Annotated in this window: 55 protein-coding genes and 1 tRNA gene (1 of these 56 running past the window's edge); 25 read left to right on the top strand and 31 right to left on the bottom strand. The window is 61.2% G+C overall.

Going from position 1 to position 56535, the window contains the following annotated elements:
* Positions 1-204: 204 nt before the first annotated feature.
* On the bottom strand, positions 205-408 hold the full coding sequence (locus MHJ63_RS02400; protein ID WP_239446071.1) for a hypothetical protein: 204 nt from the start codon (positions 406-408) through the stop codon (positions 205-207).
* Between the two features lie 11 nt (positions 409-419).
* On the opposite strand from MHJ63_RS02400, the gene MHJ63_RS02395 reads away from it, so the two are divergent.
* A complete protein-coding gene (locus tag MHJ63_RS02395; RefSeq protein ID WP_239446070.1) occupies positions 420-602 on the top strand; it encodes a hypothetical protein in 183 nt (60 codons plus the stop codon).
* A gap of 91 nt (positions 603-693) precedes the next feature.
* On the opposite strand, the gene MHJ63_RS02390 is transcribed toward MHJ63_RS02395, so the two are convergent.
* Positions 694-775 (bottom strand) — tRNA-Tyr (locus tag MHJ63_RS02390).
* 266 nt (positions 776-1041) lie between these two features.
* Between MHJ63_RS02390 and MHJ63_RS02385 the strand changes: the two genes are divergently transcribed.
* Positions 1042-1533: a YajQ family cyclic di-GMP-binding protein gene (locus tag MHJ63_RS02385; RefSeq protein ID WP_070506601.1), complete on the top strand. Its 492-nt coding sequence runs from the start codon at positions 1042-1044 to the stop codon at positions 1531-1533.
* Positions 1534-1679: 146 nt separating this feature from the next.
* On the opposite strand, the gene MHJ63_RS02380 is transcribed toward MHJ63_RS02385, so the two are convergent.
* From MHJ63_RS02380 to MHJ63_RS02360, 5 genes are all read right to left on the bottom strand, one after another.
* Complete coding sequence (locus MHJ63_RS02380) at positions 1680-1892, bottom strand: hypothetical protein (protein WP_035757955.1); 213 nt, start codon at positions 1890-1892, stop codon at positions 1680-1682.
* 113 nt (positions 1893-2005) lie between these two features.
* The gene (htpX, locus tag MHJ63_RS02375) at positions 2006-2884 is read right to left on the bottom strand and encodes a zinc metalloprotease HtpX (RefSeq protein ID WP_035757953.1); all 879 of its coding nucleotides are present in this window, start codon (positions 2882-2884) and stop codon (positions 2006-2008) included.
* A 181-nt stretch (positions 2885-3065) separates the two neighbouring features.
* On the bottom strand, positions 3066-4481 hold the full coding sequence (locus MHJ63_RS02370) for an FAD-dependent oxidoreductase (RefSeq protein ID WP_239446069.1): 1416 nt from the start codon (positions 4479-4481) through the stop codon (positions 3066-3068).
* Positions 4482-4789: 308 nt separating this feature from the next.
* Complete coding sequence (locus MHJ63_RS02365; RefSeq protein WP_070490250.1) at positions 4790-4909, bottom strand: methionine/alanine import family NSS transporter small subunit; 120 nt, start codon at positions 4907-4909, stop codon at positions 4790-4792.
* Positions 4906-6606 (bottom strand): sodium-dependent transporter, encoded by a 1701-nt coding sequence (locus tag MHJ63_RS02360; RefSeq protein ID WP_239446068.1) that lies wholly within the window; start codon positions 6604-6606, stop codon positions 4906-4908. Before MHJ63_RS02360 ends, MHJ63_RS02365 begins: the two co-directional genes overlap by 4 nt.
* 138 nt (positions 6607-6744) lie before the next feature.
* Here MHJ63_RS02360 and MHJ63_RS02355 point away from each other — a divergent pair, with 138 nt between their 5' ends.
* The gene (locus MHJ63_RS02355; protein WP_239446067.1) at positions 6745-7188 is read left to right on the top strand and encodes a hypothetical protein; all 444 of its coding nucleotides are present in this window, start codon (positions 6745-6747) and stop codon (positions 7186-7188) included.
* On the top strand, positions 7185-7730 hold the full coding sequence (locus MHJ63_RS02350) for an HIT family protein (RefSeq protein WP_239446066.1): 546 nt from the start codon (positions 7185-7187) through the stop codon (positions 7728-7730). Before MHJ63_RS02355 ends, MHJ63_RS02350 begins: the two co-directional genes overlap by 4 nt.
* A 73-nt stretch (positions 7731-7803) precedes the next feature.
* Here the strand turns inward: MHJ63_RS02350 and MHJ63_RS02345 are convergent, their stop codons facing one another.
* The 3 genes from MHJ63_RS02345 to MHJ63_RS02335 are packed head-to-tail and all read right to left on the bottom strand — an operon-like array spanning position 7804 to position 10987.
* On the bottom strand, positions 7804-8901 hold the full coding sequence (locus MHJ63_RS02345) for a polyprenyl synthetase family protein (RefSeq protein ID WP_239446065.1): 1098 nt from the start codon (positions 8899-8901) through the stop codon (positions 7804-7806).
* A complete protein-coding gene (locus tag MHJ63_RS02340; RefSeq protein ID WP_239446064.1) occupies positions 8898-10286 on the bottom strand; it encodes a geranylgeranyl reductase family protein in 1389 nt (462 codons plus the stop codon). Before MHJ63_RS02340 ends, MHJ63_RS02345 begins: the two co-directional genes overlap by 4 nt.
* A complete protein-coding gene (locus tag MHJ63_RS02335) occupies positions 10283-10987 on the bottom strand; it encodes a demethylmenaquinone methyltransferase (RefSeq protein ID WP_070490257.1) in 705 nt (234 codons plus the stop codon). Before MHJ63_RS02335 ends, MHJ63_RS02340 begins: the two co-directional genes overlap by 4 nt.
* A 173-nt stretch (positions 10988-11160) precedes the next feature.
* Here MHJ63_RS02335 and MHJ63_RS02330 point away from each other — a divergent pair, with 173 nt between their 5' ends.
* Positions 11161-12663 (top strand): isochorismate synthase, encoded by a 1503-nt coding sequence (locus MHJ63_RS02330; protein ID WP_239446063.1) that lies wholly within the window; start codon positions 11161-11163, stop codon positions 12661-12663.
* Here MHJ63_RS02330 and menD read toward each other — a convergent pair.
* The 3 genes from menD to MHJ63_RS02315 are packed head-to-tail and all read right to left on the bottom strand — an operon-like array spanning position 12660 to position 16343.
* On the bottom strand, positions 12660-14564 hold the full coding sequence (gene menD, locus MHJ63_RS02325) for a 2-succinyl-5-enolpyruvyl-6-hydroxy-3-cyclohexene-1-carboxylate synthase (RefSeq protein ID WP_239446062.1): 1905 nt from the start codon (positions 14562-14564) through the stop codon (positions 12660-12662). The genes MHJ63_RS02330 and menD overlap by 4 nt on opposite strands.
* 30 nt (positions 14565-14594) lie before the next feature.
* Positions 14595-15254 carry a hypothetical protein gene (locus MHJ63_RS02320; protein WP_239446061.1) on the bottom strand — a complete coding sequence of 220 codons (660 nt, stop codon included), beginning with the start codon at positions 15252-15254 and terminating at the stop codon, positions 14595-14597.
* Between the two features lie 60 nt (positions 15255-15314).
* Complete coding sequence (locus tag MHJ63_RS02315; RefSeq protein ID WP_239446059.1) at positions 15315-16343, bottom strand: o-succinylbenzoate synthase; 1029 nt, start codon at positions 16341-16343, stop codon at positions 15315-15317.
* Between the two features lie 124 nt (positions 16344-16467).
* Here MHJ63_RS02315 and MHJ63_RS02310 point away from each other — a divergent pair, with 124 nt between their 5' ends.
* Positions 16468-17385 (top strand): phosphatase PAP2 family protein, encoded by a 918-nt coding sequence (locus tag MHJ63_RS02310; protein ID WP_070490266.1) that lies wholly within the window; start codon positions 16468-16470, stop codon positions 17383-17385.
* 128 nt (positions 17386-17513) lie between these two features.
* Here MHJ63_RS02310 and MHJ63_RS02305 read toward each other — a convergent pair whose 3' ends face one another.
* The 3 genes from MHJ63_RS02305 to pdhA all read right to left on the bottom strand — a co-directional run bounded on the left by MHJ63_RS02305 (position 17514) and on the right by pdhA (position 21480).
* Positions 17514-19127, bottom strand: a complete 1614-nt coding sequence (locus MHJ63_RS02305; protein WP_239446058.1) for a dihydrolipoamide acetyltransferase family protein — start codon at positions 19125-19127, stop codon at positions 17514-17516.
* Positions 19127-20080, bottom strand: a complete 954-nt coding sequence (locus tag MHJ63_RS02300; protein ID WP_239446102.1) for an alpha-ketoacid dehydrogenase subunit beta — start codon at positions 20078-20080, stop codon at positions 19127-19129. The genes MHJ63_RS02305 and MHJ63_RS02300 overlap by 1 nt, the downstream gene beginning before the upstream one ends.
* A gap of 161 nt (positions 20081-20241) precedes the next feature.
* Positions 20242-21480 carry a pyruvate dehydrogenase (acetyl-transferring) E1 component subunit alpha gene (gene pdhA, locus MHJ63_RS02295; RefSeq protein WP_239446057.1) on the bottom strand — a complete coding sequence of 413 codons (1239 nt, stop codon included), beginning with the start codon at positions 21478-21480 and terminating at the stop codon, positions 20242-20244.
* A 149-nt stretch (positions 21481-21629) separates the two neighbouring features.
* On the opposite strand from pdhA, the gene MHJ63_RS02290 reads away from it, so the two are divergent.
* On the top strand, positions 21630-22100 hold the full coding sequence (locus tag MHJ63_RS02290; RefSeq protein ID WP_035757919.1) for an Lrp/AsnC family transcriptional regulator: 471 nt from the start codon (positions 21630-21632) through the stop codon (positions 22098-22100).
* Complete coding sequence (locus tag MHJ63_RS02285) at positions 22097-22573, top strand: MarR family winged helix-turn-helix transcriptional regulator (RefSeq protein ID WP_070490272.1); 477 nt, start codon at positions 22097-22099, stop codon at positions 22571-22573. The genes MHJ63_RS02290 and MHJ63_RS02285 overlap by 4 nt, the downstream gene beginning before the upstream one ends.
* Before the next feature lie 85 nt (positions 22574-22658).
* On the opposite strand, the gene MHJ63_RS02280 is transcribed toward MHJ63_RS02285, so the two are convergent.
* The 8 genes from MHJ63_RS02280 to MHJ63_RS02245 all read right to left on the bottom strand — a co-directional run bounded on the left by MHJ63_RS02280 (position 22659) and on the right by MHJ63_RS02245 (position 30046).
* Complete coding sequence (locus MHJ63_RS02280) at positions 22659-23468, bottom strand: enoyl-CoA hydratase/isomerase family protein (RefSeq protein WP_370977347.1); 810 nt, start codon at positions 23466-23468, stop codon at positions 22659-22661.
* An 80-nt stretch (positions 23469-23548) separates the two neighbouring features.
* On the bottom strand, positions 23549-24685 hold the full coding sequence (paaE, locus tag MHJ63_RS02275) for a 1,2-phenylacetyl-CoA epoxidase subunit PaaE (RefSeq protein ID WP_035757917.1): 1137 nt from the start codon (positions 24683-24685) through the stop codon (positions 23549-23551).
* A 1-nt stretch (position 24686) separates the two neighbouring features.
* Complete coding sequence (gene paaD, locus MHJ63_RS02270) at positions 24687-25214, bottom strand: 1,2-phenylacetyl-CoA epoxidase subunit PaaD (RefSeq protein ID WP_083285265.1); 528 nt, start codon at positions 25212-25214, stop codon at positions 24687-24689.
* On the bottom strand, positions 25211-26077 hold the full coding sequence (paaC, locus tag MHJ63_RS02265; RefSeq protein WP_035757915.1) for a 1,2-phenylacetyl-CoA epoxidase subunit PaaC: 867 nt from the start codon (positions 26075-26077) through the stop codon (positions 25211-25213). Before paaC ends, paaD begins: the two co-directional genes overlap by 4 nt.
* Positions 26074-26403, bottom strand: coding sequence for a 1,2-phenylacetyl-CoA epoxidase subunit PaaB (gene paaB / locus MHJ63_RS02260; RefSeq protein ID WP_035757913.1), 330 nt, complete (start codon positions 26401-26403; stop codon positions 26074-26076). The genes paaC and paaB overlap by 4 nt, the downstream gene beginning before the upstream one ends.
* Positions 26403-27374, bottom strand: a complete 972-nt coding sequence (paaA, locus tag MHJ63_RS02255) for a 1,2-phenylacetyl-CoA epoxidase subunit PaaA (protein ID WP_070490274.1) — start codon at positions 27372-27374, stop codon at positions 26403-26405. The genes paaB and paaA overlap by 1 nt, the downstream gene beginning before the upstream one ends.
* A gap of 258 nt (positions 27375-27632) precedes the next feature.
* Positions 27633-28379 (bottom strand): amino acid ABC transporter ATP-binding protein, encoded by a 747-nt coding sequence (locus MHJ63_RS02250; protein ID WP_305366908.1) that lies wholly within the window; start codon positions 28377-28379, stop codon positions 27633-27635.
* 110 nt (positions 28380-28489) lie between these two features.
* Positions 28490-30046, bottom strand: coding sequence for an ABC transporter substrate-binding protein/permease (locus MHJ63_RS02245; protein ID WP_239446056.1), 1557 nt, complete (start codon positions 30044-30046; stop codon positions 28490-28492).
* Positions 30047-30440: 394 nt separating this feature from the next.
* Here MHJ63_RS02245 and MHJ63_RS02240 point away from each other — a divergent pair, with 394 nt between their 5' ends.
* The 7 genes from MHJ63_RS02240 to MHJ63_RS02210 all read left to right on the top strand — a co-directional run bounded on the left by MHJ63_RS02240 (position 30441) and on the right by MHJ63_RS02210 (position 39785).
* Positions 30441-31940: a hypothetical protein gene (locus MHJ63_RS02240; RefSeq protein WP_239446055.1), complete on the top strand. Its 1500-nt coding sequence runs from the start codon at positions 30441-30443 to the stop codon at positions 31938-31940.
* A gap of 65 nt (positions 31941-32005) precedes the next feature.
* The gene (locus MHJ63_RS02235; RefSeq protein WP_239446054.1) at positions 32006-34228 is read left to right on the top strand and encodes a S9 family peptidase; all 2223 of its coding nucleotides are present in this window, start codon (positions 32006-32008) and stop codon (positions 34226-34228) included.
* Between the two features lie 266 nt (positions 34229-34494).
* The gene (locus tag MHJ63_RS02230; protein ID WP_070490278.1) at positions 34495-34959 is read left to right on the top strand and encodes a hotdog fold thioesterase; all 465 of its coding nucleotides are present in this window, start codon (positions 34495-34497) and stop codon (positions 34957-34959) included.
* A gap of 78 nt (positions 34960-35037) precedes the next feature.
* Complete coding sequence (locus MHJ63_RS02225) at positions 35038-36351, top strand: AMP-binding protein (protein WP_239446053.1); 1314 nt, start codon at positions 35038-35040, stop codon at positions 36349-36351.
* Positions 36352-36495: 144 nt separating this feature from the next.
* Positions 36496-37173 (top strand): TetR/AcrR family transcriptional regulator, encoded by a 678-nt coding sequence (locus MHJ63_RS02220; protein WP_239446052.1) that lies wholly within the window; start codon positions 36496-36498, stop codon positions 37171-37173.
* A gap of 23 nt (positions 37174-37196) precedes the next feature.
* The gene (locus tag MHJ63_RS02215; protein WP_239446051.1) at positions 37197-37901 is read left to right on the top strand and encodes a hypothetical protein; all 705 of its coding nucleotides are present in this window, start codon (positions 37197-37199) and stop codon (positions 37899-37901) included.
* A gap of 237 nt (positions 37902-38138) precedes the next feature.
* Positions 38139-39785, top strand: a complete 1647-nt coding sequence (locus tag MHJ63_RS02210) for a thiamine pyrophosphate-dependent enzyme (RefSeq protein ID WP_239446049.1) — start codon at positions 38139-38141, stop codon at positions 39783-39785.
* A gap of 120 nt (positions 39786-39905) precedes the next feature.
* Here MHJ63_RS02210 and paaZ read toward each other — a convergent pair whose 3' ends face one another.
* The 4 genes from paaZ to MHJ63_RS02190 all read right to left on the bottom strand — a co-directional run bounded on the left by paaZ (position 39906) and on the right by MHJ63_RS02190 (position 45133).
* Positions 39906-42029, bottom strand: a complete 2124-nt coding sequence (paaZ, locus tag MHJ63_RS02205) for a phenylacetic acid degradation bifunctional protein PaaZ (protein WP_239446048.1) — start codon at positions 42027-42029, stop codon at positions 39906-39908.
* 218 nt (positions 42030-42247) lie between these two features.
* On the bottom strand, positions 42248-43102 hold the full coding sequence (locus MHJ63_RS02200) for a 3-hydroxyacyl-CoA dehydrogenase family protein (RefSeq protein WP_239446047.1): 855 nt from the start codon (positions 43100-43102) through the stop codon (positions 42248-42250).
* Positions 43103-43117: 15 nt separating this feature from the next.
* Positions 43118-43900: an enoyl-CoA hydratase/isomerase family protein gene (locus tag MHJ63_RS02195; protein WP_239446046.1), complete on the bottom strand. Its 783-nt coding sequence runs from the start codon at positions 43898-43900 to the stop codon at positions 43118-43120.
* A gap of 3 nt (positions 43901-43903) precedes the next feature.
* Positions 43904-45133 carry a thiolase family protein gene (locus MHJ63_RS02190; RefSeq protein WP_239446045.1) on the bottom strand — a complete coding sequence of 410 codons (1230 nt, stop codon included), beginning with the start codon at positions 45131-45133 and terminating at the stop codon, positions 43904-43906.
* A gap of 177 nt (positions 45134-45310) precedes the next feature.
* On the opposite strand from MHJ63_RS02190, the gene MHJ63_RS02185 reads away from it, so the two are divergent.
* The 6 genes from MHJ63_RS02185 to MHJ63_RS02160 all read left to right on the top strand — a co-directional run bounded on the left by MHJ63_RS02185 (position 45311) and on the right by MHJ63_RS02160 (position 51106).
* Complete coding sequence (locus MHJ63_RS02185; protein ID WP_239446044.1) at positions 45311-46588, top strand: dicarboxylate/amino acid:cation symporter; 1278 nt, start codon at positions 45311-45313, stop codon at positions 46586-46588.
* 82 nt (positions 46589-46670) lie between these two features.
* Positions 46671-47135: a PaaI family thioesterase gene (locus MHJ63_RS02180; protein WP_070490288.1), complete on the top strand. Its 465-nt coding sequence runs from the start codon at positions 46671-46673 to the stop codon at positions 47133-47135.
* A gap of 11 nt (positions 47136-47146) precedes the next feature.
* The gene (locus MHJ63_RS02175) at positions 47147-47857 is read left to right on the top strand and encodes a lysoplasmalogenase family protein (protein ID WP_239446043.1); all 711 of its coding nucleotides are present in this window, start codon (positions 47147-47149) and stop codon (positions 47855-47857) included.
* Positions 47858-47915: 58 nt separating this feature from the next.
* Positions 47916-48875, top strand: coding sequence for a 1,4-dihydroxy-2-naphthoyl-CoA synthase (locus tag MHJ63_RS02170; protein ID WP_239446042.1), 960 nt, complete (start codon positions 47916-47918; stop codon positions 48873-48875).
* Positions 48838-50160 (top strand): AMP-binding protein, encoded by a 1323-nt coding sequence (locus MHJ63_RS02165; RefSeq protein WP_239446041.1) that lies wholly within the window; start codon positions 48838-48840, stop codon positions 50158-50160. The genes MHJ63_RS02170 and MHJ63_RS02165 overlap by 38 nt, the downstream gene beginning before the upstream one ends.
* Before the next feature lie 52 nt (positions 50161-50212).
* Complete coding sequence (locus MHJ63_RS02160) at positions 50213-51106, top strand: 1,4-dihydroxy-2-naphthoate polyprenyltransferase (RefSeq protein ID WP_035758235.1); 894 nt, start codon at positions 50213-50215, stop codon at positions 51104-51106.
* Between the two features lie 81 nt (positions 51107-51187).
* On the opposite strand, the gene MHJ63_RS02155 is transcribed toward MHJ63_RS02160, so the two are convergent.
* Entirely contained in the window at positions 51188-51595 is a 408-nt protein-coding gene (locus MHJ63_RS02155) for a hypothetical protein (RefSeq protein WP_035757882.1), read from the bottom strand.
* Between the two features lie 76 nt (positions 51596-51671).
* On the opposite strand from MHJ63_RS02155, the gene MHJ63_RS02150 reads away from it, so the two are divergent.
* From MHJ63_RS02150 to MHJ63_RS02135, 4 genes are all read left to right on the top strand, one after another.
* A complete protein-coding gene (locus tag MHJ63_RS02150; RefSeq protein WP_052048763.1) occupies positions 51672-52175 on the top strand; it encodes a PLD nuclease N-terminal domain-containing protein in 504 nt (167 codons plus the stop codon).
* Positions 52172-52471 carry a hypothetical protein gene (locus MHJ63_RS02145; protein WP_239446040.1) on the top strand — a complete coding sequence of 100 codons (300 nt, stop codon included), beginning with the start codon at positions 52172-52174 and terminating at the stop codon, positions 52469-52471. Before MHJ63_RS02150 ends, MHJ63_RS02145 begins: the two co-directional genes overlap by 4 nt.
* Positions 52472-52663: 192 nt before the next feature.
* Positions 52664-53635 carry a phospholipase A2 gene (locus MHJ63_RS02140; RefSeq protein WP_239446039.1) on the top strand — a complete coding sequence of 324 codons (972 nt, stop codon included), beginning with the start codon at positions 52664-52666 and terminating at the stop codon, positions 53633-53635.
* Positions 53636-53998 carry a hypothetical protein gene (locus MHJ63_RS02135; protein WP_156961834.1) on the top strand — a complete coding sequence of 121 codons (363 nt, stop codon included), beginning with the start codon at positions 53636-53638 and terminating at the stop codon, positions 53996-53998.
* Between the two features lie 125 nt (positions 53999-54123).
* Here the strand turns inward: MHJ63_RS02135 and ccsB are convergent, their stop codons facing one another.
* Positions 54124-55245 carry a c-type cytochrome biogenesis protein CcsB gene (ccsB, locus tag MHJ63_RS02130; protein ID WP_239446038.1) on the bottom strand — a complete coding sequence of 374 codons (1122 nt, stop codon included), beginning with the start codon at positions 55243-55245 and terminating at the stop codon, positions 54124-54126.
* Positions 55246-55303: 58 nt separating this feature from the next.
* Positions 55304-56535: the 3' portion of a cytochrome c biogenesis protein ResB gene (gene resB / locus MHJ63_RS02125; protein WP_083285446.1), read on the bottom strand. 436 nt of this gene lie beyond the right edge of the window; only the last 1232 of its 1668 coding nucleotides appear in the window; its start codon lies off the right edge, out of view; it ends in the stop codon at positions 55304-55306.

Genomic DNA, 56535 nt, shown 5'->3' with positions numbered 1-56535 from the left:
TACACGCCTGGCGCCACACGGGACGGTTTGCAAAAGACTCAGGCGCAGCCGCCGGCTTGTGGACGGGCGCCCCCGGTCCGGTAGCGGCTGTGGCGATCTGTTCTCGCTCGCTAGCGCTCGACACCGTAGAACCCCCCTAATCTTCCAGCCGTTGTCTTTTCGTTCCAAGACCAGCATGCCGTCGCCGGTTGAATTAGAACCACTTCACGAAAGGGGCACATCCTGGCTCGCGCCATAGACGATATCCGGTCGACACAGGCCGTTGTCGACGAACACCTGGCATTCGCGGATGCTGCCCTCGCGCTGGCCGGCCTTGAAGTGACCGACCCTGCATTGCGCGCCATTCTCGAAAGTGCTGCGCGAGACGAGCTGACGGGAGATGAGGCGGTCGCCGCGATCCGCCGTCATGTGCAGGGCTGATGGCTCGCAATACCACCTTTCGTACCTGGGATGACTACTTCATCCCAGGTACGTCCGTGTTACGCAACAAGTTCACCGCGCCGGGCAAGCCCACGGCGAACCCGATCGCATACGGTTATTACCCCGGCAGCGAGGTGATGAATCAGGCTGCTGAGGCCGAATACACGCAGCTAGCAGAGTAGGCCGGAGACCGTCTCGTCGCGACACATCAAAGCCCCTGGACATAAAAAATGTCGGGACATCGTGTGAACGATGTCCCGACACATTACAAAGTGGCAGATGAGGGATTCGAACCCCCGAAGGCAGTGCCAGCTGATTTACAGTCAGCCCCCGTTGGCCGCTTGGGTAATCTGCCATATTCATTTATTCCGCTTGCCCGCCCGTTCATGGGCTGTTCAAACGAACGATTCATAACCATACCAAACCATCCCAGTCCCCACCAATTCGGGGCCAACCCCAACCAGCAACCGCCACCGGCCGGCCGTGGTGGATCCCGCAGCAGCACCGGCCCCAGCTAGGCTTGAAAGCAAACACTTACTCAATAACACAGCCCAGCTTCAGCTGGCATAACCATCCAGCCCAGCTTCAGCTGGCTCAACTAACTCACCCGAGGAGGCCACGATGGCTAAAGACTCAACGTTCGATGTTGTCAGCAAGGTCGATAAACAGGAAGTCAGCAACGCACTGAACCAGGCACAGAAAGAAATCGCGCAACGCTACGACTTCCGTGACGTCGGCGCCGAAATCGATTTCGCTGGCGAAGGCAAACTGCTGATCAAGGCCAATGCTGAAGAGCGCGCCAAGGCAGTTTTGGATGTTTTCCAATCTAAACTCGTCAAACGCGGCATCTCGCTGAAGTCGCTCGAGGTTGGCGACCCCTACGCCTCCGGCAAGGAGGTCCGCATCGACGCCAGCATCAAGGAAGGCATCGATCAAGCGACCGCCAAGAAGATCTCCAAACTCATCCGCGACGAAGCCCCTAAATCCGTCAAAGCCACCATCCAGGGCGACGAACTCCGTGTCTCCTCGAAGTCCCGCGACGACCTGCAGGCCACCATCGCGCTGTTGAAGAACTTCGAAGACGCAGACCTCCAATTCGTCAACATGCGCTAAACATGGATTAAACAAAACCGGGGTGAGGTAGCCAAGCGATCCTAACAGGATCACGAGGCGACCTCACCCCGATGTTTAACGCCACAAACACTACACGGAACACGTCCACCATGAAGGCGACGCGGGCGTCTGACAGTAACCGGGCCTTAGGCGGCGTTGCGGGCTTCCTGGCGGCTGTTCATCAGACGTGTAGCCAGTTCCGGGCGACCATTGCGGCGCAACAGCGAATACAGTGCGCTGAAGCTGTAAGGGTAACCCGAACGTTCCGGGATCGTATCCGGTTCCGCATGGGTATCCAACAGGAATTCAACGTCCTCAACAACCGCTGCGTCGTACTCCGCTCGCTCCTGACGATTCATGGCTGATAGACCTCCTTGAGTCACTTCACTCCATGCCTGTCTGGCATAACGGCAGAAACCGCGTCAATGTTCCCACCGCATCATTCGTGTGACTAATCACACAGATGTTTTGTTCATCCCCAGGGTTGCCCCATTTCCTCCGCTTGTGCCCGTAAACGCTCGATGCGGTCACGCGTTGGTGGGTGGGTGCTGAACAAACCTTTGATCTTGCCAAATGGGTTGGCAAACATCATGTGCGCAGCAGACTCCGTACGGGGAGTCTCCTGCAACGGGGCATCCTGGATGCCCTGTGAAATCTTGAAGAGCGCGGAAGCCAAAGCCGCCGGGTCCCCCGTCAGCTCCGCGCCGGTCGCGTCCGCATCATATTCGCGGGTCCGTGAAACAGACATCTGGATAATCGAAGCCGCGATTGGGGCGAGGAACGCCATGGCGAGCATCGCCAGAATATTGCCACCATCACGGTTACGGCTATTGCCGCCAAAGAACATGAGGAACTGCGCAATCGATGTGATGACACCCGCAATAGCGGCCGCGACCGAAGAAATCAGAATGTCGCGGTTATAGACGTGCATCAACTCGTGCCCCAAAACACCACGCAACTCGCGGCGGTTCAACAACGTCAAAATACCCTCAGTGCAGCACACCGCCGCGTTCTCCGGGTTACGGCCCGTCGCGAACGCGTTCGGGTTCATAGTGGGCGAAACATACAGCCGCGGCATCGGTTTACCCGCACGTTGAGACAGCTCACGCACAATCGCATACATCTCAGGCTGCTCCGCCTCCGAAACCGGGCGGGCCTGCATCGCGCGGATCGCGATCTTATCCGAATTCCAGTAACCGATCGCTGTGCTCACCACACCGAAAGCCGCGAACCCAAACAGCCACACCGAATTGCCGGTACCGGCGCTAATCAAGCCGCCAATCATCAGCAAAAGACCAAACATGCCTCCGATGAGGAGAGCCGTTTTCAAGCCGTTGAACGAGGACTTCACGCTAAAACTTTCGATCGTTGCAGTGTTATACCGGCAATCTTGTTACCGGTTACACCCGGGTTCCGCTCACGCGGTTTAACCCGGCTGTAATCATTACAACGCATCAATGTTCAAAAACGTTCCCAAAAACCTGAATGAAAGCTGGGAAGATCCGATGACGAGCCGTAGAAGCGGCTGAGGTCTATTTGAGCGACTGCCCCTTGCGTGCGATTTCAACCATCTCTTCGCGTGGAACAACCTTGATCCGCTCGCGGTCCCCCTTGCCTGCGGCGGCCCACTCTTCACCGAGTTTGCGTTCGTGCGCATCGAGGGCCAGCCAGCCTTCCCACGTGGTGAACTCAACGCCGCGCTCACGCAGCAAATCGACCACGGCGTCTTCGGAAGGGTTCGATGCCGGGGCCAGGTTCTCGTGGTCCTCCAGCAGGTTGCCGATCGTCTCCAGGGCGTCACCTTTAGTGTGGCCGATCAAGCCGACCGGGCCGCGCTTGATCCATCCGGTCGTGTAAACGCCCGGGACCACGGCGCCGTCCTCGTCCAGTACGCGGCCGCCTTCGTTGGGGATCACGCCGCGTTTATCGTCGAACGCTACCTCCGGGATTTCGGTGCCGAAGTACCCTACCGCCCGGTAGACGGCCTGGACTGGGTAGTCGATCATCTCGCCGGTGCCGCGCACGTTACCTGTGCCATCGAGCTCCTGGCGTTCCATGCGGATACCTACGACCTTGCCGTCCTCCCCCAGGATCTCAACTGGGGCCTGCAAGAAGTGCAGGTGCAGGCGCCGCGATGCGGTCTGTTCTTCCTCTTCCTGCTCAACAACCCAGTTGGTCAGCGTGTTGACCATGGTCTTGACCTGGTTGTTGGTCCGGATCGCCTCGTCCGAGGCGTCATCGAATTCGAAGTCCTCCGGGTACAGGACAACGTCCACGTCACGGGAATGGGACAGCTCACGCAACTCGAGCGGAGTGAACTTGACTTGGGCCGGGCCGCGGCGACCAAAAATATGCACGTCGGTGACCGGGGACTTCTTCAGACCCGCGTGCACGTTGTCTGCGATCTCCGTGACCAAGAGGTCATCAGCGTGCTTGGAGAGGACACGCGCCACATCGAGAGCCACGTTGCCGTTACCGATCACGGCGATTTCCTTGGCATTCAGCGGCCAGTCGCGTGGCACGTCAGGGTGGCCGTCGTACCAGGAGACCACGCGCGAGGCACCGAAAGAACCCTCGAGGTCGATGCCTGGGATGTCGAGGTCGGCATCGTCGTTGGCGCCGGTGGCGAAAATCACTGCGTCATACAGGTCGCGAATGTCAGAAAGGGTCAGGTCACGGCCGTAGGTCACGTCCCCGATGAAGCGAATGTCGCCGCGGTCCAGGACCTTATGTAGGGCGTTGATGATGCCCTTGATGCGTGGATGGTCAGGTGCCACTCCGTAGCGGATCAGTCCGAATGGCGCAGGATGCTGGTCGAATAAGTCGATGCTGACCTCAAAGTCGCGTTCCGCTTTGGTGAGGATATCCGCGGCATAGACGCCGGCCGGGCCGGCACCGATAATCGCCACACGCAGTGGACGCTGGCTGAGGTGTTGCTTCAACGTCAATCCTTTCGGCAATGTCCCTCGTGCCACGCACCGGGTTGGCGGGCACGCTTCTTGCGGCTCGTCTTGCTGCGTTCTACAAAGCTGCGGTCCACAGCGTTGCGTTCTATAGCGTTGCGTTCTGTAGCGCGCCCTTGCGAACCGGCGCGCACGCGTGATGCGCGGGGTGAGGGAACGGAAAACATCCGCCCACTATTCTAATGGGCGGGCCTCACGGAACGATCCATCCCAGCCGTTGGGGGTGCAACTGCCCGATGCGGTCCGTCCCCGGAAGGCCGTACCGCATCGGGCACAGACTGACCCAGCCCAGACTAGAGGTCGTCTTCTTTGGCTTCGTCAGGGCGAACCATGAGGTTCACGATGGCGGCCGCGAGCCCGCCCCACACTGTCACGATCGAAAGAATCAGGAAACCGATAGCAGCCGGTGTCATGCTGTTGCCCCTTTCTGGTCGCCGTTGTCAACAGCGTCCTTTCCAGCGTCATCTTTGCCTGCACTACCTTCTTCGGCGGCGTCTTTTTCTGCGGCGTCGCGGCGCGTGTACTCTTCGAACTCTGGATCGAATTTGTCCTTGGACTTAGCCGACCACGGGATGAGGCTCAGCAGGATGGCGGCCACGACCAATGCACCGGCCATGCCCCACCCGAACACGTAGACGAACCATTCAGGGTATCCGTTGGCTTCGGCATACGAATTGCGGATGAGCTTCACGAATTCGGAAGCCAACAGGTAGGTCAGAAGGATCGGCAGCAGACCGCCAACGAGGAACATCCAGAACTTACCGACCTTGAACGAGGAACGGTGGTTGAGGTGTTCGGCAAGCACCGGCAGCTTGCGGGAGAACCACGTAACCGCGATCAGGGTTACGGCGGCGACGAAGGTGATGCCGAAGCTGTTGACGAACTTATCGACAACATCCAGTAGCGGCAAGCCCGTGGTGGATGCGAAGAGCAGGGTCGATGCGATCGACAGCGGGACCAGCACGGCCAGCGTGGTCTGCACGCGGCCCCAACCGAGCTTGTCTTGGAACGCGGAGACGATGACTTCGAGGATCGAGACCATCGAGGTCACTCCCGCGAAGGTTAGGGAGCCGAAGAACAGCACACCCAAAACTGGGCCCATGAACGCATTGGATGCGATGGTTGGGAACGCTACGAACGCGAGGATCGGACCACTCGTGACGGCTTCGCTCACGCTCACCCCTTGCGCTTGGGCCATGAACCCGAGGGCCGCGAAGACACCGATCCCGGCAAGGATTTCGAAGGACGAGTTCGCGAAGGCGACAACCAGGCCGGAACCGGTCAGGTCCGTCTTACGTTTGAGGTAGGACGAGTAGGTGACCATGATGCCGAACGCGATCGACAGCGAGAAGAAGATGTGGCCGTAGGCGGTGATCCACACGCTCGTGTCTTTGAGTGCTTCCCAGTTGGGTGTGAAGAACTCGTTGAGCCCGGTTGCAGCCCCCGGGAGCATGAGCGACTGGATGACCAGCAGAATGAACATCACGGTCAACAGCGGCATGAAGATGTTGTTGGCTCGACCGATGCCCTTACGGACGCCGGCGCTCATGACGATGATGATGAAAACCCACACGAGGATCATCGGGATCAGCACGCCCATAGGGAACGAGGTGGAAAGGCCAGCTTCCGGGGCTTCCATCTGCAGGTATTTCTCGAGGAAGAACTCTTGTTCGCTACCTTTACCCCACGCGAGCCGCGCCGAGTAGACGGTATAGACGGCAGCCCACGCGACGATCGCGGCGTAATAGATGCCGATGATCACGCAAATCAGGACCTGCCACCAGCCGAGCGCTTCAGTGCGTTTGTTGAGCCGGCGCATCGCAAGCGGTGCCGAGCCACGGTATTTGTGCCCGATTGCGTAATCGAAGAACAGCAACGGGATACCCGCGGTCAGTAGCGCGCACAGGTATGGGATGAGGAACGCGCCGCCACCGGATTCGTAGGCGACCGATGGGAAACGCCAAATGTTGCCCAGCCCCACGGCGGAGCCGATCGCAGACAGGATGAAGACGTTGCGGGAACCGAACGCTTCACGCTTGGTGCGTTTGTTCCCTGCTTTACCTTTGTTCCCCGCCATGCCTGAAGCGGGACTGGTGCTTGCTTGAGACATGCGCCATACATTATGACGATTCCACGCGGTGTTCTACTAAACGACGCTCTATTTCGCTGTTTCTCTGCGGTGGCGCTGTCTGAGATTCTTTTCGTCATTCGCGCCCCACGCGTGCCCGTAACGTGACAAACTGGAGGTATGTCTGAGCTGTTTTCGCAGTCCTACCGGAACCTTGTGACCGACCATTTCGAAGGTGAATGGGAACCAGATGACGGCCTGAGCGAGCAAGAATACGCAGACGCTTTGGCTGAATCTGATGTCTCTGTGTTGCCTGCCGCGTTGGAGCAGTTTTACCGTTCCGTGGGCGCTGTCGAGGACATCATGGAGGCCTACTATTTCGTGTGGGATCCCGATGAGCTTGAGATCCAGGACGGTTACGTGTGCTTCATGGAAGATGAAGACGACCGTTACACGTGGGGTTTCCCTGTCGAATCGTTGAGTGTCCCTGACCCGCTGGTGTTCCGGCGTTTCAACGCTAAAGACTCCTGGGCTGAAACCGGGGCGACCATCTCCGAGTACCTCCTGGATTATTTCGAGTGGGTGTTCACCGAGGTTGAGCCGGCGGTGGATGAAGACCTGTGACCGCTACTCCACATGGTTCCGCGCGGGTATGGGCCTCGCACGCTCCAGCCGATTACGCGTGCCCGTTCTGCGAGATCGTTGGCGGCGTGCGCCCGTTTTCGGAAGGTAACCTGTGTGTGCCGAGTGATTTGGTGTACCGGGATGAGGTGGTCTCGGTCATCATCGGTTGTGATGGGTTCGGTGAGCACGCCGGGCACGCGATGGTGATCCCTTCGGGCCACTATGAGGCGCTGTATGACTTACCCGACGATGTGAACGCGGCCTTAGCTGTCATGACCCGCCTGGTTGCGGTCGCGATGAAGCGCGCGTGGTCTCCCGAAGGGATTTCAACGCGCCAACACAACGAGCCGTCCGGTAATCAGCACGTGTGGCACTACCACCAGCACGTGTTTCCGCGTTGGGCCGCAGATGACTTGTACCGGCAGTTACGCCGCCGGTTGCCGGTTGATTTCCGGGCGCTGAAAGCCCGTGAACTCGCCGCCGCGTTGCGCGAAGTCCTCAACGAGGAAGGCCGCGACAGCAACGGAATCATCACGGGCTAAACGCGGTAGTTTTCGCGGCGATAGGCCCTCACGACACGAGTCTTAGCGGGGCCATAGTGAGGCCATAGCGCGGCTAGCCTTCGCGGGTCACCACCGCGTCAGCGAACGCCTCAAGCGCCGAACGCACCGTCCCGTGCGGTAGCGGGGCAAGCGCCTCGATTGCCTTGCGCGACCAAGCGCGGGCCTCATCCCACGCCCGTTGCGTTGCCGGGTGAGCAGCCAGCGCGGTAACCGCGGTCTTGAGGTCCTGATCGCTAGTGAGGTCGCCATCGACCAGTTCAACAACCCGCTGAGCTTCCGCATCGCCGGCAGCGGCATCTTGGCGCGCATACAGGACCGGGAGCGTATCCACGCCCTCACGCAGGTCCGTACCGTTGATCTTCCCCGATGCCTTCTCTTGGCCCATGATGTCGATGACGTCATCAGCCAGCTGGAACGCGATCCCAACCTTCTCGCCGTAATCGACCAGCACATCGCGCAGCTCGTCACTCGCGCCACCATAGAACGTGCCGTAATAGCCGGCGCACGCGATCAAGGACGCCGTCTTATCGGACAAAACCTGGATGTAGTGCGCGATGGGGTCCTCCCCCGCGCGCACGCCAGCGAACTCGTGCAACTGGCCTAAGCACAAACGCTCAAACGTGCGGGCCTGAACCTCAACAGCGCCCGGACCAAGCTGAGCCGCGAGCACCGAAGCCCGCGCAAGAATCAAATCCCCGGTGAGGATCGCAACCGAATTCCCCCACACATGCTGCGCCGTCGGGGCACCGCGGCGCATCGGGGCATCATCCATGACGTCATCGTGATACAGCGTCGCAAGGTGCGTCATCTCAACAATGCAGGCGGCCTTAACGACCTCATCCGTGATCCCCCGCTCCCCCAAGAGGGAAGACAAAACCACCAAAAGCGGGCGCACACGCTTACCGCCCGCCTCAGCGAGGTGGCGCGAAGCACGGTCAATAATCGGATCAGAATTCGCGACCGCGTTCAACAGCATCTTCTCGACCCGCGCGAGAGCCTCGAAAACCTGCGGCGCGAACTCGACATCATCCGCTACAGCACGGAAACCCTGCGGCAACTGGATAGTCGTAGCAAGAGCCTGGGTCTGCGGATCCAAGTCAACCGACTTCTCGACGTCATGGCCAGCAGACGTCCAAGAGGATTCTGTCACGATACTTTCAGCCTTACTTCTTCCGGAGAGAATTTCGCCGAGTGCTTCCCCGAGTTCCGCCCCGGAGTGCTCACAGTATTGCGCACGGGAGGCACAACACGTTCTAATGCTTGAACTACTCTATCCACCAAAGCCGGTGAATTCCGGTCAGACAAGTTACCCATGGCGCGTACAACAAAACGCATCAACGCATTCGAGCCCATCCCCAACCGGACCGCGGTACGCATGATCTTCGGGTTACCCACCATGTGAGCGAAAACCTTGCCCGCACCATAATGTGCACCAAAGTGCTGCTGAATCAGCTCGGGATACCGCTGAAGCCCGGCATCGAACGCGGCGCGCACCTGAGCCGGTGTTCCGCCACGGTAGCGGGCCGCGATCACCGCGTCATCAATCACATCAGCTGCGATCCGCGCCGACTCCATCGCCGCATCGATCCCCTCACCGTTGAACGGGGAAACCAAACCTGCCGCATCCCCCAGCAACACAGCCCCCGGAACCACGTGCGGGGTGCGGTTGAACGCCATCGGAAGTGCCGCCCCGCGCACCACACCCACCTGGTTCTCCGGGACGAAACCGCGGGTCGGCTCGTGTTCCTGCATGACTTCGACCCACTCGCTCAACGTTGAGCGCAAGTCGATGCTTCGGAAATCCTTAGCGGTATCCAAAATCCCCAAGCCGACGTTCGCGGTGCCATCTCCCACACCGAAAACCCAACCGTAGCCGGGCATCAAATCCCCGTTACGGTCCGGTAGCTGAAGCCAGGTCTCCATCCACGGTGAATAGGACATCGGCGAGGTGTAGTACACGCGCTGAGCCACACCCATCGGGCGGTCGGACCGCGGCAGGATCCCCAGCGACTTCGCGACAGGGGAAGAGTTACCGTCCGCGGCCACCACCACATCGGCGGCGACCGTGAACGGCTCACCATCACGCCTACCTTCAGGTGTGGTTCGCTGAACTGTGACCCCGACAACGCGGCCCGCGTCATCCCGGACCGCGCCGCGCACCGTGTGGCCCTCCAGGACCTCAGCCCCAGCCGCGGCCGCCATGCGCGCCAACTGCTGATCGAAATCGGCGCGGGTACGCGTCAAACCATAAGACGGGATGTCCGAGCTGAACCCCTCAAACGAAACCGTCGATGCGCGCCCACCAGCCACGAAACGCAGGCCTCGGGTGCGCTGCCAGCCGTCGGCCTCATCGTGAGCCATGCCGAGGTAGTTCATTTCCCGCACAGCACGAGGGGTCAGGCCATCCCCGCAGACCTTCTCACGCGGATAACGCGTCTTCTCCAAAACCGTGACACGATGCCCGGCGCGAGCCAAATACGTGGCGGCCGTGGCACCTGCCGGACCACCACCGGCGATCACAACATTGAGGGTCATGAATCTTGGGCAGCCTTAAACCCGCGGTGGATCGCCACAATACCGCCGGTCATGTTGCGGTACTGAACCTTCTGCCAGCCTGCATCCTCAATCCAGTGCGCGAACTCGTCCTGAGCCGGCCAGTCACGGATCGACTCCGCCAAATACTGGTACGCCTCAGCGTTCGAGGACACCTTGGAGGCAACCCACGGCAGAGCCTTCATGAGGTATTCCTTATACACCACACGGAACGGGGTGAACGTCGGGTCAGAGAACTCCGCGATCACAAGGCGGCCACCCGGCTTAGCCACACGCAGCATCTCACGCAGGGCCTTGTGCGGGTCATGGATGTTGCGGATGCCATAAGAGATCGTGACAACATCGAACGTGTTGTCCTCAAACGGCAGGTTCATCGCGTCCGCCTGAACAAAGTTGATGTCCGGACGGCGGCGGCGCCCCACCGCGAGCATCCCTTCCGAGAAATCCGATGCCACAACATCAATCCCGGCATCCGCGTACGGTTCCGAGCTCGTGCCGGTACCTGCAGCGAGGTCAAGGACCTTCTCCCCCTGTTTGGCATCCACGGCGCGCACCACAACACGGCGCCAGTATGGGGTCAGCCCGAACGTGAGCACATCGTTAGTGAGGTCGTAGCGTTCGGCCACGCCATCGAACATGCGGGCGACGTCATCCGGGTTTTTCTGCAGAGTAGCTCTCATCACGCTAGCTATTGTCTCTTACGACTCGCACGCAGTCGAAACCATCGGCCCGGTGCGTTAGCCCGAAACTAGCTGAACGTTCACACCACACAACCCCTGTGATAGCACCAAAGGTGGGGTGCGGCGGCAAAGAACATCCAGCTCGATTGTGGCGGGCTAATACAATGAGTGCCGACATGACTACTTCCGTGAACACTGACGAGCCTGCGTTCAGCCTGCCGTCCCTCCCCCACTTGCGCGTGATCACCCGCGCCCGCGGCACCCATCCGGCGATGGCCGCCCCAGCAACCCTCGCCGATGTTGCAGGCCCGTGGGATCACGTGTGGGCCCGTGGCGAAACCTCGATGGTCGGCGCCGGCGAGGTTCTTCGCCTGCAGGCCCGCGGGGATGGCCGCATCGATGCGTTGGCATCCGCGTGGCGCGCCTTGAGCTCCGCCGCCACAGTGGACGATGCGGTCGCGACCTCCGGCACGGGCCTCGCCGCGTTCTCCTCGGTGGCTTTCTCCCGCGCATCAGGCCGCGACTCGGTGCTGATTGTCCCGCGTGTGGTGTGGGGCCGCAACGGGGACCTTGCCTGGATCACGGTCATCCTCGACCCCGAAGAAGTCGGCGCGCTCGGGCCGGACCCGAGCCGCGACGACCTCGAAACCTACGCCGCACAGGTGCGCCGTGAGACAGCTAGCGCGGCGGCCAGCGATGCTCGCGCGTCCGACGGTGTTGTGTTGGCTGGCAGTGCTGGGGCGCGCATCGTCGATGATGCACACACAAGTGAGGCCCGTTTCCAAGACGGAGTCCGCGAAGCGATCCAGAGGATCCGTTCCGGTGAGTTAGCGAAAGCGGTGCTCTCCCGCGACGTCACCGTGGACGTGCCAGGTGGCGTTCAGGTAGTCCCCACGCTGCAGGCGTTGGCGGCCCGCTACACCGACTGCTGGGTGTATTCCGTGGACGGGATCATTGGCGCTACACCCGAAATGCTGATCGAAGCGCACGAGGGCATCGCGCGCGCCCGCGTGCTCGCCGGAACACTCGACCGCGCGAACCACGGTGAAGACGGCGCGTTCCAGCTGGCCAATGACCAGAAACAGATTGAAGAGCACCAGTACGCGATCGACTCCCTCGTAGAAGAGCTCGAACCGTTCGTGACCGAACTGCACTCCCCCGCCGCCCCGTTCGTTTTGACGCTACCGAACGTGTGGCACCTCGCCTCGGACGTGCGGGCACGCATCGGCGCGAGCGAAACCGGCCCCTACAGTGTGCTGGACCTGCTGCGTGCCGTGCACCCTACCGCGGCGGTGTGCGGGACTCCGCGTTTGCATGCGGGGCGTATCATCCGTGAGATCGAGCGTCTTGACCGCGGAGCGTATGCCGGCCCCGTCGGGTGGGTTGACGCCCGCGGCAACGGCGAATTCGGTATCGCTTTGCGATGCGGGGTCCTGGAAGGCTACGGCCCCACCGAGCCGACGGCCGCGTACGTTGGCCAGGGCACGTTCCCGACCGAGGTCACACTGACACGCCCCGGCGATGGTGATACTGGCGAGCCGGTTCCGGAGCGGATCCGTTTGTGGGCCGGCTGCGGGATCGTCGCGGACTCCGAGCCAGCAGCCGAACTGCAGGAGACGTGGGCGAAGATGCGGCCGATGCTCCAAGCACTCGGCGTAGCCGCCCCCGCCCGCAACTAGGCGAGGGCTTCAGCCGCGGCCGCGGCGAGCGCGCGGTGTAGTTCGCGTGGCTTTTCGCGTTCCGTGTCCACCACAAGCAGGCGGCAGCCGTGTGCGGTGCGTCCGGCGTCGAGCCATTCACGCACGTGTTCGTGTGAGCTGACCCGTTGCGCGTCCCAACCGTAGGCGAGCGCTAGCTCGACCGCGTCGAGGCCATGTGGGACACGGAAGAACCTGTCGACGGCTTCCTGGTAGCCTCCGCGGGCAGCGACAGTGCCGTGCTCCAGCGTTGAGAAGATGGTGCCTCCGCCGTCGTCGGCGACCACAACATCGAGCTGGGGAACCGCTTCGAGCGAGGGCACCAGCATTCCCGCCGCCCCGTAGAGGAACGTGACGTCCCCCATGAACGCGAGCGTGCGGCGGCGTTCGGCGAGCGCGATCCCTGCGGCGGTGGAGATAGTGCCATCGATGCCAGCGAGCCCGCGGTTCGCATACACGCGCGGGCCGCGGCCCCGCCGCGGGGTTGCGGCGATGTCCATGTCTCGCACCGGCCGTGATGACCCGATCACGGCTGGCCCGGATAGCCCGGACCACACGTCGGCTGCCAGCGATGGGCCCGTGAGCCTACCCGTGACGTGTTCGCGTTCTGCGACCACCATGTTCACGGCCGCCACGACACGTTCATCGGCCTCACGCCACGCCTCGACCCAGCCTTGCGGGCCTATACCCGCGAACTGGGCGGCTTGAGCGAAACTACGCACGGGCGTCTCGGGGCGTTTGGACAGTTCGCACCACGCTAGCGGGCCCGGCGCATAGATCGCCGAGTCGATGTCATCACGGGCAAGTAGAGCGTTGATTGTTCGTGAGAGAGTCGGGCGGCCAAACAAGACCACCGCCTCGATCTGGTCCGCGAACGCCGCCAGCGTGAACTGATACGCCGTCAACGCGTTCTCGCCGTGGCGTGCATTCGAAGAGGGCTCCGCTAAAAGCGGCAGGTCTAAAGCGTGAGCGAAATGCGCGGCTTCCTCCCCCGCATCGTGGCCTGCAACCACAACAGTCCTGCGGTGAACATCGGGGCGTTCGCTGCCTGTGCGGTGTACCGCGCTCTCTTCCGTGCCGTGTGCTGTGGTCCCTTCCGTGCCGTGTGCTGTGGTCCCTTCCGTGCCGCGTTCAGCGCCGTGTTCCGTACCGTGTTCAGCGCCGTGTTCCGTACGCCGTGCCGCGGCACCCCTGAGTGTTTCGCGGGATAGGACGCGCGGGACCGGTACTGCGGCTGCGAGCGCATCGATCTCGAGTAGCTCAACATCGCTGAGTTCGGGGTGTTGGCGGGCTACACGTTCGGCGGGTTGTTCCGCGGCGGTGATCATCGCGTCATTCGGCGGGTAGAGCGGGTCTTCGAATGCACAGTTGATGTGTACCGGGCCCGGAGCGTGCTGCTTGTTGCCAAGCGTCGCCACCAAGGCTTCAGCTACTGCGGCTGTAGGGTCCTCGCCCGCCGGAATGTGCACGCTTGAACGCGTGTGGTGCGCGAAGATACCGGCCTGTTGGGTAGTTTGTGATGCGCCCGTACCGTGCAAACGTTCGGGCCGGTCGGCTGTCAACAGCACGAGCTTGACGCCCGCGTGCGTAGCCTCCATCAACGCCGGGAACAGGTTCGCTACAGCAGAACCGGACGTCGTGACAACCGCAACCGGCGCGTTGGAGGCCAAAGACAGCCCGAGCGCGAGGAACCCCGCCTCACGCTCATCGAGCCGCGCATGCACCGACAGCACACCGTCGCGCTCGGCCTCGGCGAGCGCATACGCCAACGGCGCCGAACGCGACCCAGGCGCCACCACAACATGCCGCATCCCGGCGGAGACACATCCCTGGACGATCAGCCGCGCAGACTCAACAGCAGGCACAGACGGCCCAACAGACATAGAAGGCATAACCCCAGTGTATGAGCGGGGTTATGCGTGCGGAGGCACTCCAGGTACCTGTTTCTGGGCCAGCAGCTCCTGGACTTTCCGCGGTGTCGGCTCCATGCGGGCGATCGCTTCCCACTCGGGGTGGGACCCCGGCGGCGCAATGCCTTCCAGCCCGGGCCGCATCGGGATCAAGAACAGCCTACGCCGCGGACTGGGGAAGGCATCCATCGCATCGAACAGCATTTTCGCGGGCACCAGCGGCCCTTCGGTGAGGGAATAACGAAGCCGGCCATGCTGATCGTAGATGTTCAACATCCAGGTTCCATCGCCACGTGGCGCCCCGTTTGGCTCGCGATCCTGGACCAGCCAGAGCACCACCTGGTCGAGGTCACGCCACGGCAGCTTGGCACCCAAAGGTGCCCCGCCGGTGAAATGCAATTCGTTGCCGCAAAAATGCAGGGTACGGTGCCGTGGAGCAACGAAGAACCCGCCCACAAGCCCGCACAGGATCATGATGACCATCCAGACCCCCGAAAGCCCCACTCCGGCAAGTCTGAGAACACCGATGACAAGCACCGGGACCGTGACCACCACAAGGAGCACTGTGGTAACCGGTGAAGTGATCATGCGGCGGCGTTTCGCATAGTCCGCGGCGTTCGGGACCGGGGCGGGCCAATCAATCCAGATGGTCGGGGAAGTCATAGCTCGATTTTATCCCGCTTTCGTGTGCGGTAACGAGACCCTCATCAACGCTCACCAGCGCTAGATCATTAGCTGCGCATAGCAGGCCTCTAGCCGATCCATCCACCACGCGCGCCGATGCGCGCCGACTGCCAGGGCCTCCAGTTTCCCACGATCCGGAACTACCGGCCCCACCGGCAGAACACCGCCGCGAGGTTTCAGACCAGGCGTGAGCACGTCGTCGGCAAAGAGCGCTCCTGTACCCAGCCCGCACGCATACTTCAACTCCGGCAACGCTGCCGCCAGAGCGATCCCACCAGCTAAACCCACCGAGGAATCCAAAGCGGAAGACACCACAGCATCCAGGCCGGCCTGCTCCACGATCGAAAGCGCGGCACGCACACCACCCAGCGGCTGAGCCTTGACGATAATCACCTCAGCTGCGCCCATGCGCGCAACCTTCAACGGGTCATCGGACTTACGCACCGCCTCGTCCGCGGCCAACCGCACGTCCACGCCCCGGGCGTCCAGCGCCTCCCGCAACTGGGCTAACCCCTCGATCCCCTCGACGGGTTGCTCCGCATACTCAAGATCGAACTCCGCGAGCCGGGTCAACGCATCCACCGCGGTGTGATGATCCCAGCCCTGATTCGCGTCCACCCGAATTCGGGCCCCCGGAAGCTCACGGGCAACCGCGGCAACCCGGGCAACATCCTCATCGACTGACTGCCCGCGCTCGGCGACTTTGACCTTGACCGTGCCCACACCGTCGAAACGCGCTAGAACCTCAGGCACCCGGCCCGCCTCAACCGCAGGAACGGTCCCGTTGACCGGCACCACATCACGCACCGGATCGGGCCAACCACACCACGCGGCCTCGATCGCGGCAGCAAGCCAGCGGGATGCTTCCGCCGGCCCATATTCGAGGAACGGCGAGAACTCACCCCAGCCTGCAGGCCCTTCAAACAACAACACCTCACGCTCCACGACCCCGCGGAAACGCACATTCATCGGCAACCGCACCACCACCGCCGCGTCCTTCAGCTCTTCCAGCGAAGGAAACCCCACTTTCGATCCCCACGGCATGTTATTCCCCCGAAACTCACTCATAAAAAACACGATATCCGGCGGCGATGGCTCGCCCGGCGCACTCTATCCAAACTCACACCCGCAAGGCATGCAACACCCGGCGCGGCATCAGCTTCCACCCAGAAGAACGTGACACTCTAGGAACATGCCTAACCTCTCGACAGACACCGCACATATTCGTGCCGTGTCACAATCGAGGCTTTGGCCACGCGCCCTAGCAACCACCGTGCTCAGCCTCGGAACCCTAGGGCTTTTCTCGCTCACATACTGGCTTTTCATCAAGACAGTCCGCGGTCAATGGCTCGACGAACGCGCTCTACTCGGTGCGCGCCGCTTCGTTCAAGAAACCCCCGCGCTCCACAACGAACTCGGGTGGTTCACCTATATCCCCCTCGCGATCGCTATCGGTGGGGTTGCAGTAGCCATCGCCCAAGTATTCATCCGCCGTTCCGTGATCATCCCAGCGATCGCACTGACGTCGGCAGGCTTCGGGATCGTATGCGTGCGGATCCTCAAACAGACCCTCCTCGAACGACCATTCACCGGCGTCTCCGAGGCATACATCAATAGCTTCCCGTCCGGGCATTCAGCACTCGCAATCGGCGGGATGTTCGCTGCTTTGCTGTCGATGCGGGCACGTTCACGCACATGGTTCAGCATCATCGGCGCCCTCATCGCCGCTGCTGGTGGCTCCGTGACCTTCATCATGTCCTGGCACCGGCCAGCAGACATTGTGGGCTCCTACCTTGTGGTGGGCTTCTTCGCGATCCTCGCCGCGGGCATCATCGGGTGGATCGACAACGACCGCCCCGCCGTCACGTTCTCCGCGATCGCATGCACCGTGACGGGGATGGGGCTTGCCGCGCTGACTGCTGCGGCCATGTTGTTGCCGGAGTTCGTGAACGTGGCCCAGTCCCGCCCGCTCACCACAACAGCCGATGACGCCGCGGCTATGGCCAGCCAACTGTTCACCCTGCTCGCGGTGGGCCTCATCGTAGGCACCGCGCTCGCACTCTTCGGTGTTATCGAACGGCTCGCGATGCCCGCCCGCACGGCCCGCTGAAGGCGGCAGTACGCTCAGGCTCAGAACCGCGGCCCCTCTAGAACTGTGGGCCCTGTAAAGTTGCGGGTCCTGACACGTCACGTGTCAGGACCCGCAGTCGTCTCTTCGATACTCAAGCACCGTAGCGGCTAGAGGCTTGCCAGGGCCTCCGCCGGGTTTTCGATCGCGTCGGCAACGTAGCGGAGGAACGCGCTCGCGGCACCGCCATCGCATACGCGGTGGTCAAATGCCAGGGTTAGCTCCATGATCGAGCGGACCGTGATCTCACCGTCAACTACCCACGGGCGCTCCTTGATTCGACCCAGTCCCATGATCGCGACCTGCGGATGGTTGATGATCGCTGCGGAACCATCCACGTTGAACACGCCGTAGTTGTTGAGGGTGAACGTGCCACGCATCAACTCGTTCGGGGTGCACTTGCCGTCGCGCGCGGTCGCGACCAGCTCACCGATCGCGGCATCCAGTTCGCGTGCCGAAAGCTTCTGCGCATCAGCCACCGCTGGCACCACAAGCCCACGGTCCGTCTGCGCCGCAATACCCAGGTTCACCCCTTCGAAACGAACGATCTCCGAGGTGCCGTCTTCCGCCTCATCGATGCGGGCGTTGAGTTCTGGAACCTGCATCAAACCAGCCGTGACGAAACGCCCGATCAGCGAAAGCACACCCGGAACGCGGCCTTCCGCGTTCGGTTTGAGCTTCTTGCGCCACTCAAGCAGCTCGGTTGCGTCCACATCGACCCACACGGTCGCTTCCGGAATCTCACGGCGCGAACGCGACATCGTCTCCGCAACAACCTTCCGGACCCCGGTCATCGGGGTGCGGGACTCGACCGTCAAACCGGTACGCGCATCGACCTCGCCGGCGCCAGCACCCTCCGATGCAGCCGGTGCCTTTTCGTTGTTCGGTACAGCGGCGCCCAGGATAGCGCCCGATGTGTGCGGTGCGGACTGCACGCCAGGTGCGGACTGTGCCCCGCCGTCGATCGCTGCCTGCACATCCGCACGCATGATCAGACCATCGGCCCCAGAGCCTTCCAGCGCGGCGATGTCCACGCCGTTGTCGCGAGCCAACTTACGCACCAGCGGGTTGATGACTCGCGGCGCCGACCGCTCACGCTGTGTTACCTGGGGCTGTGTTGGCTGGGGCTCATGCTGTGTTGCCTGGGGCTGGGTGTGGTCCTGTGCCGGAGCCGAGCTTTGGTTGACAGGCTCCGAGTCCCGGCTCACAGGTGCCGTGCCTTGGTTGACAGGTTCCGAGCTTTGGCCCGTAGCAACCGGAACCTCGGCGCGGTGACGGCCGCGACGGCGGCGGCGAGCGCCACCTTCGTCTTCGCTCGTTCCGTAGCCGATCAGTACGTTTCCAGAACCCGTTCCGGCGCGTTCTTCTTCGCGGTAGGACTGCGCACCTTCACGCAACACCTCAACGCCGGAAGCCGCGCCGGCATCAGCGCCGCCGCTACTAGAACCGGCGCCGTCGTCATCAGCGCCGCCGTCCGTGGTTTCGCCAGGCTCGCCTACGGTGATGAGCGAATCGCCCACGACCATCGTCTCGCCAGGTTCTCCATAGAGTTTCAGGACTGTGCCTTCGAACGGACACGGGATCTCAACAACGGATTTAGCTGTCTCGACTTCGGCGACAATCTGGTCGATCTCGACCGTGTCGCCTTCGGCGACGTGCCAGGCCACCAGGTCAGCTTCGGTGAGGCCTTCCCCGAGGTCCGGGAGAGTGAACGTCTGTGCCATTAGTCCTCCCACGTCATCTCATCGACGGCATCAAGGATGCGGTCCACGCTTGGCAGCTGATATTTCTCCAGCATCGGTGATGGGAACGGGATGTCGAAGCCCGTGACGCGCTTGACTGGCGAGGCGAGCGAGAAGAAGTTCCGCTCCTGGATGCGCGCCACAAGTTCAGATGCGATCGATGCGAAGCCCGGTGTTTCAGCGACCACCAGCGCACGGCCTGTCTTACGGACCGAGGCGTCCACGGTTGCGTCGTCGTAGGGAACGATGGTGCGCACGTCGATGACTTCGAGGTCGAAGCCCTCCTCGACGGCTGCTTCCGCGGCCTTCATCGCGGTTGAAACGGAAGCGCCGTAGGTCACGATGGTCGCGTCCTTACCTTCGCGTAGCACGCGCGCGGTCCCGTTGCGGCGCTCTGCTTTCTTCGTTTCGTATTCGTTCTTGAGGGCCTCTAGGTCGGCTTGTTCACGGCCGAAGTAGAGCTTCTTCGGTTCGAAGAACACCACTGGGTCATCCGAGTCGATCGCCTCACGCAACATGAGGTAGGCGTCTTCAACACCGGACGGGATGAAGACCTTCAAACCCGGCGTGTGCGCATACAGGGACTCCGAGGAGTCGCAGTGGTGCTCTACACCACCCACACCACCAGCGTGCGGTACGCGGATGACCAGCGGCAGGCGCACGTGGCCGCGGGTACGGTTGTGCATCTTCGCGATGTGGCTCAGAATCTGCTCGAGTGCCGGGTATGCGAACGCGTCGAACTGCATCTCGATCACTGGGCGCATACCGTTCATCGCCATGCCCACCGCCATACCGGCGATGCCGGATTCCGCCAGCGGTGTGTCAAAGCAGCGTTTATTGCCGAAACGCTCCTGCAGGCCATCGGTGATGCGGAAGACGCCGCCGAGCTTACCGACGTCTTCACCGAACATCAGCACCGCATCGTCTGCTTCCATCGCATCAGCGAGCGCGGTGTTCAAGGCCGCTGCGAACGATGTGGGGCCAGCCGGGCGCGGGTCGCGGGCTGGCGGGACCGCCGGCTCGTCCTTGCCACGCACCGAATCCGCTACACCACCGAATTCCGCCTGCTTTTCCTCAGGGGACATTTGCTTGGGGCTCACTTGGCCTCACCTTCCTGGGAAGCAGAGTCACGTTCCAGCTCTTCGGCGAGCATTGCGGCTTGCTCGGCGAGCTGTGGGGTCTGCTCAACGTAGACGTATGTGAAGAGATCCTTCGGGTCAGGTGTGATCTCGCGGTTCATCGCGTCGCGAAGCTCTTTGGCTACCTGCTCGGCGTGAGCCTTGATCTGCTCGGCTTTTTCGTCATCGAGCAGGCCCTCGTTACGCAGGTACGCTTCCATACGGACCACGGGGTCTTTCGCTAGCCACTCCTGGACCTCGTCTGATTCGCGGTAGCGCGTGTCATCATCGGCGTTGGTGTGCGCCTGCATGCGGTAGGTCTCCGCCTCGATCAGCAGCGGGCCGGAGCCTTCGCGGGCGATCGTGACGGCACGGTCCAGCACAGCCAAAACAGCGGCGAGGTCATTGCCGTCCACGCGTTCCCCTGCCATGCCATAACCGACAGCCTTGTGGGCAAGCGACGGCGCTACGGACTGTTGTGAGAGCGGAACCGAGATCGCGTAACCGTTGTTCTGGACAAAGAAGATCACAGGCAGGTTGTACACGGCCGCGAAGTTCAGCGCCTCGTGGAAATCACCTTCCGAGGTCGCGCCGTCACCGCACAGCGCGATCACGACCGTGTCTTCACCTCGCATGCGTGCCGCGTGAGCAACACCCACGGCGTGCAGCAGCTGGGTTGTGAGAGGGGTGGACTGAACAGCGGTGTTGTGGTCATACGGGTTATAGCCCTGATGCCATTCACCGCGGAAGCCCGTCATGACTTCCTCCGGGACAACGCCGCGAGAAATCACGGCGACCGTGTCACGGTAGGTCGGGAACAGCCAGTCGCGCTCCTCAAGGGCTACCGCGACTGCAACCTGGCACGCTTCCTGGCCGTGGCTGGAAGGATAGACCGCCATCCGGCCCTGCCGCACAAGGGCCGCGTTCTGATCGTTGATGCGGCGGCCGATGACGAGCTTTTCATACGCGTCAAGCAACCGGGCACCATCCGGCAGTGGGTATTCGTGGCCCGGGGCGATCCCTTGTTCCTCTACCGGGCGCAACCGCCCCTGCTGGTCCACCATCTGGACGCGGCCGCGCGTGGGCAAAAGGTAGTCTTCAACGGAAATACCGAAGGAGTCCGATGCGCGGGAGACCGAGTCCCCTACGCGCGTTTCATCGAGCGGCTGAGTCACCTCAGCCCCCGAGCTTGTGGTTTGGCTCACATGATCAGTCATGGTCTATATGATGCCTGCTTGAGCTTTTCGTCGCCATGTGTGCGAAAATGATCAGAGGATTTGTCGCTCCGCAGTGCGTGCTCAGAAATTTGTCTACGCAACTTGGCGGTTGTTGTCATTTTGTCTAGTGCTTCAAGGAGCTGTGTGCAGTGGCTAAAAACCCAGCGTTTGCTCCCGCTTTAGACGCGGTGGATGCAGCTATCGTCTCCGAACTGCTCAAAGACGGTCGGGCCTCGGTTTCCGCTATCGCAAGCAATGTGCACATCTCACGGGCGCACGCGTATCAACGGATCGCAGGCCTGCGTGAACGCGGCGTGATCACCGGGTATACGGCAACCGTGAACCATGCCGCGATGGGTCTGCGCTCTTCCGCTTACGTATCCCTCAAGTTGCGTCAGCATTCGTGGCGCACCCTGCAAGAGCAGCTCCGCCAGATCCCGGAGGTCCACCATGTGGCCCTCGTGGGCGGAACGTTCGATGTGATGCTTCTGGTGCGCGCGGCCGATAACGAGGCGCTGCGGCGATTTATTTTCGAGGTGCTCCAGCCGATGCCTGAGGTCATGGACACCCAAACCCACTTGATCTTCGAAGACCACGAACCCGAGACTCCCGCCACATGACCACTCAGCCTATGAACCCTGAAGATTTCGGGGCGCTCATTTCTGCTGTCTCTCAAGCGCACTCCGAGTTCGTGTATTCCGCCGAGGTTGTGGCCTCCCACAATGACCTCACTCCCGCCCGCTGGCAGGTGATCTCCGCCGCGGCCCAGACCCCAGCGACTGTCTCTCAGATCGCCCGGGTGCTCGGGCTCACGCGCCAGTCCGTCCAGCGCGTAGCCGACGATGCGGTCAAGCTAGGGCTGGCGGCCTACCGCACCAACCCTAAGCACGCCCGCGCTTCTCTCTTGGCGCCAACCAAGAAAGGCCGCGCCGCGGTTCAAGCCGCGCAAGCCGCCCAAGCGGAATGGGCCGCTGAAGTAGCCGCGAGCCTCACCGCTGAACAAGCGCAGCAGGTGTTGGGCGCCATCGAGCTCATCTTGGAGGCAAGCCAACGCCACTGGGACGAAACCGACCCGGACGCAACCAGCGGCTAACACCGGCGCTGCTAAACGCCGAGGCTCTGGCCAGAGCTCATGCTCCGGCCAGAGCCTCGAAGTATCTAGCTAGCGTCCTTGCTGGCTACCAGCTCTCGCGTGGCGGCGTCGGCTTGAACTCCGGCTTGCGTTTCTCCTGGAAGGATTTGAAGCCTTCCTGGTAGTTATCGGTGGTGCGCAGAACTTCCTGCAAGCGGGCCTCTTCGGCAACGGATGCGTTGAAGCCGAGGTCTTCGTCCCGGATCTGGAACACGAGCTGCTTGGATGCACGGTAGGAATCCAGCGCACCCCGGGCCACACGCCCGGCGGTCTTGCGCGTGAATTCGAGCACCTCATCGGCCGGCAAGGACCGGGAGAACAAGCCTTCGCGCACGGCCTGCTCACCGGAGATCAGCTCGCCCGTGTAGATCAGGTCCAGGGCACGATGCGTGCCCAAGCGAGTCACGAACAAGTGGTGGCCGCCCGAATCAAGCAAGGCACCGAGGTTAGCGAACGGGGAACCGATTTTCGCGTCCTCAGCGACGTAGACGACGTCGCAGGATGCCGCGAGTCCCAAGCCAACACCGAGGCATGCGCCTGTGACGACGGCGAACGTCGGGACCTGTAGCTCGTGGATCGCGTCCATGACTGGGGCGGTGAGCTCACCCAGGTAGTGGTTGACGTCGTCTTTGAGCGGATCAACCTGGGAAATGTCGCGGCCTGCGCAGAACGCGCGGCCCTCACCGCGAAGGATCACGGCCTGCACCGAACCGGAGCTGACCTGCTCGGAGACCGAGGCGAGCGTGGTCTTGAGTTCTTCAAGACCGGCCTCGTCGATCGAGTTCAGCTTCTTCGGGGCATCCAGAACAATCTCGAGAACACCTTGCTGGTTGCTCTCGGTGCGAATCATCGACATGTCGTGTAGTGGACCTTTCGGTTATGAAAACACGGGTGGAAAGCGGACGGCCCGCCGGGTGGGCGGGCCGTCTAGGTTGATTAGGCGTCGAAGTCGACGGCGACCTTATCGGTCGTTGGGACGGACTGGCAGGTCAGGATGTAGCCGGCATCCAGTTCGTCTTGTTCAAGCGCGTAGTTCTCGGCCATGTCCACGTTGCCGCTGACAAGCTTGGCGCGGCACGTACCGCACACGCCACCCGAGCAAGCGAACGGGACGTCCGGGCGGGCACGCAGTGCCGCGTTGAGGATCGTTTCGCGCGCTTCGATCGGCGATTCCACGGTGCCTTTGAGGCCGTCGACCTGGAACTCGATCTCACGGGTCGGCTCGCCTTCTTCGATCTTGACTGGCTTGCCGTGCTGGCCGGTTGGGTCGCCCACCTGGCCGGTCGTGAACAGTTCGAAGCGGACGCGTTCGGCCTCGACTCCCTGCTCTGCGAGGTTGTCGCGGACCATCTGAACCAGTTCCATCGGGCCGCACAAGAACCACTCGTCTGCCAAGTCGGTGCGCAGAACCTTGTTGAGCAGCAGTTCAAGCTTCTCCTGGTCCAGGCGGCCGGTCAGTAGCGGCGAGATCCTCTGTTCACGGGAGAGCACGTGGTGCACCGCCAGGCGGGACGGGTATTTATCCTTCAGGTCAGCCAGTTCCTCAACGAACATCACGTCTGAGGAGGAACGGTTCGCGTACACGAGGTCAACCTGGGAACGGTCGTCTGCTTCCAAAACCGAGCGGGTAATAGCCATCACAGGGGTGATGCCGGAGCCCGCCGCGATCGCTACAAGGTGCTGGGCCTCGCCTGGACGGACCAGATCCTTCTTGGACACGAACGTACCCTGCGGGCTCATGACGTCAATTTCGTCACCCACAGCCAGTGTTTCGTTGGCCCACGTAGAGAACAGGCCGCCCTGGTCCTTCTTGATACCCACCTTGATCTCCCCGCGCACAGGGGCCTGGGAGATCGAGTAGGAGCGGCGCAGCTCGACGGGGGTGCCGTCATAGGACGGGACCATGGCGCGCAACGCTACATACTGGCCGGGCGCGTAGTCGAACTCATCTGCGATTTCCTCTGGAACATCGAAGGTGACTTCAACAGCGTTGGCCGTCAGGCGGCGGATCTCAGAAACCTTGAGCGTATGAAAACGGGCACGTTTACGTGTAGTGGAAGCAGCTTCAGTCATGTCAGTGCACCTTGAAGTAGTCGAACGGTTCGTGGCAGTCATTGCACTGGTACAGCGCCTTGCATGCCGTCGAAGCAAAACGAGTAAGTTCGCGGGTGTTCAGTGAGTGGCAGCGTGGGCATTTGACGCTCAGCCCGAGCATCACTTTGCCGCCATCTTTCGATAACCCGGCTGGTGGAGCGATACCGTATTCAGCGAGTTTCTTCTTGCCTTCTTCGGTCATCCAGTCGGTGGTCCACGCTGGGCTCAGCGTGAGTTCGACGCGCGCGCCGGCATAGCCTGCTTCGCGGAACGCGAGGCGCAGGTCATCGGCGATCGTATCCATGGCCGGGCAACCGGAGTAGGTTGGCGTGATGGTCACGACGGCGGTGTCGCCGTCGAGCTCAACGTCACGCAGGATACCGAGGTCATGGATGCTGAGCACCGGGATTTCCGGGTCGTTCACGCTGGATGCGATGTTCCAGAGCGTGTCCTTGTCGGCTACCGTGTCTTGCTCGGTTGCCGGCGCGCTACGTCGATCAGTTGTCACCACTTAACTCCTGGGTGTCGGCGGGCCAACACCTGCATTTCCATCAGGATGTAGCCCAAGTGTTCAGAGTGGTTGCCGGAACGGCCGTCAACCAGGGCACCGGGCTCCTCTGGGACCTCGAGCGAGGCTTCTTCGAGGACGGCCTTGATACGGGTGTCCCACTCTTCGCGGAGGGTTGATGGCAGTACGGCGATGCCCTTTTCGGCGAGGCGTTCCTGCAGTGGATGGTCGATGAAGATCTCTTCGACGTGTGGCCACAGTACGCGGAACGCGTGGACCATTTTCTCGTGTGATTCTTCGGTTCCCAGGCCAAGGCGCAGGGTCCACTGTTGGGCGTGGTCCACGTGGTACTGGACTTCGCGCAGGGACTTATCAGCGATCGCCGCGATCAGCTCGTCTTCGGAGTTCACCAGCCGCGAGTACAGCAGTTCAAGGTAGACCGAGAACAGCAGCTGGCGTGCGATGGTCACGCCGAAGTGACCGTTGGGTTGTTCAACCATGACGAGGTTACGGAAGTCGTCTTCGTCACGGAAGTATGCGAGCTCGTCTTCGTCCTTGTCCCAGAACTTACCTGCGAAGGTCAGGAAGGAGCGGGCATGGCCCAACAGGTCCAACGCGATGTTGGCTAGGGCGATGTCCTCTTCCATTTCTGGGGCGTTGGAGACCCACTTCTGCAGGCGTTGCGAGAGGATAAGCGCATCATCGCCAAGCCAGAGCGCGTATTCGGCGACGTCTTCGGAGCTTGGGGCTTCCTTGAACGCGATGTCTTCCGGGCGCAGAGCGTGGCCTGGGGTGACGCGAGTAGCGGAGGCGACGGAGTCGCCGTAGCCAGCCAGTTGCTCATCGAGTTCCTCAGACTTCACAGGTGCTTCACCCCTTCAGACTCGGTGTAGTACATGGCGTGGCGGTAGTCCTTGCCCTTTGGCGATTCAAAGAACGCGCCCTTGTCCTGCGGGTCCGAGGCAATGATGTCGTCGGACTGAACAACCCACAGGGATACGCCTTCGTTGCGGCGGGTGTAGAGGTCGCGTGCGTTGCGGACCGCCATATCGGCATCCGGTGCGTGCAGGGATCCGGCGTGCACGTGGGAGAGGCCACGTGACGAACGGACGAAGACCTCCCAGAGAGGCCATTCGTTGGTGTCTGCGAGCGATGCGCCGGTTGCGTTCGTTGGGTTCTCTGCGCTCATCAGGCTGCCTTCCTCACTTTTTCCTGCTGCTTACGTGCGTATGCTGCGGCGGCCTCACGTACCCAGGCCCCGTTCTCGTGTGCCTGGCGACGGTGCTCGAGGCGCTGGGCGTTAGCTGGGCCACCGCCCTTAACGACGCGCCAGAACTCGTCCCAGTTGAGTTCCTTGTGGATCCACTTGCCGGCTTCTTCGTCGTAGTGCAGGTCTGGGTCTGGCAGGGTTAGGCCCAGGAACTTGACCTGTTCTGCGATCATGCCGACGAAGCGCTGGCGCAGGTCGTCGTTGGAGAAGCGCTTGATGTTCCAGGCCATGGACTGCTTGGAGTGCTTCGAGTCAGCATCTGGTGGGCCGAACATGCACAGTGCTGGCTCGTAGAAGCGGTTGATGGCGTCCTGGGCCATCTGCTTCTGCTCTTCGGTTCCGCGGGCGAGCGCAAGCAGGGCTTCGAAGCCCTGGCGCTGGTGGAAGGACTCTTCCTTGCAGACGCGGACCATCGCGCGGCCGTATGGAGCGTAGGAGCAGCGGCACAGTGGAACCTGGTTGGCGATCGCCGCGCCGTCCACGAGCCAGCCGATAGCGCCGATGTCGCCCCAGTACTTGGCTGGATAGTTGAAGATCGAGGAGTACTTCGCGGTGCCGTCGAGCAACTGCTCAACGAGCTCATCGCGTGGAGTACCGAGGGTTTCTGCTGCCGAGTACAGGTAGAGGCCGTGGCCGGCTTCGTCCTGGACCTTGGCGATCAGGATGGATTTGCGCTTGAGGCTTGGTGCGCGGGTAATCCAGTTGCCTTCAGGCTGCATCCCGATGATTTCGGAGTGTGCGTGCTGGGAGATCTGGCGCACCAGCGTCTTGCGGTAGGCCTCGGGCATCCAGTCGCGCGGTTCTACACGTCCGTCTTGTGCGATCAGGGCCTCAAACTCGGCTTGCGGATCAAAGTCCTGGCCGGTTTGCTCGGTCACGGTGGTGCTCATGATCAGCTCCTGCTTCCGATGAATAAGGGTATGAGGGGCCAGTTAGATTTACTGACCGTTCGTTCAGGATATGTGATAGCACTCTCACAAGGCAAGTTATTTCGCTGTGCTCAGGCGGTGCTAACACTGTTAATAATCGCCGCCTAGCGTGGGCCTTGTAAACCATGCGGTGGCCTTATAAACAACGATGCGGTGGCCGGCACACGCTAGGTGTGCCGGCCACCGCATCGTCATGTGGGCCGCTTGTCGCGGACCTTGTTAGAGGACCTTGGCGAGGAAGCTCTGGGTGCGTTCCTGTTGCGGGTTACCGAACAGCTCCTCTGGCGGGCCTTCTTCGCAAATGACGCCGTCGGAGAGGAAGAGCACGCGGTCGGAGACTTCGCGGGCGAAGCCCATCTCGTGGGTCACCAGGATCATGGTCATGCCTTCTTGCGCGAGTTCGCGGATCACCTGGAGCACTTCCCCGACCATTTCAGGGTCGAGTGCGCTGGTCGCTTCGTCGAACAACATGATCTGCGGTTCCATAGCGAGCGCGCGGGCGATCGCTACGCGCTGCTTCTGGCCACCGGAGAGTTCCTGCGGGCGGGCCTTCGCTTTGTCCCCAAGCCCTACGCGCTCAAGCAGTGCCGCGGCTTTTTTGCGACCCTCCTGCTTATTCACTCGTCCCAGCTCAACCGGGGCGAGCATCACGTTCTCTTCAACTGTCATGTTCGGGAACAGGTTGAAGTGCTGGAACACCATACCGATGTTCTGACGAACCTTGTTGATGTTGACCTTGGGGCTGGTGATGTCTCGACCGAGCACCTTGACGGTCCCGCCCGTGGTTTCCTCAAGCCGGTTGAGGCAACGCAGGAACGTGGACTTACCGGAACCCGATGGGCCGATCATCGAGATGACTTCGCCGCGCTTGACGTTGAGGTTCATCCCCTTAAGCACTTCGTTCTTGCCGAAGGCTTTGCGCAGGTCGGTGACCTCGATGACGGTTTCGGCCGCCGCATCGGACACAGTTGGCTCCAGCGCGGCTGCCTCCGCCGCCGCATCCTGTGCCGCTGCATCCTGCGCGGCTGCCTCGTCTACTTTTTTCTCGGTTGCTTCATTGCCGTGTGATTGGGTACTCACTTGTTCACCTTCTTATCCACGAGGTCAGCAATCCACGTGAGGATGGTGATGACCACAAAGTACATAATGCCGACGATGATGAGGGTTTCGGTCACGCGGTAGTTCGCTGCGTAGATCTGTTGCGCCTGGTAGAGCAGTTCTGCGAAACCGATGGTCAGTAGCAGCGAGGAGTCTTTGAGCGTGATCACGAACTGGTTGATGATCGATGGGGTCGAGATCTTGACTGCCTGCGGGACTACGACCCGGCGCATCGACTTACCCCATCCCATGCCGAGGGAACGCGCAGCTTCCATCTGGCCTGGGTCCACGGCTTGGAGGCCACCGCGAACAATCTCTGTGAGGTAGGCGCCCGCGTTGAGGGCCAGCGTTGCGACACCGGCAACGAAGACGTCGCCCTTGACGTCGAAGAGCTGTGGCACACCGAAGTAGAACAGGAACGCCCACACAAGCAGCGGGGTTCCGCGGAAGATCGCGACGTAGGCGCGTGCGATGCCGCGTAGCACGATACTGCCGGAGATGCGCATGAACCCGAAGATGAGGCCCAGCACCATCGCGATCACAAACGAGACGCCGGTGATGACCAGGGTGTTGATGAGGCCCTTCTGAAGCGCTGGCCAGGACTGCTTGAGCAGGCCGATGATGTTGCCGGCGTTTTCAGCTTCCTGTGGGTCGAGGTACTTGCTCATGATCTTCTGGTATTCGCCAGAAGCCTTGAGGTTGGCAAGGCCGCGGTTGAAGGCCTTCAGCAGGTCCTGATTCTGACCTTTCTTGACCGCGAAAGCGTAGTCGCCGCCTGGGATCTTTGGGGTCACGATTTTCAGGCCGGAGCCCTGGGTGATGCCGTAACGCAGCACCGGGTCGTCATCGAAGACACCTACTGCGGAGCCGTTCTTGACGGACTGGACCATCGCGGCGGACTGGTCGAGAGGCTTGATTTTGAAGCCGTATTCTTTAGCGAGCTTCTTGGCGGCGCGTTCACCTTCGGAGCCGCCCTTGGCGACAACGGTCTTACCTTTGAGGTCTTCATACCCCTTGGTTTCGTCATCGTCTTCATTGATCGCCATCACAGAGCCGGACTCGTAGTAAGCATCCGAGAAGTCGAAGATCTTCTTACGTTCGTCCGTGACACCCATACCGGCGATGACGCCGTCGGCCTGGCCGGAGGTCAGAGATGAGACCGCGGCCTGGAAACCAAGCGATTTGAGATTGACTTTGAAGCCTTGGTCTTGAGCGATCGCATCCAGCAGCTCCATGTCGATACCGATCATCTCGCCGGTTCCTGGTTCGCGGAACACGAAAGGCGCGAAGGTGGTGTCGGTTGCGATCGTGAAGGTTTTACCTTCCACGGATTCTTCGCCTTGTTTTTCAGCGGGCGATGCGGTGGCCGGCACGGTTGCCGATGGCTGGAGTCCAGTGGCGGCGTTAGCTGTTGCGGCTGGCACCAGGATGGCTGCTACTAGAGCGACAAGCATCGCCCAGATGGTCATCCGCGTCAGCGGGAGCTTGCCTTCCTGACTCTGTGTCCCGGTTGCATAAGAGTGCGAGTAACTCATATCGGGTCCGTTTCTTTTGTCTCAAGTTCGATCCGTCGCTAAAGCGCGGCGGCCCTACACCCGAGGCGATGACGAACCAACGGCATTCACCCGTGGGTGAGGAAGGTCACAAGGATGCAAGCCTAGCGGCTCTGAGGCTCTCAATCCACTTGAGATGATGGTTATACCGGTTTTCTAGCCGTCCATTGTCGGTCGATTTGACACCGTATTGAGGCTCGAGAGAAGAGGTCCGATGCCAGGAAATCCGTGGGATGCAGCACTGCATGGAGGGTGGCTCTTAACGCCTGCTAGCAATTCTTGCGTCATCGAGCCTCGTAATATTCAAGCTTCCGTGTGGTTCGCTCGTGGTTCTGCGCATTATCGGGTCCAGGAGCAAGATTCGCTTTGCAACAATTTGATCGCGATTGCCTCCTGGTGCATTGCCGGCAAGGTCGATGCGCAGGTCGATGTGCACGTCGATGTGCACGCGACGCATAACCGCGTCTCTTTCACGGGGCCAGCATCGGAGGTGGAGACAGCTTGGGCACGGCTCGTTCGGTTAGCTTCCGGAGATGCTGAGGTCGAGGCCGCAACCGAGGCTTCCCTTCAACGGGTCTCGCTCACGCATCATTGCCCGCAGCACTGGGTCGCCGATGCGGCGATCCGCACGGGCTTCACGGAATGGACGGCGCAGGCCCTCCCGGTCGTCGAACCGCAACGGGGCACCGCCCCGTCAACCTCCGTGGTGACCGAACTTTTCGGCCCCGGCGTCGCTCGCCTGTGCACGTTCACGGGACACGATGCGCCCGAGGAGCACAACCTCGTGAGCCTCAGCAGCCCCGCCACCACCCATGCAGATGATGCGGCTACGGGGTCGGTTTTGCGCGGCGGATCCAGTACGACTAGCACTTCTGGAAACCTCCAGCGGGCAGGGCTATTCGCGATGAAACCCACGAAGGTAGCATTCACAGCGCTACTACCCCACTCCGAGACCGGGTTCGCCGCCGCCCACGTGATCCGCACCCAGCTCAACGCCCATCTAGCACAACAGGCCACGGGCCAGGCCGAATTCGAACTCACCGCGCTCGGCGACACCCTCGGCGTCACCGCACTCACGCCCGCCCCGGTAGCGGATGCGGAACGCGCCGCACTGCTTGAGCACGCCTTCGCGAATCCATCCGAGGACCTAGCCGCCGAAGCCGCAGCCGTGCACACCGGGGCCGCCGAAGCCGGGCACACCGGGGCCACCGCAGCCGCCGGCGAGCGCGGTGCGTTCTCCGGCCCGCCTTTCTCACCTGAGCGGGCGTTCAGTTCGCGGCCGTTTGAGCCAGTAGTCAACGCGGATGCTGTTGCGAAGGTTGTGGGGATGGCTCGCAAGACCGTCCATCTGCCGTTCAGTAGCACCACTGCCCCGGAAGGCCGGGACTGGGTCAGGTCTTTAGAGTGGCGGGTCGGGTCTTTAGAGTGGATTGTGCCGCCGCTGCACATCGACGAGTTCCCTACTGAATACCGGGGATGGGACACGGATGTGCTCGCGACCATCGGCGAGGACACGTTCGCGGTGGCCCGAATGGAGCCCGGCAGTACGTCTGAGGTTGAGTCGTTGCACGGTTTGTCCATCAAACTCCCGGGTGCTGTGATCGAGGATGAGTCTGGCCCGCATACGTGGTTCGATGCTGCGATGCGGCCTGTTGTGTGCTCTCCGGAGGCCTTCCATGGCCAGTTGCGCGAGGACCTGGATAAGGTCTTCGCCCACGCCCCGCGGTTGAAGGGCCCAGCGCCCGATGCGGTCCTTGCCGCCCGCGCGCACGCCGCGCAGGGTAGGCGGCGGCGCAAGCGTGCACTCATCGGCGGGGCTGTGGGCGTGGTTGCGCTCTCGGCTTCATGCATCGTGGGTCTACTGACTCTCGTGTAGCCGCGCGCTATGCCGTGAGCGGAGTTGGTTGACGCCAGTGTGCGTGAACTTATTGGATTAGTCCTATGACTACGAATTCTGAATCTTCTACGCCGGAAGCCACCACCGCGCCGGAAGTGACCGCCGCAACGGAGAGCGCTCCGCAACCGCCGGTATCGGAGAAGCGGCCCATTTCGGTCACGCATCACGGCCACACTCGCACGGATGAATACGAATGGCTACGCGACTCGGAAGACCCTAAGGTCATCAAGCATCTCGAGGCTGAGAACGCATACGCCGATGCCGTCACCGCTGCGCAGAAGCCTCTGCGAGACGCAATCTATGAAGAGATCGCAGCCCGCGTCGTACAGACGGATGTTGCGGTCCCGAAGCGTTCGCGCGGCTGGTGGTACTACGCTCGGACGGTTGAGGGATCGGCGTATCCGATCCACGCGCGCGTCAAGGCCGCGGACACCGGGAACCTAGCCGCGGACTGGACTCCGCCTGCCCTCAAGCCAGGCGAGCCAGTCGAGGGCGAAGAGATCCTCGTGGACGGCAACGCGCTCGCCGAAGGCCACACGTTCTTCGCGCTTGGCGGGCTTGATGTGTCCCTCGACGGCACCAAGCTGGTTTACGCCGCGGACTTCACGGGCGATGAACGATTCACTGTGTTTGTTAGGGACCTCACGACGGGGCAGTTGCTTGCCGACCGCATAGAGGGCGCGTTCTATGAGCCGGTTTTCACCCCGGACGGGCAACGCATCGTCTACACGGTGGTGGATGAGACGTGGCGCCCGCACCAGATCAAGGTCCACACGATCGGCACGGATACGGCCGAAGACACGGTCTTGTATCAAGAGGATGACGCCCAGATGTGGCTCGGTGCGGCACCGAGCGATGATGAGCAGGACCTCGTGATCGTAGCCGGTAACTCCGAATACGCTGAGACCTGGATCTGGGAAGGCATGGAGGCTGGAACCGAGCCGCATCTTCTGGTTTCACGCGAAGAGCGCATCCTCAACAGCGTGGCCCCGGTGACGGTCGATGGCCGCCGCCAGGCCCTCATCCTCCACGATGCGGAGGCTCCGAACGGCCGCCTCGACATCGCAGACCTCGCAACGGTCACGGACCGCTCCACGTGGCGTCCGGTGATCGCCGAGCACCCCGAGACCAAGCTCAACAGTCTAGAAACAACCAGCACCCACGCTGTGCTTTCGGTCCGCGCTGAGACGACCCCACGCATCCGCATCTTCCCGCTGACCGCGCTCAGCGATGAAGCTCTCGCCTCTGGTACAGAGCTGGAGTTCTGGGAGCCGCTTATTGAAGACGCGGGCGATGCCCCGGTTGCGGTCGAAGCGAGCTCGAACAGCTTCGAAGCACCCGTGATCCGCTTGCAGAAGGCAAGCGACACCACCCCAAATCAGACCTACGATGCGGACCCAGCCACTCGCGAATGCCGGCTTCTGCACACCGGGCCGGTCAACAACTACTCACCGGAAGACTATGTTGCGACCCGCGAGTGGGCCACCGCCCGCGATGGCGAGCAGATCCCGCTCACGGTCTTGCGGCGCCGCGATGTGAAAGCTGACGGCACGGCTCCGACGATCGTGTACGGCTACGGCTCCTACGAAATCTCGAACGACCCCCGCTTCGGCTACATGGTCCCGAGCCTGTTGGACCGCGGCGTCGTGTTCGTGACCGCGCACATCCGCGGCGGCGGCGAGCGCGGCCGGCACTGGTACCTCGATGGCAAGAAGCTCAAGAAGGAGAACTCCTTCAATGACTTCGTGGACGCGACCCGCTGGCTCATCGAGGCCGGATGGGCTGATCCAAAGCGCATCGCCGCATTCGGCGGTTCGGCGGGCGGCCTACTCATGGGGGCTGTGCTGAACCAGGCGCCGGAGCTCTACCAGGCGGTCTTGGCAGCGGTTCCGTTCGTTGACCCGCTGACCTCGATCCTGGACCCAGACCTTCCTCTTTCAGCACTCGAATGGGAAGAGTGGGGCAACCCGATCGAGGACGAAGAGGTCTACCGCTACATGCTCGGCTACTCCCCTTACGAGAACATTACGAAGCAGGACTACCCGCTCATCGCGGCCCGCACATCGCTGCATGACACGCGCGTTCTCTACGTTGAGCCAGCCAAGTGGGTTCAGCGTTTGCGCGAGCACACGACCTCCGACAAGCCAGTGCTATTCACGTGTGAAATGCACGGTGGACACGGTGGGGCCTCCGGGCGTTACGAGCTGTGGAAGGACCGTTCGTGGGAGTACGCGTTCATGCTCAGCGCGATCGGCATCACGCAATAGGCACGATGCGCGCCAAGTGAGCTCAGCCCGCTGATATATGTCTGGCCCGGCAACGTGATTTTTGACACGTTGCCGGGCCAGTCTTAAGATCGAATAACCGACCGTTCGTTCAGGCTGGATGAATGAGCTTGCCTTAAACCCACCCCGAACACGGCCGGGATAGCCTACGCGCCGCCCGCCGGCGCACACCGATTCCGTACACCGATCCAACATCCAGCGTTGCCGAACCAGCGCTTGAATGTATACCGATGTGAAAGAGTGCGTCGATGACAGAAACGAACACCGAGCTCGGCTCGCGTCTGGCTAAGCACCACAAGATCCTCGAATTCGATCACTGCACCCACTGGATGGGGATCGAGCCAATCAAAGTTGAGCCCGGCTACGCAGAAGTCGAGATGACGCCCCGCAAAGAGATGCTCAACGGTTTCGGCATCGTTCAAGGCGGAATGCTCTTCACCTTCGCCGACGTCGCGTTCGCTATGGCCTGCAACGAACCAGCAGGCTCCGAAACCAGCTACACCGTCGCCCAGGGTGTTGACGTGAACTTCCTCAAGCCAGGCTTACCCGACCTCCCGCTGCGAGCCGTCGCCCGCGTCGTGAACCAAGCCGGCCGCTCCGGGCTCTACGACATCACCGTGACCCAACAGCGTGCCGACGGTTCAACCGAAACCATCCTCGAGTTCCGGGGCCGCTCCCGCACCATCAACGCAGCCCCACCAACCGTGCGCTAACCAACCCGCACCAGCCCGCCCCACCACAGACTTTTACAGACCTAGAAGACGCCCCTATCTCCCCGCCAGGAGGACACCATGTCAAAGATCGCTCTCTCCGATCAGGGTCAGCTGGACCCAGAAGAGAAAATGAGCGCGGATCAGATCCGCGAAATCCAGACCGAACGCACCGCCAAGATCCTCAAGTACGCGTACGAAAACGTGCCGCTGTACACCAAGAAGTTCGATGACCAGGGCGTACACCCTGACGACTTCAAGGAACTATCCGACCTCGCGAAGTTCCCGTACACAACCAAGGAAGACCTCCGCATCACCTACCCGTTCGGTATGTTCGCTGTACCGATGGAGCAGGTCACCCGCATTCACGCATCCTCCGGCACCACCGGCCGCGCAACCGTGGTCGGCTACACCAAGAACGACCTCGACACATGGGCACGCCTGGGTGCACGCTGCTTCCGCATGGCTGGTGTCCGCCCAGGCATGAAGGTCCACAACGCCTACGGCTACGGCCTGTTCACCGGCGGCCTCGGCGCACACGCCGCGATCGAAGCGGTCGGCGCAACTGTGATCCCTATGTCTGGCGGCCAGACCGGCAAGCAGATCACGCTGATCGAAGACTTCAAACCAGACGCGATCGCATCGACCCCGACCTACCTGCTGACCATCGGGGACGCGATGCAGAAGAAGGGCCTCGACCCACGCAAAACCTCGCTACGCTATGCGATCCTCGGCGCCGAGCCGTGGACCCAGGAAATGCGCGACGAGCTTGAGGACATGTTCGATCTCAAGGCATCCGACATCTACGGCCTCTCCGAAGTCATGGGCCCAGGCGTTGCCGGCGAGAACTACGAACTGCAGGACGGCTCCCACATTTGGGAAGACCACTTCGCACCAGAAATCATCGACCCATTCGATGAGCGCCGCCAGCTCGCAGACGGCGAAGAAGGCGAACTCGTCTTCACGACCCTCACCAAGGAGGCCCTCCCGGTCATCCGCTACCGCACGCACGACCTCACACGTCTGCTGCCGGGTACCGCACGCGAAGGCCACCGCCGCATCGGCCGCATCTCCGGCCGCTCCGACGACATGATCATCCTGCGCGGTGTGAACCTGTTCCCGTCCCAGATCGAAGAGCTCATCTTCAAGGTCGAGGGCCTATCCCCTCACTTCCAGCTCGAGATCACCCGACCAAAGCGCATGGACGAACTCACCGTCAAGGTCGAACGCCGCGACGACTGCACAAGCGACCGAGCCGAGGAAGCCGGCAAGGAACTTCAGCGTCTCATCAAGATCCACATCGGGTCTTCATGCCGCATCGACGTCGTCGATCCAGCCACCCTGGAGCGTTCGATGGGTAAGCTCAAGCGCATCTACGACCTGCGCAACCAGTAAAACCCTGCCCTACCCGCTAAGGTAGGTCACAGAGGAGGGGTGGCTTCCGTTCCAACGACGGAAGCCACCCCAATACGCTTAAAGCCCACGGCTACCACCCACACGGTTTCCACCCACACGGGCTAAAGATCAAGGACAGCACACATGACGAGCACCCCCGGAACTGACCCCCGCTCCGATTCCCGATCCGAACTCTCTTCAGAGCCAGCGGCGGGAACCGGCGCGCGCCGCGGACGCCCCGGCTACGACACCGCAACGGTGCTGCGCATCTGCGTCGACATGTTCACCAAACACGGCTACGACGCAACCAGCATGGGGATGCTCGCCGAACGGCTCGGCATCTCCAAGTCAGCGATCTACCACCACGTGCCATCCAAACTCGACATCCTCCGCCAAGCCCTCGACGCCGCGCTCGATCCGCTCGAAGAAGCGTTCCAGCAGCATCTGGCCAACCCCGAACCCACAGCGCTAGCGACGCTGCGAGCGCTCATGGCCGAAACCATCGAGGTCCTCATCGAGCGCCGCCCCTACGTCCTGCTCCTGCTACGGTTGCGCGGCAATTCCGAGATCGAAGTCGCAGCGATGCAGCGCCGCCGCAAGCTCGACCGGCTCACCGCAACCATCGTCGAGCAAGCCATCGCCGAAGGCAGCATCAGGGGCGACCTGAACCCCGGCAACGTTGCCCGCTACATGTTCGGTACCATCAACTCGCTCGTGGAATGGCTGCGTGTGGATGACTCGATGTCCACCGAAAGCGCCAAACGCGGCGTCATCTCACTGCTATTCGAAGGCCTCGAAACCTCCCGGCCAACCCTGCAATAGCCCACTCGATAGAATGGACCCTTGTGGATCACCTGATTTCTGAGCTTTCCGGCGCGCCCGCCGGTAGCGTGTCCTCCAACTTGACCCTGCTGAACATCGGTTTCCTCGTCTTCGTCGCGATCGGCAACCTCATGCTTGCTCACCGCAACGAACTCGGTTGGTGGTTCAGCATGCTCGGAACGTTCTTCGGTTTCATCGCGGTGGCTCTCTACCCGGGTAGTGCCAACTGGATGCTCTTGCTGGGCGCGGTGCCGCTCTTCGCCGTTGGCGCGGTGGGTCTTGCTTTGTGGGCTAAGCATCCGCTGGCAGGTAAGTTCACCCGCTCGGTACCGGTCGCGAACTTCTCAATCATGGGCGCGATCATGCTGCTCATCTACACGGGCGTGGTAGCGCTTCTGCAGTTCGGCCCAGACCTTGCCTATCCGCAACTGATCTTCTCCGAAACCATGCACATCGCGTGGCTGAACTTTGGCCTCAACGCCCTCATCATGGCGGGCCTGCTCGGTGTCGCTTTCGGATCGCGATGGGCATGGTCACTCACCGCGATCGGCGGCATCGGCATGACCGTGGCCTCCGCACTGCTGCCACACCTGACCGGTGGGCCGCAGCCGCTGCTGAGCCAACTGTTCGGTATGGTCTTGGTGACCATCAGCGCGATTTATGCGTGGCTCATGTGGTTCCGCCCAACCCCAGAGCCCCTCCCGCAGTCGGAAGACGAAGACGACTGAAGCGGCCTTCGCCGCTGGTCGATCTCTGCAGCACGACCTGCTCTCACGACCTAGCTTGTCCCTGGAGCGCGGCTTGTTGGCAATATTTATTGCCCTATTAGAAATCTCTACAAGTTAAACCTCGTCACACAAGACACGATTTCACCTTTTTGCCTCAAAACCTGCAAAAGTGTCTGTAACGCAAGAACCACCTGTGCCATGTGGGCCGGTGGCAGGAACACCTAGTGGGAGGTCTCTATGTCCAAGCCGCAGGCAGTTGAGCAATCTGCTGGCCACCTCATCGTCGAATCACTCAAGGCCCACGGTGTAGAACGCACCTACGTGGTCCCGGGTGAAAGCTACCTCGATGTGCTCGACGGGCTCTACAACTCCGGTATCGAAAGCATCGTGTGCCGCCACGAAGGTGGGGCAACCTACATGGCTGAGGCAGAAGGCAAGCTCAACCAGGTCCCCGGTGTCGCGATGGTGACCCGCGGGCCCGGCGCAGCTAACGCACACGTCGGCCTTCACACCGCATGGCAGGATTCGACCCCGCTCGTATTGTTCGTTGGTTTGGTCCCGTTCCAGCACCGGGACCGCGAGGCGTTCCAGGAGTTCGACCCTAAGGCGTGGTTCGGTACCGGCGCCAAGCGTGTCATGGTCCTCGACCATCCTGAGCGTGCCTCCGAGATCGTAGCCGAGGCGATGTTCGCCGCGGTTTCTGGTCGCCCTGGCCCGGTCGTCGTAGGTCTGCCGGAAGATGTGATCCGCGAGAAAGTCTCCGTTCCAGTGCACCCACCGATCCCAGTGGCAACCGGCGGTATGACGGTTGAGGACTGGAAATCGCTGAAGTCCGCGCTGCTGGAATCGGAAAAGCCGCTGTTCGTGTTCGGCGGTAACGACTGGAGCGAGGAAGGCGCCAAGACGTTCACCGCGTGGCTTGAAGACCACCAGCTCGCCGCGGCCGCCGAATGGCGCTGCGAAGGCCTCGTGCCGTTCTCTTCCCCGTCCTATGTTGGACCGATCGGCTACGGCCGGCCACGCCCCACCTACGATCTGCTCGAAGAGACCGACCTGCTCGTGTTCGTCGGAACCGTGCCGGGCGACGTCATCACCGACGGGTTCAACATCCGCCAGAACTGGGAACAGAAAAACTTCATCGTCTCAATCGACCCGTCGCTGCGCGGCCGCTCCGGCCCAGTGACCCACCAGATCGTCGCTAAACCAGACACGTTCGTGCGCGACCTCGTCCGCATGGATCTGGATGTGAAGCCCGAATGGAAGGCGTTCACCCAGCGCATGCGCGGCGAACAGGAGAAGTTCGCTACCCTGCCGGAGGCCTCGACCCGCAACGAACAAGCCACGATGGATGCCCTCATGGCGCACCTGGTCCCAGCACTGCCGGAGAACGCGATGGTGACCCTGGGCGCCGGCGAGCACACCAACTGGGCGCACCGCTACTTCCCTACCGAGTTCTATACCGCGATGATCTCCGCACGCAACGGCTCAATGGGGTATTCGATCCCATCCGCGGTGGCCGCCAAACTGGATAAGCCAGAGCGCTTCGTCGTGACCATCGCAGGTGACGGCGAGTTCCTCATGAACGGCCAAGAGCTCGCAACTGCCGCCCAGTACAACGCCGCGATCCTCGTGGTGGTGATGGACAACGCCGAATACGGCACCATCCGCACCCACCAGGAACGCCAATACCCAGAGCGTGTATCCGGTACCCAGTTGAAGAACCCGAACTTCGCGAAAATGGCGGATGCTTTCGGCGGTAAGGGGTTCCTCGTTGAAACCAACGACCAGCTCCCAGAGGCCGTCAAGAACGCCGTGGAAACCGTTGAAGGCGGCCAGTTCGCGCTGATCCACCTCAAGGTCCCGCAGCGCCACAAGGCTTACTAAGCGGCGAAGCCGTCGCGCCTACTAAGCGGCAAAGCCACGGTGCCTACTAAGCGGACTTGAACGTTGAAGGGGCGTGCCAGCTAGCTGGCTGGCACGCCCCTTACGTGTGTCTAGGGAAGGTTACTTCCAGTCTTTATAGGTCGTGTTTTCCTTCTCGACCAGGGTCAGCACATCGTAGGTTGCCACGATGTCACCGTTCTGGTTGTGTAGCACAGCATCCCACGCGACCTCGCCGTATTCGTCGGTCACGCGCGGAGTGATGCGCTTGGCGGTCAGGGTCACACGCACCGAGTCATCGATGCCCACCGGGGTGATGAAGCGGAGGTTCTCGAGGCCGTAGTTAGCCAGCACTGGGCCCGGCTTAGGCTCCACGAACAGGCCCGCCGCCCAAGAGACCAAGAGGTAGCCGTGAGCGACGATGCCCGGGAAGAACGGGTTGGCTTCCGCCGCCTCGTCGTTGGTGTGCGCGTAGAAGGTGTCACCGGTCGTGTTCGCGAAGTCGGTGATCTCCTGGCGGGTTGCCTTACGCAGACCCGATGCGAAGCCATCCCCCACACGAAGTTCGTTGAGCGGGATGCGGAATGGGTGGCGGTACTTGTCCGAGCCGCCGAACTCTGGGTCGCCAGCCAGGCGTTGTTCCGCCCCGGTGTGCCACACGCCTGTCACGGCGGTCAGCATGTCTGGGGATCCCTGCAGTGCGGTGCGGGACATGTGGTGCTTGATAGCGCGCACGCCACCGAGCTCTTCGCCGCCACCAGCGCGGCCCGGGCCGCCGTGGATCAAGTGTGGAACCGGGGAGCCGTGGCCGGTCGAGGTCTTCATCGTGTCACGGTTGAGCACGTGCACACGGCCGTGGTGGCCAGCGATGCCCTTGGAAACCTCGGCGACGATCTCCGGGTTGTTCGAGCACACGGTCGCAACCAGGGAGCCCTCGCCCATCGCGGCCAAACGTACCGCGGAAGCTGCGTCTTCGTATTCGGCGATCGAGGAGACCGGGCCGAAAGCCTCAACCGAGTGGAGCTCAGGGGTCTCGGCGTCCTCGAAGTCGAGGATGACTGGCGACATGAACGCGCCGTCCTCAACCTTGCCGCCTTCGGCAACCAACGCATCGTCAGCGCTTTCCGGGGTTCCGTAGGCGACCTTCGCGCCGGCGTCGATGAGCTTCTGGACCGCGCCACGGACGTCCTTGAGCTGATCCATCGAAACCAGGGCACCCATACGGGTTTCCTCAACGCGCGGATCGCCGACCTTGCCGCGCTTATCCAGCTCAGCGCCAAGCGCCTTCACAACTGCGCCCTTGAGGCCCTTCGGAACGAAGATGCGGCGTACAGCGGTGCACTTCTGGCCGGCCTTAGCGGTCATCTCAACGGCAACGGCCTTGACGAAAGCCTCAAACTCAGGGGATCCTTCGGTCGCGTCAGTACCGAGGATCGCTGCGTTGAGCGAGTCAGTCTCCGCGGTGAAGCGGACCCCGCCGCGGGTCACGTTCGGATGCTCACGCAACGCGTGAGCGGTGCTGGCCGAACCCGTGAACGCGACGATGTCGCGGTAGTCGAGGTGATCGATCACAGTGCGTGCCGATCCCGTGATGAGCTGCAGCGAGCCCTTCGGGAGCAGCCCAGAGTTGATCATCTGGCGCACGACCTCAACGGTCAGCTGAGCCGACGGGGTTGCTGGCTTCACGATGGTCGGCATGCCCGCAACGAAGGCCGGAGCGAACTTCTCAAGGAAGCCCCACACCGGGAAGTTGAACGCGTTGATCTGCACCACCACGCCCGGCAGGGCCTGCATGATGTGTGTTCCAAGGAAGGAGCCGTCACGCGAGAGGACCTCGACGGGGCCTTCTTCGATCACGTTCGAGTTCGGCAGCTCGCGGCGGCCCTTGGATGAGAACGTGTAGAGCGTACCGATACCGCCGTCGATATCGATCATGCCGTCACGAGCGGTGGCACCCGTCGTGAGGTTCAGGCGGTCCATTTCTTCACGGTTGGCCTGAAGGTACTGGGCGAGCTGCTTCAGAATCAGTGCACGTTCGTGCAGCGTCAGCTCGGAGAGGTTCTTCTGCCCCACTGTGCGGGCATGGTGGATCATGGCTTCAAGGTCGAGGCCCTCTGCGGAGACGGAGCCAATAGCCTCACCGGTCGATGCATCATATACCGGGGTTGCTTTGGCTTCAGCAGCCGGGGTCCACCATTCGTCGCAAGCGTAACTTGGCAGAACGTCGGTCACCGTGGAAGTGCTCATAAGGATGCAACATCCCTTTCCTGAACGATCGGTCAGTTTTCCTTACCAGACTACCAGCGCATGAGTCGCAGATCACTCACAAGGCGAAACTTCTCTGGCGGCGCAAACGCACCGTCACAGCGCCGTTAAACAACGATGCGGGCCCGGTTACTACCGGACCCGCATCGTTGATCAGTTGTTAGCTAGCACGCGCTCACGCGCCCGCCGGGAGCGTTCGTTTATTTCTTGCTCCAGTCGTAGAAGCCCTTGCCGGACTTCATGCCGAGTTCACCGCGCTCAACCATGTCACGCATGATCTGCGGCGGAGCGAAACGCTCACCTAGGGTTTCTTCGAGGTATTCGGCGATACCAAGGCGCACGTCCAGGCCCACGATGTCGGTGGTCTTGAGCGGGCCGGATGCGTGCCCGTAGCCGAGCACCATCGCGTTGTCGATGTCCTCGGCGGATGCCACGCCGGCCTCGACCATGCGCATCGCTTCGAGCGCTAAGGCGACACCGAGGCGCGAGGACGCAAAACCTGGGGCGTCCTTGACCACAACCGCGGTCTTGCCGAGCCCTTCGGTCCAGCCGCGTGCCGCGTCCACGAGCTCTTCGTCAGTCTGCTGGCCTACAACAACCTCGATCAGCTTGGACGCTGGAACGGGGTTGAAGAAGTGCAGGCCCAGGAAACGGCCTGGGCGGGCCAGTTCCTTAGCGAGCCCGTCGATCGAGAGCGAGGACGTGTTCGAGGCCAAAACCGCGGTCTCGTCCATGTTCTTCTCGGCGTCCTGGAGAGTCTGGACCTTCAGATCCCAGATCTCCGGAACAGCCTCAACGACGAGCTCGCGGCCTGCAAGGTCAGCCTTGTCCGTGGAGACGCTGAACTTAGCCATCCAGTCATCAACGCTGCCGTCCAGGCCGCGGTCGATCGACTTCTGGACCGAGGTAGCGACGCGTTCAGTTGCCGCCTTGGCCGCATCGTCATTCGCTTCGATGACGATGACCTCGCTGCCGGAGGTCAAGAAACCATGCGCGATGCCGGCCCCCATACGGCCGCCACCGATCACACCAACTTGTGCTGGAAAATCGCTCATCTACGTTGCAACCTTCTACTTCTTCTTCTTGCGATCAAGGAACGCTTGCATGCGGTCGAACTTCGCTTGGGATTCGAACAGGATCGCTTGGGCGAGCTCATCGACGGCAGGGTGGGCGTCCCGCGGCATCGTGAACACGCGCTTGGAGATCCGGACCGCGAGCGGGTCTTGCTTTCCGATGCGGTCGGCGAGCGCGTGGGCGCCAGCCATGAGTTCGGATGGTTCGTGGAGTTCGGTCACGAGCTTGAGTTCGAGCGCTTCCTCTGCGTTGAGGATGCGGCCTGCGAGGATCAGTTCGAGCGCGGTTGGTTCGCCCACGAGTTCTTTGAGCCGCCACAGCGCACCTGCCGCCGCGGTGATGCCGAGGTTGGTTTCTGGCTGCCCCATCTTGACTTTAGGGGTCGCGATGCGGAAGTCGGCCGCGTAGGCGAGTTCGGCGCCGCCGCCGAGTGCGAAACCGTCGATCGCTGCGATCACTGGCATCGGGAGCCGGTGGATGCGGGAGAAGATCTGCGAGTTGATGCCGGCGAGGGCGTCTTCGCGGCGGCGTTCGCGTAGCTGGGCGATGTCGGCGCCGGATGCGAAGATACCCCTCTGGCCGGTTTCTTCGTTGGCTTCTACCCCGGTGATGATGAGGATCTTCGGGGTGCGTTCGAGGTATCCGCACAGGGTATGGAACTCGTCGACCATGGTTTGGTCGATCGCGTTGAGAACCTCTGGGCGATTCATGCGTGCTACAACGCGGTCTTCGCTTTCGGTGATCTCAAGGGCCGTGAAGCCCGTTGCGTCGAAGCTCATGGTTTAGACGGCCTCCACGATGATCGCTTGCCCCTGGCCTACGCCGATGCACAGGGTTGCTAGGCCGAGTTTGCGGCCTTCGGTTTCGCCGAGTTCGCGGTCCATGCGCCCCAGGAGGGTGATGACGATGCGCGCGCCGGAGGATCCGAGTGGGTGGCCGAGTGCGATCGCGCCGCCGTCGCGGTTGACGATCTCTGGATCGAGGCCGAGTTCACGGATTGAGGCGAGCGACTGGCTTGCGAAGGCTTCGTTGATTTCGACTGCTTTAAGGTCGGAAATCTCAAGGCCGGCTTTTTTGAGTGCCTTGCGGGTGGATGGGACTGGACCCATACCCATGATTTCCGGCGCGAGGCCGGCGGCGGCGTTGGATACGACGCGTGCGCGTGCCTTGAGGCCGTATTTCTTGACGGCTTCTTCGGAGGCGACGATGATCGCGGATGCGCCGTCGTTGAGGCTGGATGCGTTACCTGCGGTCACGACTTCCCCGCCCTTGACGACTGGGCGCAGCTTGGCGAGCACCTCTGGGGTCGAGCCTGGGCGTGGGCCTTCGTCGGTGTCCACGACGGTTTCATTGCCTTTGCGGTCGAATACGGAGACCGGGACGATTTCGTCTTTGAAGCGGCCGGCTTCGATTGCGGCGAGCGCTTTTTCGTGGGATGCGGCGGCGAATACGTCGGCGTCTTCGCGGGAGATGTTGTACTGGCGTGCAACTTCTTCCGCGGTTTCTGGCATGGAGTAGGTGAATTTGCCGTCGCGGGAGAGTTCACCGGAGAGGAACTTAGGGTTCGGGAAGCGCCAGCCGATCGAGGTGTCGTGGACCTTGCCTGGGGTTGCGAAAGCCTTGGCTGGTTTCTCCATGACCCATGGGGCGCGCGACATCGATTCAACACCGCCGGCAACCACGATGTCGGCGTCGCCGGCTTTGATCATCTGGGTTGCCATCGCGATCGCGGACATGCCCGATGCGCACAGGCGGTTGACGGTGATGCCTGGCACGGAGTCTGGGTAGCCGTTGAGCAGCCATGCCATGCGGGCTACGTTGCGGTTTTCTTCGCCTGCACCGTTGGCGTTGCCGAGGATGACTTCGTCGACTACTTCTGGGTCGATGCCTGCACGCTCGATGGCTTCTTTGATGACGAGGGCTGCCATATCGTCGGGACGGACAGAGGACAGTGCACCTCCGTAGCGTCCAACGGGAGTACGTACGCCGCCCACCAGCATCGCTTCAGTCATGGTTCTCCTTTAGTAGAGGGTTCACACCTTGGGTAGAGGATTCACTGCCACGGTGTCATGGGTGTTTTCTTCAAGTGTTTCACGAGCCGCGGCGCAGTGGGAGATCTGTGACTATTCGGCATCATTGTGAGTAGGCTGACCGCAGGCGGCTCGTTGCTCCAATTGTTAGAAGGAATCATGTCTGTGTTGCGTCGAATCCCTTTGCTGGTGTGGGTGTTGCTCGCTATTGCGGCGAGCATCGCGTTTTCGTTACCGACCTATGGTGAGGGGGCTGAGCGGGCCTCGATTATGCCGGGCTGGCTTGCCCGGGTTTTCATGACGTACAACTCGCTGTTTTCGGGGATTCTGACGTTCGCGATCCCTCTGATCATTCTGGGCCTGGTGTTACCGGCGATCGCTGAGTTGGGTCGTGGAGCGGGCAAGCTTTTGGGGATGACGGCTGGGATCGCTTATGGTTCCACGATCGCTGCCGGTTTGTTGGCTTATGCGGTGGCTCATTCGGTGTTCCCGTTATTCTTGGGCGGTGATGCCCCGAGGATCGGCGAGGCGAGCGCGGACATTAACCCTTATTTCGCGATTGTTCAGCAGGCTTCCGAGGAGCCGGTGGTTCCGGAGATCGTGTTGCCGCCAGCTATTGAGGTTTTGCCGGCGCTGGTTTTGGCGTTCATTCTGGGTTTGGGGCTTACGGCGATCAAGTCGAATGCTTTGCTCGATGCGGCGATTGATTTCCGCAAGATTGTGGACAAGCTGATCCGCAACATCATCATCCCTGGTCTCCCGTTGTTCATTTTCGGTATTTTCATGGACCTGACCCTTTCGGGTGCTGTGGGCGATGTGGTCAGAAACTTCTTGCTGGTTGCTTTGGTCGCGTTAGTTTTGACGTTGGCGGTTCTGGTTCTTCAGTATCTGATCGCTGGTGCTGTTGCGGGGCGCAGCCCGCTGCGTTCGCTGTGGAATATGCGGTCGGCGTATGTGACGGCTTTGGGGACGGCTTCGAGTGCCGCCTCGATTCCGGTCACGATTGAGGCAGCTAGGAAGAACAAGATTTCGGATCCGGTGTGTAACTTTGTGATCCCGTTGTGTGCAACGATCCACCTTTCGGGTTCGATGGTGAAGATCGTTCTGTTCTCGTTGGCTGTCATGATGCTTTCGGGTGTGGACACCGGGTTCGGGCAGTATTTGCCGTTCGTTTTGATGTTGGGTGTCATGATGATCGCCGCCCCGGGTGTTCCCGGTGGCGCGATCGCTGCCGCATCCGGTTTGTTGGGTTCGATGTTGGGCTTCAACGAGGCCCAGATCGGGTTGATGTTCGCTACCTACATCGCGCTGGATTCCTTCGGTACGGCAGCGAATGTGACCGGCGATGGCGCCATCGCGATGATCGTTGACCGTTTGGCTCGTAACCGCTCGGACAACGCAACGGTGGAGGAGCCGGAGTTCGTCGAGGAGCAGTGAACCGTCGCTGAGCCATGCCCTGCCGAGGAGTAGTAGTTCACCGAGAAATAGCTAGGCCTCTGCGCCGCCTAAACTAGGTTTCATGGCTTTAGAAGATTCCAAACACCGCGATCTCCATATCACTCGTTCGGGTCTTGAGGTGTTGCACACTCAGATCAATGGTGATATCGAGCCGGCCCCGTATAACCAGTTGTTGGGGGTGCGTTTGGTGGATGCCCGCGAGGGCGCAGTGGAGCTGACATGCCAGATGAAGCCAGAGTTTCTGAACAAGATCGGTTCGGGACATGGCGGTTTCATTTCGAGTCTTTTGGATAACGCGTGCGGCCTGGCTGCGGATACGGTATCCCGCCCCGGGCACGCTTTCACGACGATGGATCTGCATGTGCGGATGCTTCGGCCTGTCACGTTGGCCTCGGGTGTGTTACGTGTTGTGGGTGAGGTGGAGAAGTCTGGCCGCTCGGTTGCGGTGACTACTGGCAAGCTATTTGCAGAAGACGGGACGCTGCTGGCTAGCGCGACGTCGAGCCTGTTCGTTTTGGACGTCTAGGAGCGTTCTGAATGTCGCTTATAGCCATTGTCTGTTTCGTCCTTGCCGGGGTTGTCGCGGTTGTGGACTGGATTCTGACTCCGCGTACTGATGATACGTGGCGTTGGGTCACGAAGGCCTCGGTTCCTGCGTTGCTGACGGCGAGCGTGGTGTTGACGGGGTTGGCTCGTCCGCATCCGGCGTGGGCGGCAACGTTTGTGGCGGGTGCACTGTGTTTGGCGTTGCTGGGCGATCTTTTGCTGTTGGACCGCGGGCGTTTCATGTATGGTGCGTTGGCGTTCGCGGGGGCGCAGACCGTTTTGGCGGTGACGTTGGCGTGGCGTGCGTGGGCTGGGCCGGTTCAGCAGAACTCTGTGCCGGGGATCCCCGAGGGCGGCTGGACTGGCCTGGGGGTTGCCGCGGTAGTGGTGGTGGCTGGCTTCCTAGCTGTGGGGATTCGGTTGATTCGGGCCGCGCATCGTGACCGGCTGGGCCTGGTGGTCACGTTCTATATCGTGTTGATTTCAGTGATGGTTATGGCGGCTTCCCTTCATGTTCGTCAGCCTGGTGGCTGGTGGGTTATTGGGGCGGCCCTTTTGTTCTATGTTTCGGATGCACTGCTGGGGTGGAAGCAGTTTGTGAGCCGGGATCAAACGAACTCGGTGGCTGTGATGGTCACGTATCACCTCGCTATATTCGGGTTCGCGTGGTGGGCGCTACTGCAGTCCGGGGTCACGGTCTAGCCTCTGCGGCTTTTCTGCGCGCCCGGCGGCTGTGTGTTGTGTCAACTAGACTGGGCGTGTGACTGATCAAGATTCCGTTTTGCCTGAGAAGGTTTCTGACGTTTTCGACCCGAACGCGTGGCGTGTTGTTGAGGGTTTCGATTTCCAGGACATCACGTATCACCGCCAGGTTGAGCGGGATGCCAAGGGCGGCATTGTGCGTGATCTGGGTGCGGTCCGGATTGCGTTTGACCGTCCTGAGGTGCGTAACGCGTTCCGTCCGGGGACGGTTGATGAGTTGTACCGGGCGTTGGATCACGCTCGGATGACTGGCGATGTGGGAACCGTGCTGCTCACGGGTAACGGCCCGTCACCTAAGGACGGTGGCCATTCGTTCTGCTCGGGTGGGGATCAGCGTATTCGCGGCCGTGATGGTTACCGTTATGCCGCGGGTGAGACGCGGGAGACGATCGACCCTGCGCGCGCAGGCCGCCTGCATATTCTTGAGGTTCAGCGTCTGATCCGCACGATGCCGAAGGTCGTGATCGCGGTCGTCAACGGCTGGGCTGCTGGTGGCGGTCATTCGTTGCATGTGGTTGCGGATTTGACGATCGCCTCGGCTGAGCACGGTAAGTTCAAACAGACGGATGCCACTGTTGGTTCGTTTGATGCCGGTTATGGTTCGGCGTTGTTGGCGCGCCAGATTGGGCAGAAGAAGGCGCGCGAGATTTTCTTCTTGGCTCGCGAGTATTCGGCTCAAGACATGGTGGATGCCGGCGCGGTGAACGTGGCGGTTCCGCATGCCGAGCTTGAGAAGGTCGCGTTGGAGTATGCCGCGGATATTGCGCGGCAGTCCCCGCAGGCTATCCGCATGTTGAAGTTCGCGTTCAACGCGGTCGATGACGGCATCGCGGGTCAGCAGGTTTTCGCTGGCGAGGCCACGCGCCTTGCCTATATGACGGATGAGGCCGTTGAGGGCCGGGACGCGTTCCTTGAGAAGCGTGACCCGGACTGGTCGGCTCACCCGTACTATTTCTGATCCGGTGTCTGTCTTGCCTGACGATGCGGGGCATGAGTTCGCAGATGCTGTAGCGGACGTGCGTGCAAGGCTCGCCGCCGCGCTGGATGGTACTGGCCCTGCGGTCGAGATCGTTGAGGCGCCCGCTGGCTCCATTACCGGCACCGCTGGCACAAGCACGGAAGCCGGTATCCCGTTCGTGGTCGAGCATCCGGAAGATGCGCCGGAGGGTACGGCGGCGGTGATCCGCACATCGGGCTCTACCGGGATGCCGAAGCGCACCGGTTTAGGCGCTGAGGCGCTCAAGGCTTCAGCTGCCGCGACTTCTCAGCGGATTGGTTCGGGCCATTGGTTGCTTGCTCTGCCTTTGCATTATGTTGCTGGGCTTGCAGTGGTTTCGCGTGCCGTACTCGCGGGCACCGCGCTGGTGACGATGGACCTGCGTTGGCGCTTCACGGTTGAGGCTTTCGCCGAAGCGACAGAAAGGCTTGCCCAAACCGCGCGCTCCCAACCGGCACACCCGCAAGCGACAGGCTCAGCAGGCGCGAACGCCTCTTCCTCGCACCCGCCGCTGTTGACATCGCTCGTACCTACTCAGTTGACGCGCTTGTTGGAATCACCCCAGGGCGTAGAGGCGCTCAAACGCTATACAGCGGTTCTGGTGGGTGGAGGCGCTACCCCGCCGGCCACGCTCCAAAGGGCACGCGAGTTGGGCGTCCCGGTCGTTTTGACGTACGGTTCGGCAGAAACCTGCGGTGGGTGCGTGTATGACGGAAAGCCGTTGCCGGGTGTTTCAATCTCGATCGATTCCGCGGGCCGGGTGAGCCTTGGTGGACCGCAGGTCGCCACGGGGTATATCGGGGACCCTGAACGTACCGAACAGCATTTCGCGACCTACTCCCCTGACCCTCGTTTGAAGCACGCCCGGCCGATGCGTTGGTATGTCACGGATGACCTCGGCACGTTGCTGCCTGATGGAACGCTCCAGATCCGCGGCCGGGTCGATGACGTCATCAACACCGGCGGCGTTAAGGTGTCTGCTGCTCGGATTCTCGCGGCGATCGAGTCGATGCCGTCGGTTCGTGAAGCCATCGTGGTTCCGGTCCCCCATCCTGAGTGGGGGCAAACAGTAGGGCTCATCTATTCCGGGGATGCAACCGAGGAAGAGATCGCAACGGTTGTGAGGCGGCAGGTTTCAGCGGTTGCTGTGCCCCGCGTCGTGATCCAGACTGATGCGGTCCCGCGGTTAAGTAATCACAAACCGGACCGTCAAACCGCTGTTTCGCGTTTAAGCGCGCTAGTCTAGCTAGCGGGCGGGTATGTCCGCCCGCTCTCCTATCGAAAGGACCTCGTTCTTCGTGGCCACTGCCTCACAATGGATCTCTGGCGCCCGCCTCCGGACGTTGCCGATGGCTGTTTCACCGGTGCTGGTGGGTGTCGCGGCTGGTTTCGCGGCTTCGGGTACGGTCAAGTGGATTCCGGCGTTGCTTGCCCTGGTGGTCTCGCTGCTGCTACAGATCGGTGTGAATTACGCCAACGACTATTCCGATGGCGTGCGCGGCACCGATAGCGAGCGTGTGGGTCCGTTCCGGCTCACCGGGTCTGGTGCGGCGAGCCCGCGGGCGGTCAAGTACGCCTCGTTCCTATGCTTCGGGCTCGCGGCCCTGGCGGGCCTGGGGCTTGTGTGGATGACACAGACGTGGGTTTTGTTGATCGTGGGGGCGCTCGCGATCGCGGCCGCGTGGGGTTATACGGGTGGTAAGAACCCGTATGGTTACCTGGGTTTGGGCGAGCTGTTTGTCTTCATTTTCTTTGGGCTCGTAGCAACCGTCGGGACAACCTACACCCAGTTGGGTTATTTGTCTGGGCATTCCTGGCTTGGCGCGATTTCGGTTGGGTTGATCGCGACCGCCTTGCTGATGGTCAACAACATCCGCGACCTACCGACTGACCGTGTTGCCGGGAAGCGGACGTTGGCGGTGCGTCTTGGGGATCGTCTTGCGCGGTTGGTCTATGTTCTGATGATCGTTGTTTCGATCGTGGGGCCGGTGGCACTCGGGTTTGTCACGAACGTGTGGTTCTTTGTGGTGTTATTGACGTTCGTGGTTGCGTTCAAGCCATGTGCGGCGGTCCTGACTGCCGAAGACCGCCGCGACCTCATCCCTGCGTTGGCTAAAACGAGCCTGATCCAGGTGGTTTTCGCTGTGCTGTTCTCGCTTGCGCTCGTGTTGCATAAGCTTTTGATGGCCTAACCGCGGGATACGGCGACGGCCGCGGATCAACGAGGAGTTGATGCCGCGGCCGCGCAGTTTAAGGCTGTTTATACGTGTAGTTCAGCGGTCTGCGAGGTCAGTGGTATCGGCCTTGTTCTGGCGGGGTGTGCTCTCTGGCACGCCTTCGTCTTTTTCGCCGTCGCTGCCCCGCACGCCGTCTTCTTCCTGGGCGCCCTCTTCTTGGGCGCCGAGGTATGCATCTTCAACGTGTTCGTCGCTTGCTGCGTCCGCCTCAGGCGCTACACCGGCGGTTTTGGTTTCGGCTTTGCGCCGGTTGAGTGCGCGGCGGAATTGTTGGCTCGCTTCAGCTTGTGCTTTGTTCATGAAGAGGAACGTCACGGCGAACGAGAAGACCGCGCCTACCACTACGGACGCGATCGCCCCACCGACCGGCCAGCGGTTGAACGCGAAAAAATAGTACACGAGCATCGAGACGCCGATCAGGATGACGGCGCGGATCAGACCCATCCAAAAAACCTTCACCGCTCTAGTCTATAGGTGAGCAGCGGGGTGCCCGTACTGAGCGCAAACTAGAATGGACGGTATGCGTTGGCTCGTCTTCATCGTTCCGCTGGTTCTTGTTTTCATTCTGTACGCGTTGTTCAACGCGATCGGCACGCCTCAGCATCGTGTGCGTTCGTTACCGAAGGGTGTGTGGATCGCTGCGATCATCGTGTTGCCAGCGGTTGGAGCGGTGCTGTGGTTGACGTTGGGTTCGGATAAGACCGCGCCGGTGCCTACTCCTCGCGGGCAGGGCCCGGATGATGATGCGGCTTTCCTTGAACGGTTGAACCTTGAGCGTGACCGCAAGAAGATGCGGCAGGATGCGTTGCGCCGTGAGAAGGAACTTGAAGCGCGTGAGGCCGCGTTGCGTGAGCGGGAGCAGGCCGCCGAACGTGATCGCCAGCGCGGCAACGCCGAAGCTGTTAACCCTCACCGTGATAGTTCAGGCCCTGGTCAGCGCGACGACGGCCAGCCGGGCAGCGGCCAGCCAGGCAGCGGCCAGCCAGGCGACATTGAGGATTCCGATGGCGGTGAACGGCCATGATCGCGCTTACCGTGTTGTTCCCTTCTGTGTGGTTGCCGTTCAATCCCACCCATTACGATGGACCGGTCACCGATAGCCAGCCGACGTGGCTGCCGGTGATTTTGGGGGCTGTGGGCGTTCTAGTTTTGATCGCGATTTTCGCGACGTTCATCGTGTGGCTGATGCGCGGTGATCGACGCGATAAAGAGGCGGGCCTGCACCTGGAGGAATCCCCGTTCTTTGAGACGCGGGAGAATCCATACGAGGAACAGTTCCGACGCAAAAACCATACCGACCAAGGCAACTCAGACAGCTAGTTATTCGATGGCCCTGTCCGACTAGCAACATCTTTAGGCGTTATGAATCTAAGCTATTTTAGAATTGGCTTTGATTAACTATAGTTTTCACGATTCTTGCTGACTAACTCTGGTTTCCTTTGAGGCCCAGCGGTAGCGTGATCTGCATCACCACCAGGTGATGTGGATTACTTACCAAACTAAAGAGGCATCATGAAAAAACCTTCTCGAGTCTGGGCAGTCCTATCTATTACAGCGCTCAGCACTTCTCTGGCGGTCTTGCCTTCCGCTCAGGCGGAACCCATTAATCAAGCGGAACCAATCAATAGTGTTCAGCAAGAATCATCCAATAGTGTCCAACAAGAGGACACCATCACCCTGGCCCCTACAGATGCTAGCGGGCTCGCGGAAGACCTGGTGATCTTCGAGACCATGGTCAGCGAACCTAAAGCGAAAGTTTCCCTGCAGTACGATCTACCCGACGGCTGCACAGTGAAAGGGAACCTTCCAGCGAAAAGCGGTAGCGTGAAACTCACATGCAATGGGGAAACAAAAGAATTCGCACCAGTAGTTCTGGGAGCTGACGGCAGCAAAATCCCATGGACGTTGACCTCGACTCCCGAAGGCCTCGGCCTAACCTACACTTCAGAGAAAGCCGAAGCGCTAGCCACCGGTGTCATCAGTGACAACAGTGAGCTCATCATCAAAGAGGCGTCAGCTTCCATCAAGAAATCGAACAAGGAAATGTCTGGCTCCGTGTCATTCTCGTTCGATAACACCAAGGCGTCTGAGCGCCTGCGCTCATCGGTGGGACCGGATCCTCGCACCACGTCTGCCCACCTCGTGACTGTCCCTAGCCACTACAGGTACTGCCCACACTGGTGCAAGCCGAAGTCACTTCACGACTATTGCACCTGGTCACCTGATCAGTGGTTCAAAGCAGACTTCCGTGGCCCTTGCGCGATTCATGACCTGGGGATCGAGGAAACCAGGAAGAAGCCGATGAACCTTGAGCAGAAGCGTAATGAGCGAAGGATGCATGACTATCGTTTCGGTGCCAACCTGCGGACCAACTGCGCATACTTCTATCCCGCTGGCACGCTAGGCAGAAGTCACTGCAACGGGGCAACCCACATCTATCAGTCAGCTGTATTGACTGCGACCGCAAACTGGGACGGCAGCTAAGTGAATTCTAAAACGATGGCCGCGCTTCTTTTCGCGCCGGCTGTGTATCACGTGTTCCTGCTGATTATCATTGTGAGCTCTGCGCTTCCGCCGCGGGGCATCATGCTCACCCTTTGGGGTATCTCGCTGATTATCCCGTTCATTGCGGTAGCGCTCATGGCGCGCGATAAGACCAGCTACGCCCCGGCTCTTGTGGCTACCGTGGCAGTCCTGGCGGTTCTGCGGTGCGCACTCTTCGTTGCAGAACAGGTCCTCTATGACGCCTACTTCGTCACTCCTGTGGACCTCGTTCTAGCGGTATCACTAGCGGTCATCGGCATCGTGGTGGTCCGTAAGCGCAAGCCCATTCCTCACTCTGCATAACCCAAGAGAACACGCAATACACAAAACGTGTGGCCGGAGCTTCCAGTACGGAAGCCCCGGCCACACGTCGTTACTGGTGCGAGCTAAGCGCGTCGCGTCAGCAGCCCACGGGCGGTGAAGGGTTTCTAGATCCCTGCGTAGGAGTGCAGGCCCGCGAACACGGTGTTCACCACTGTGAAGTTGAAGATGATGCATCCGTAGCCGATGATGCTCAGCCATGCGGAGCGGTCGCCGGTCCAGCCGCGAGTTGCTCGCGCGTGCAGGTAGCCTGCGTAGACAACCCAGATGATGAAGGTCCAGACTTCCTTGGTGTCCCACCCCCACGGGCGGCCCCACGCTTCGTTAGCCCACACCGCCCCGAGGATCAAGGTCAGGGTCCAGGCCACGAATGCGACCGCGTTGATGCGGTAGGCGACGTTCTCAAGGGTCACGGCGGAAGGAACCAACCGCAGCCACGGAAGCTTGTCCTCACGGCCGGCGATCAAAGCAGCCTGGCGGCGCGACTGAATGAGTTGCAGAACAGCCATCGCGAAGGTCAACGTGAACAATGCGCAAGCCAGGACCGCGATCGAAACGTGAATGATGAGCCACGGCGACTGTAGCGCCGGCTGCAGGTGCTGAACGGGAGTTGGAAACGCAATGGTGGCCGAACACATCATCGCAACGACCAAGCCAGAGATGAACACACCCATGAACCGGATGTCTTTGATCATGAGCGCAACCAGATACACCGCAACGACCACGAGTGCGCCCGTGGTCATGAACTCGTACATGTTGCCCCACGGGACGCGCTGCGCTGCGATCGAACGCGTCACCACAGCGGCCGCATGGATCGCGAACGAAAGCCACATCAAAGCGATAGCAACCCGAGCCAAGCGACGGGTTGGTGCTTTCTCGTCATAGTCCATGTCGTCATCGACGAGCTGACCATCCACCGTCGCGTTGCGGTGCCGGATACGGCCGGTTTCTTCCTTGTCTTCACGTTCGGCGAGCGCGACAGACCCAGCGGAGCCCTTGTTTGCTGCCGCGGCGGCTAAGGCACGCTTCTCCTGCTTAACAAGGGACTTCTCGATGTCCTGAATCGTCTGAGAGGAACGCACCAAGTCGTAGGCGAACACCACGAACGTCACCGAGTATGCCATCGCCGCCAAAAGCATCAGCAGCTCGGAGGTTGAACCCAAAGAAAGGTTCAACTCCCCTTTAGGGGTATACGCGGGGAGATAAGAAAACATAGTCGTCACAGTCATCCGTTCTCTCGGTGATCAGCACCCTCACTCAGCCGCTGAAATGCCTCAGCTACTGCATTCACTCAGCGAGCGTGTACCGGCCGGAAACAGCCTTCACCAACGCTTCCGCTTCAGTCTGCAGGCGCGGGTCTTCACCGCGCGCTAGGAGTGCATACTCAATTCTACGCTTGCCGGCCTCATCGGGGTCTGAAACCTTGAACCATACGCGGCGGCGCGGAATGAACAGAGAGGCCAATAGGCCGGCCACTGCGAGCATCGAGAACCCGAGCAACCACGGCTTGCCCGGATCATGGTGGACCTCGATGCCGATGAACCGCTTCAGCCCATCAAACCGGATGGTCCCTTTACCTTCCGGCAGCTTATATTCGCGGTTCTGCGGGTTCAGTCCCAGCACGATGCCGCCGGCCTCTAGTTTGCGGGAGTTCAGCTGGGTCATCTTCTCGGTTTTGAGCACATACACGTTCTGCGGGGCGCCGGTCTCAAGGCCGAGGTCGCCATAGTAGGAGTCCAGGTTCAGGGATGGTGCGAGCGCTTCCGGGTCGCCTGAATAGGCAACCCCGTTCTCGCCCATCACCGTTGTTGGGAGGAAGAAACCCTGGAAACCCAGCTGGGTTGGCTTGGCGTCAGGGACCTTCAAAACCACGAGCGACATGTAGGACGGGTCCTGTGGTTGGGCAACCACGGGGCCGGAGAATGCGACGTTGCCTTCCCCGTCTGTCACGGTGATCATCGGGGCGTAACCGTTACCGAGCAAGTAAATGTCCGTTCCGGCTACGCGGAGCGGCTCATTGACTTTGAGCTTTTCGGTGACCCATTCGGCATCGGGGCTGTGGCGAACATCCAGGTTCGCTTCATAGTCGATCGGTTGCCCGTATTTGCCGTCCGCTCGTTCTTGGCGGTCAAACTGGATCTTGAAATCCTTGAGTTTCAGCTGGAACGGTTGCAGGTTTTCAGCTTTGAACCGTTGCCCGGGGGAGAACTGGTCGTAGGCGATCAACGTGTTCGTGAACCCCTCCCCTTGCACGATGATGCGTTGCCCGTTGTATCCGAACAGGCCACCTACCGCCACGGCGATCAGCACGCCGATCAGCGAGACGTGGAACGTGAGGTTGCCCCATTCGCGTAAGTAGCCGCGTTCAGCGGCAACCGAGACCTGCCCCTTGTTTTCCTCTATGGAGGTCCGGTAGCGGCGTTTACGCAAGATGCTGCGCAGGGTTTGCGCGATCTCTTCGCTATCGCCTTGGTTGGCTTCCAGCTCGATGACGCCGTTGACTGGCATCCGGTTTAGAC

Origin of the sequence: Pseudoglutamicibacter albus (assembly GCF_022346425.1) — a bacterium.
Taxonomy (GTDB): Bacteria; Actinomycetota; Actinomycetes; order Actinomycetales; family Micrococcaceae; genus Pseudoglutamicibacter; species Pseudoglutamicibacter albus.
Note: the sequence above shows the minus strand (reverse complement) of the source record. Positions and strands in the feature narration are given on the sequence as shown.

What these genes read in the sequence shown, in the direction of transcription:
- MHJ63_RS02150 (WP_052048763.1), top strand. Translation starts at nt 51,672, where the DNA reads ATGCGTTGGCTCGTCTTCATCGTTCCGCTGGTTCTTGTTTTCATTCTG.
- MHJ63_RS02400 (WP_239446071.1), bottom strand. Translation starts at nt 408, where the DNA reads ATGACGGCGGATCGCGGCGACCGCCTCATCTCCCGTCAGCTCGTCTCG.
- MHJ63_RS02380 (WP_035757955.1), bottom strand. Translation starts at nt 1,892, where the DNA reads ATGAATCGTCAGGAGCGAGCGGAGTACGACGCAGCGGTTGTTGAGGAC.
- MHJ63_RS02145 (WP_239446040.1), top strand. Translation starts at nt 52,172, where the DNA reads ATGATCGCGCTTACCGTGTTGTTCCCTTCTGTGTGGTTGCCGTTCAAT.
- paaA (WP_070490274.1), bottom strand. Translation starts at nt 27,374, where the DNA reads ATGAGCACCACCGTGACCGAGCAAACCGGCCAGGACTTTGATCCGCAA.
- MHJ63_RS02190 (WP_239446045.1), bottom strand. Translation starts at nt 45,133, where the DNA reads ATGACTGAAGCGATGCTGGTGGGCGGCGTACGTACTCCCGTTGGACGC.
- MHJ63_RS02395 (WP_239446070.1), top strand. Translation starts at nt 420, where the DNA reads ATGGCTCGCAATACCACCTTTCGTACCTGGGATGACTACTTCATCCCA.
- paaE (WP_035757917.1), bottom strand. Translation starts at nt 24,685, where the DNA reads ATGACTGAAGCTGCTTCCACTACACGTAAACGTGCCCGTTTTCATACG.
- MHJ63_RS02285 (WP_070490272.1), top strand. Translation starts at nt 22,097, where the DNA reads ATGACCACTCAGCCTATGAACCCTGAAGATTTCGGGGCGCTCATTTCT.
- MHJ63_RS02385 (WP_070506601.1), top strand. Translation starts at nt 1,042, where the DNA reads ATGGCTAAAGACTCAACGTTCGATGTTGTCAGCAAGGTCGATAAACAG.
- MHJ63_RS02245 (WP_239446056.1), bottom strand. Translation starts at nt 30,046, where the DNA reads ATGAGTTACTCGCACTCTTATGCAACCGGGACACAGAGTCAGGAAGGC.
- MHJ63_RS02300 (WP_239446102.1), bottom strand. Translation starts at nt 20,080, where the DNA reads ATGGAAGCAGACGATGCGGTGCTGATGTTCGGTGAAGACGTCGGTAAG.
- MHJ63_RS02140 (WP_239446039.1), top strand. Translation starts at nt 52,664, where the DNA reads ATGAAAAAACCTTCTCGAGTCTGGGCAGTCCTATCTATTACAGCGCTC.
- MHJ63_RS02210 (WP_239446049.1), top strand. Translation starts at nt 38,139, where the DNA reads ATGTCCAAGCCGCAGGCAGTTGAGCAATCTGCTGGCCACCTCATCGTC.
- MHJ63_RS02180 (WP_070490288.1), top strand. Translation starts at nt 46,671, where the DNA reads ATGGCTTTAGAAGATTCCAAACACCGCGATCTCCATATCACTCGTTCG.
- ccsB (WP_239446038.1), bottom strand. Translation starts at nt 55,245, where the DNA reads ATGACTGTGACGACTATGTTTTCTTATCTCCCCGCGTATACCCCTAAA.
- MHJ63_RS02360 (WP_239446068.1), bottom strand. Translation starts at nt 6,606, where the DNA reads ATGTCTCAAGCAAGCACCAGTCCCGCTTCAGGCATGGCGGGGAACAAA.
- MHJ63_RS02310 (WP_070490266.1), top strand. Translation starts at nt 16,468, where the DNA reads ATGCCTAACCTCTCGACAGACACCGCACATATTCGTGCCGTGTCACAA.
- MHJ63_RS02355 (WP_239446067.1), top strand. Translation starts at nt 6,745, where the DNA reads ATGTCTGAGCTGTTTTCGCAGTCCTACCGGAACCTTGTGACCGACCAT.
- MHJ63_RS02340 (WP_239446064.1), bottom strand. Translation starts at nt 10,286, where the DNA reads ATGACCCTCAATGTTGTGATCGCCGGTGGTGGTCCGGCAGGTGCCACG.
- pdhA (WP_239446057.1), bottom strand. Translation starts at nt 21,480, where the DNA reads ATGACTGATCATGTGAGCCAAACCACAAGCTCGGGGGCTGAGGTGACT.
- MHJ63_RS02155 (WP_035757882.1), bottom strand. Translation starts at nt 51,595, where the DNA reads ATGGGTCTGATCCGCGCCGTCATCCTGATCGGCGTCTCGATGCTCGTG.
- MHJ63_RS02195 (WP_239446046.1), bottom strand. Translation starts at nt 43,900, where the DNA reads ATGAGCTTCGACGCAACGGGCTTCACGGCCCTTGAGATCACCGAAAGC.
- paaB (WP_035757913.1), bottom strand. Translation starts at nt 26,403, where the DNA reads ATGAGCGCAGAGAACCCAACGAACGCAACCGGCGCATCGCTCGCAGAC.
- MHJ63_RS02175 (WP_239446043.1), top strand. Translation starts at nt 47,147, where the DNA reads ATGTCGCTTATAGCCATTGTCTGTTTCGTCCTTGCCGGGGTTGTCGCG.
- menD (WP_239446062.1), bottom strand. Translation starts at nt 14,564, where the DNA reads ATGTCTGTTGGGCCGTCTGTGCCTGCTGTTGAGTCTGCGCGGCTGATC.
- MHJ63_RS02280 (WP_370977347.1), bottom strand. Translation starts at nt 23,468, where the DNA reads ATGTCGATGATTCGCACCGAGAGCAACCAGCAAGGTGTTCTCGAGATT.
- MHJ63_RS02200 (WP_239446047.1), bottom strand. Translation starts at nt 43,102, where the DNA reads ATGAGCGATTTTCCAGCACAAGTTGGTGTGATCGGTGGCGGCCGTATG.
- MHJ63_RS02330 (WP_239446063.1), top strand. Translation starts at nt 11,161, where the DNA reads ATGACTACTTCCGTGAACACTGACGAGCCTGCGTTCAGCCTGCCGTCC.
- MHJ63_RS02320 (WP_239446061.1), bottom strand. Translation starts at nt 15,254, where the DNA reads ATGACTTCCCCGACCATCTGGATTGATTGGCCCGCCCCGGTCCCGAAC.
- MHJ63_RS02235 (WP_239446054.1), top strand. Translation starts at nt 32,006, where the DNA reads ATGACTACGAATTCTGAATCTTCTACGCCGGAAGCCACCACCGCGCCG.
- MHJ63_RS02365 (WP_070490250.1), bottom strand. Translation starts at nt 4,909, where the DNA reads ATGACACCGGCTGCTATCGGTTTCCTGATTCTTTCGATCGTGACAGTG.
- MHJ63_RS02315 (WP_239446059.1), bottom strand. Translation starts at nt 16,343, where the DNA reads ATGAGTGAGTTTCGGGGGAATAACATGCCGTGGGGATCGAAAGTGGGG.
- MHJ63_RS02185 (WP_239446044.1), top strand. Translation starts at nt 45,311, where the DNA reads ATGTCTGTGTTGCGTCGAATCCCTTTGCTGGTGTGGGTGTTGCTCGCT.
- MHJ63_RS02305 (WP_239446058.1), bottom strand. Translation starts at nt 19,127, where the DNA reads ATGGCACAGACGTTCACTCTCCCGGACCTCGGGGAAGGCCTCACCGAA.
- MHJ63_RS02220 (WP_239446052.1), top strand. Translation starts at nt 36,496, where the DNA reads ATGACGAGCACCCCCGGAACTGACCCCCGCTCCGATTCCCGATCCGAA.
- MHJ63_RS02225 (WP_239446053.1), top strand. Translation starts at nt 35,038, where the DNA reads ATGTCAAAGATCGCTCTCTCCGATCAGGGTCAGCTGGACCCAGAAGAG.
- paaZ (WP_239446048.1), bottom strand. Translation starts at nt 42,029, where the DNA reads ATGAGCACTTCCACGGTGACCGACGTTCTGCCAAGTTACGCTTGCGAC.
- MHJ63_RS02230 (WP_070490278.1), top strand. Translation starts at nt 34,495, where the DNA reads ATGACAGAAACGAACACCGAGCTCGGCTCGCGTCTGGCTAAGCACCAC.